At 69.0% G+C, this 43,191-nt stretch carries 54 protein-coding genes and 2 tRNA genes (1 of these 56 running past the window's edge); 5 read left to right on the forward strand and 51 right to left on the reverse strand.

Annotated elements, in window-relative coordinates; genetic code table 11:
- Positions 1–649 carry the 3' portion of a TetR family transcriptional regulator gene (locus BI06_RS23295; RefSeq protein WP_082558624.1) on the forward strand. 98 nt of this gene lie to the left of the window's left edge, so the window shows 649 of its 747 coding nt (coding positions 99–747); the start codon falls outside the window, past its left edge; the stop codon is at positions 647–649.
- Between the two features lie 55 nt (positions 650–704).
- Here BI06_RS23295 and BI06_RS51065 read toward each other — a convergent pair whose 3' ends face one another.
- From BI06_RS51065 to BI06_RS23320, 5 genes are all read right to left on the reverse strand, one after another.
- Positions 705–866, reverse strand: coding sequence for a hypothetical protein (locus tag BI06_RS51065; RefSeq protein ID WP_158516454.1), 162 nt, complete (start codon positions 864–866; stop codon positions 705–707).
- On the reverse strand, positions 863–1,186 hold the full coding sequence (locus tag BI06_RS23300; RefSeq protein ID WP_043471077.1) for a hypothetical protein: 324 nt from the start codon (positions 1,184–1,186) through the stop codon (positions 863–865). Before BI06_RS23300 ends, BI06_RS51065 begins: the two co-directional genes overlap by 4 nt.
- Positions 1,187–1,268: 82 nt before the next feature.
- Positions 1,269–1,694, reverse strand: a complete 426-nt coding sequence (locus BI06_RS23305; protein WP_043471079.1) for a low molecular weight phosphatase family protein — start codon at positions 1,692–1,694, stop codon at positions 1,269–1,271.
- Positions 1,691–3,151, reverse strand: coding sequence for an ASCH domain-containing protein (locus BI06_RS46635; protein WP_082558625.1), 1,461 nt, complete (start codon positions 3,149–3,151; stop codon positions 1,691–1,693). Before BI06_RS46635 ends, BI06_RS23305 begins: the two co-directional genes overlap by 4 nt.
- A 294-nt stretch (positions 3,152–3,445) precedes the next feature.
- Entirely contained in the window at positions 3,446–3,652 is a 207-nt protein-coding gene (locus tag BI06_RS23320) for a hypothetical protein (protein ID WP_043471082.1), read from the reverse strand.
- A gap of 126 nt (positions 3,653–3,778) precedes the next feature.
- Here BI06_RS23320 and BI06_RS23325 point away from each other — a divergent pair, with 126 nt between their 5' ends.
- Positions 3,779–4,516: a GntR family transcriptional regulator gene (locus BI06_RS23325; RefSeq protein WP_043471085.1), complete on the forward strand. Its 738-nt coding sequence runs from the start codon at positions 3,779–3,781 to the stop codon at positions 4,514–4,516.
- Positions 4,517–4,576: 60 nt separating this feature from the next.
- Here BI06_RS23325 and BI06_RS23330 read toward each other — a convergent pair whose 3' ends face one another.
- The 44 genes from BI06_RS23330 to BI06_RS23530 form a co-directional block, all read right to left on the reverse strand.
- A complete protein-coding gene (locus tag BI06_RS23330; RefSeq protein WP_043471088.1) occupies positions 4,577–4,795 on the reverse strand; it encodes a hypothetical protein in 219 nt (72 codons plus the stop codon).
- 841 nt (positions 4,796–5,636) lie between these two features.
- The gene (locus BI06_RS23335) at positions 5,637–6,107 is read right to left on the reverse strand and encodes a hypothetical protein (protein WP_043471090.1); all 471 of its coding nucleotides are present in this window, start codon (positions 6,105–6,107) and stop codon (positions 5,637–5,639) included.
- A gap of 12 nt (positions 6,108–6,119) precedes the next feature.
- The gene (locus BI06_RS23340; protein ID WP_043471093.1) at positions 6,120–6,470 is read right to left on the reverse strand and encodes a hypothetical protein; all 351 of its coding nucleotides are present in this window, start codon (positions 6,468–6,470) and stop codon (positions 6,120–6,122) included.
- A gap of 28 nt (positions 6,471–6,498) precedes the next feature.
- Positions 6,499–6,627 (reverse strand): hypothetical protein, encoded by a 129-nt coding sequence (locus tag BI06_RS54750; RefSeq protein WP_255360242.1) that lies wholly within the window; start codon positions 6,625–6,627, stop codon positions 6,499–6,501.
- A gap of 29 nt (positions 6,628–6,656) precedes the next feature.
- Positions 6,657–7,595 carry a sigma-70 family RNA polymerase sigma factor gene (locus BI06_RS23345; protein ID WP_051741642.1) on the reverse strand — a complete coding sequence of 313 codons (939 nt, stop codon included), beginning with the start codon at positions 7,593–7,595 and terminating at the stop codon, positions 6,657–6,659.
- Positions 7,596–7,875: 280 nt separating this feature from the next.
- Positions 7,876–8,370 carry a hypothetical protein gene (locus tag BI06_RS23350; protein WP_043471096.1) on the reverse strand — a complete coding sequence of 165 codons (495 nt, stop codon included), beginning with the start codon at positions 8,368–8,370 and terminating at the stop codon, positions 7,876–7,878.
- Positions 8,371–8,587: 217 nt separating this feature from the next.
- Complete coding sequence (locus BI06_RS23355; protein ID WP_043471099.1) at positions 8,588–8,896, reverse strand: HNH endonuclease; 309 nt, start codon at positions 8,894–8,896, stop codon at positions 8,588–8,590.
- Positions 8,893–10,743: a DNA polymerase gene (locus tag BI06_RS23360; protein ID WP_043471102.1), complete on the reverse strand. Its 1,851-nt coding sequence runs from the start codon at positions 10,741–10,743 to the stop codon at positions 8,893–8,895. Before BI06_RS23360 ends, BI06_RS23355 begins: the two co-directional genes overlap by 4 nt.
- Positions 10,744–10,757: 14 nt before the next feature.
- Positions 10,758–13,238 carry a phage/plasmid primase, P4 family gene (locus BI06_RS23365; protein ID WP_043471105.1) on the reverse strand — a complete coding sequence of 827 codons (2,481 nt, stop codon included), beginning with the start codon at positions 13,236–13,238 and terminating at the stop codon, positions 10,758–10,760.
- Positions 13,239–13,251: 13 nt separating this feature from the next.
- A complete protein-coding gene (locus tag BI06_RS23370) occupies positions 13,252–13,476 on the reverse strand; it encodes a hypothetical protein (RefSeq protein ID WP_051741643.1) in 225 nt (74 codons plus the stop codon).
- Positions 13,477–13,645: 169 nt separating this feature from the next.
- The gene (locus BI06_RS51070; RefSeq protein WP_158516455.1) at positions 13,646–13,789 is read right to left on the reverse strand and encodes a hypothetical protein; all 144 of its coding nucleotides are present in this window, start codon (positions 13,787–13,789) and stop codon (positions 13,646–13,648) included.
- A gap of 2 nt (positions 13,790–13,791) precedes the next feature.
- Complete coding sequence (locus BI06_RS54755) at positions 13,792–13,923, reverse strand: hypothetical protein (protein WP_255360243.1); 132 nt, start codon at positions 13,921–13,923, stop codon at positions 13,792–13,794.
- Entirely contained in the window at positions 13,913–14,107 is a 195-nt protein-coding gene (locus tag BI06_RS23375; RefSeq protein WP_043471108.1) for a hypothetical protein, read from the reverse strand. The genes BI06_RS54755 and BI06_RS23375 overlap by 11 nt, the downstream gene beginning before the upstream one ends.
- A gap of 4 nt (positions 14,108–14,111) precedes the next feature.
- Positions 14,112–14,324, reverse strand: coding sequence for a hypothetical protein (locus BI06_RS23380; protein WP_233290259.1), 213 nt, complete (start codon positions 14,322–14,324; stop codon positions 14,112–14,114).
- A 154-nt stretch (positions 14,325–14,478) separates the two neighbouring features.
- Complete coding sequence (locus tag BI06_RS23385) at positions 14,479–15,195, reverse strand: hypothetical protein (protein ID WP_043471113.1); 717 nt, start codon at positions 15,193–15,195, stop codon at positions 14,479–14,481.
- Between the two features lie 145 nt (positions 15,196–15,340).
- On the reverse strand, positions 15,341–16,132 hold the full coding sequence (locus tag BI06_RS23390) for a hypothetical protein (protein WP_043471116.1): 792 nt from the start codon (positions 16,130–16,132) through the stop codon (positions 15,341–15,343).
- Positions 16,133–16,332: 200 nt separating this feature from the next.
- Positions 16,333–16,551: a hypothetical protein gene (locus tag BI06_RS23395; protein ID WP_043471119.1), complete on the reverse strand. Its 219-nt coding sequence runs from the start codon at positions 16,549–16,551 to the stop codon at positions 16,333–16,335.
- A 72-nt stretch (positions 16,552–16,623) separates the two neighbouring features.
- Complete coding sequence (locus BI06_RS23400; protein ID WP_043471122.1) at positions 16,624–18,132, reverse strand: hypothetical protein; 1,509 nt, start codon at positions 18,130–18,132, stop codon at positions 16,624–16,626.
- A 200-nt stretch (positions 18,133–18,332) separates the two neighbouring features.
- Entirely contained in the window at positions 18,333–18,884 is a 552-nt protein-coding gene (locus tag BI06_RS23405; protein ID WP_043471125.1) for a hypothetical protein, read from the reverse strand.
- A gap of 47 nt (positions 18,885–18,931) precedes the next feature.
- Complete coding sequence (locus BI06_RS23410) at positions 18,932–19,177, reverse strand: hypothetical protein (RefSeq protein ID WP_043471127.1); 246 nt, start codon at positions 19,175–19,177, stop codon at positions 18,932–18,934.
- A gap of 47 nt (positions 19,178–19,224) precedes the next feature.
- Entirely contained in the window at positions 19,225–19,398 is a 174-nt protein-coding gene (locus BI06_RS23415) for a hypothetical protein (RefSeq protein WP_233290260.1), read from the reverse strand.
- A gap of 81 nt (positions 19,399–19,479) precedes the next feature.
- Entirely contained in the window at positions 19,480–20,478 is a 999-nt protein-coding gene (locus BI06_RS23420) for a LysM peptidoglycan-binding domain-containing protein (RefSeq protein ID WP_043471133.1), read from the reverse strand.
- 92 nt (positions 20,479–20,570) lie between these two features.
- Positions 20,571–20,846: a hypothetical protein gene (locus tag BI06_RS23425; protein ID WP_043471136.1), complete on the reverse strand. Its 276-nt coding sequence runs from the start codon at positions 20,844–20,846 to the stop codon at positions 20,571–20,573.
- Between the two features lie 9 nt (positions 20,847–20,855).
- Positions 20,856–21,356: a hypothetical protein gene (locus BI06_RS23430; RefSeq protein WP_043471138.1), complete on the reverse strand. Its 501-nt coding sequence runs from the start codon at positions 21,354–21,356 to the stop codon at positions 20,856–20,858.
- Complete coding sequence (locus BI06_RS23435; RefSeq protein ID WP_158516456.1) at positions 21,343–22,500, reverse strand: hypothetical protein; 1,158 nt, start codon at positions 22,498–22,500, stop codon at positions 21,343–21,345. The genes BI06_RS23430 and BI06_RS23435 overlap by 14 nt, the downstream gene beginning before the upstream one ends.
- Positions 22,458–23,561 (reverse strand): hypothetical protein, encoded by a 1,104-nt coding sequence (locus BI06_RS51075; RefSeq protein ID WP_043471144.1) that lies wholly within the window; start codon positions 23,559–23,561, stop codon positions 22,458–22,460. The genes BI06_RS23435 and BI06_RS51075 overlap by 43 nt, the downstream gene beginning before the upstream one ends.
- Before the next feature lie 13 nt (positions 23,562–23,574).
- Positions 23,575–24,765: a phage tail domain-containing protein gene (locus BI06_RS23445; RefSeq protein WP_149030449.1), complete on the reverse strand. Its 1,191-nt coding sequence runs from the start codon at positions 24,763–24,765 to the stop codon at positions 23,575–23,577.
- A gap of 31 nt (positions 24,766–24,796) precedes the next feature.
- Positions 24,797–27,289, reverse strand: coding sequence for a phage tail tape measure protein (locus BI06_RS48300; RefSeq protein WP_149030450.1), 2,493 nt, complete (start codon positions 27,287–27,289; stop codon positions 24,797–24,799).
- 497 nt (positions 27,290–27,786) lie between these two features.
- Complete coding sequence (locus BI06_RS23460) at positions 27,787–28,089, reverse strand: hypothetical protein (RefSeq protein ID WP_043471147.1); 303 nt, start codon at positions 28,087–28,089, stop codon at positions 27,787–27,789.
- Positions 28,090–28,207: 118 nt separating this feature from the next.
- On the reverse strand, positions 28,208–28,783 hold the full coding sequence (locus BI06_RS23465) for a hypothetical protein (RefSeq protein WP_043471150.1): 576 nt from the start codon (positions 28,781–28,783) through the stop codon (positions 28,208–28,210).
- A 34-nt stretch (positions 28,784–28,817) separates the two neighbouring features.
- Entirely contained in the window at positions 28,818–29,189 is a 372-nt protein-coding gene (locus tag BI06_RS23470; RefSeq protein ID WP_051741648.1) for a hypothetical protein, read from the reverse strand.
- A complete protein-coding gene (locus BI06_RS23475) occupies positions 29,190–29,498 on the reverse strand; it encodes a hypothetical protein (protein WP_149030451.1) in 309 nt (102 codons plus the stop codon).
- Entirely contained in the window at positions 29,491–29,847 is a 357-nt protein-coding gene (locus BI06_RS23480; RefSeq protein ID WP_043471156.1) for a hypothetical protein, read from the reverse strand. Before BI06_RS23480 ends, BI06_RS23475 begins: the two co-directional genes overlap by 8 nt.
- On the reverse strand, positions 29,835–30,212 hold the full coding sequence (locus BI06_RS48305; protein WP_043471158.1) for a hypothetical protein: 378 nt from the start codon (positions 30,210–30,212) through the stop codon (positions 29,835–29,837). The genes BI06_RS23480 and BI06_RS48305 overlap by 13 nt, the downstream gene beginning before the upstream one ends.
- An 81-nt stretch (positions 30,213–30,293) precedes the next feature.
- The gene (locus BI06_RS23490; protein WP_043471161.1) at positions 30,294–31,178 is read right to left on the reverse strand and encodes a P22 phage major capsid protein family protein; all 885 of its coding nucleotides are present in this window, start codon (positions 31,176–31,178) and stop codon (positions 30,294–30,296) included.
- 18 nt (positions 31,179–31,196) lie between these two features.
- On the reverse strand, positions 31,197–31,712 hold the full coding sequence (locus BI06_RS23495; protein ID WP_051741650.1) for a DUF4355 domain-containing protein: 516 nt from the start codon (positions 31,710–31,712) through the stop codon (positions 31,197–31,199).
- Complete coding sequence (locus BI06_RS23500; protein WP_043471164.1) at positions 31,690–32,475, reverse strand: hypothetical protein; 786 nt, start codon at positions 32,473–32,475, stop codon at positions 31,690–31,692. Before BI06_RS23500 ends, BI06_RS23495 begins: the two co-directional genes overlap by 23 nt.
- Complete coding sequence (locus BI06_RS23505; protein WP_233290261.1) at positions 32,472–33,755, reverse strand: phage portal protein; 1,284 nt, start codon at positions 33,753–33,755, stop codon at positions 32,472–32,474. The genes BI06_RS23500 and BI06_RS23505 overlap by 4 nt, the downstream gene beginning before the upstream one ends.
- 124 nt (positions 33,756–33,879) lie before the next feature.
- On the reverse strand, positions 33,880–35,517 hold the full coding sequence (locus BI06_RS23510; RefSeq protein ID WP_043471167.1) for a terminase large subunit: 1,638 nt from the start codon (positions 35,515–35,517) through the stop codon (positions 33,880–33,882).
- On the reverse strand, positions 35,517–35,963 hold the full coding sequence (locus BI06_RS23515; RefSeq protein ID WP_051741654.1) for a hypothetical protein: 447 nt from the start codon (positions 35,961–35,963) through the stop codon (positions 35,517–35,519). The genes BI06_RS23510 and BI06_RS23515 overlap by 1 nt, the downstream gene beginning before the upstream one ends.
- A 610-nt stretch (positions 35,964–36,573) precedes the next feature.
- Positions 36,574–36,705: a hypothetical protein gene (locus BI06_RS54760; RefSeq protein WP_255360245.1), complete on the reverse strand. Its 132-nt coding sequence runs from the start codon at positions 36,703–36,705 to the stop codon at positions 36,574–36,576.
- Between the two features lie 152 nt (positions 36,706–36,857).
- A tRNA-Leu gene (locus BI06_RS23520) sits at positions 36,858–36,932 on the reverse strand.
- 29 nt (positions 36,933–36,961) lie between these two features.
- A tRNA-Glu gene (locus BI06_RS23525) sits at positions 36,962–37,033 on the reverse strand.
- Between the two features lie 450 nt (positions 37,034–37,483).
- Positions 37,484–39,385 carry a recombinase family protein gene (locus tag BI06_RS23530; protein ID WP_158516457.1) on the reverse strand — a complete coding sequence of 634 codons (1,902 nt, stop codon included), beginning with the start codon at positions 39,383–39,385 and terminating at the stop codon, positions 37,484–37,486.
- Positions 39,386–39,488: 103 nt separating this feature from the next.
- On the opposite strand from BI06_RS23530, the gene BI06_RS23535 reads away from it, so the two are divergent.
- Positions 39,489–39,959, forward strand: coding sequence for a TetR family transcriptional regulator C-terminal domain-containing protein (locus BI06_RS23535; protein ID WP_233290262.1), 471 nt, complete (start codon positions 39,489–39,491; stop codon positions 39,957–39,959).
- A 79-nt stretch (positions 39,960–40,038) separates the two neighbouring features.
- Here the strand turns inward: BI06_RS23535 and BI06_RS23540 are convergent, their stop codons facing one another.
- Entirely contained in the window at positions 40,039–41,343 is a 1,305-nt protein-coding gene (locus tag BI06_RS23540) for a GNAT family N-acetyltransferase (protein ID WP_051741656.1), read from the reverse strand.
- 164 nt (positions 41,344–41,507) lie between these two features.
- Here BI06_RS23540 and BI06_RS23545 point away from each other — a divergent pair, with 164 nt between their 5' ends.
- Positions 41,508–42,131 (forward strand): hypothetical protein, encoded by a 624-nt coding sequence (locus BI06_RS23545; RefSeq protein WP_199523346.1) that lies wholly within the window; start codon positions 41,508–41,510, stop codon positions 42,129–42,131.
- A 42-nt stretch (positions 42,132–42,173) separates the two neighbouring features.
- Positions 42,174–42,701, forward strand: coding sequence for a hypothetical protein (locus tag BI06_RS23550; protein ID WP_030393702.1), 528 nt, complete (start codon positions 42,174–42,176; stop codon positions 42,699–42,701).
- Positions 42,702–42,798: 97 nt separating this feature from the next.
- Here the strand turns inward: BI06_RS23550 and BI06_RS23555 are convergent.
- Positions 42,799–43,191 (reverse strand): C40 family peptidase (locus BI06_RS23555; protein ID WP_043471180.1); only part of this gene is annotated, 393 nt, incomplete at its 5' end.

The raw sequence follows: 43,191 nt of genomic DNA on the forward strand, positions 1-43,191 counted from the left end.
AACGGCCATGCGGCTTTTCCAGGAACGCGGATACGAAAAAACCACGATGCGCGCCATTGCGGCCGAGGCGGGAATCTCAGTCGGGAACGCGTACTACTATTTCGCCGGAAAAGAGTTCCTAATTCAGGGATTCTATGACCGGATGACTTATGACCACGCCGCGGATGCAAGAAATAGAATGGCGGAAACCCGCGATTTCGCGGCGCGCTTGGAAATTGCTATTGCGTCCTGGATCGACACGGCCACGCCCTACCACGAGTTCGCCGCCCAGTTCTTTCGCACGGCAGCCGACCCGACCAGCTCTCTGAGTCCGTTCTCCAATGAGTCCCATCCGGCGCGAGCTACCGCCGTGGAGTTGTTCCGCGACGTACTCGCCGGCTCAGACCTGGCGCCGAAGCTGGACGCCGAATTGGTGGAGCTACTGCCGGATGTCCTCTGGCTACACCTCATGGTCGTGGTGCTCTACTGGGTTTTCGACCGCACCGACAATACCGAGCGGACGCGGGAATTCGTCCGTAGGTCCACCCCCATGGCGGCCCGGGTGATTAACCTCTCCCGGTATCGGGTCTTCCGGCCGATCGTCCGGGACGCCAAGGGACTAATTCAGGACTTCATCTTGCCAACCATCGGCAAGGCTGCGGCCAAGTAGCAAGTAGCCCCGCCCGTGCGTCGGGGGATGCGCACGGACGGGGCGGTCGGTGGGGTCAGCGCCAGGCGGATGCCAGCAGTGCGCCCAGGGCGGCCATCACGCCCGCCACAGACACCGTGTAGGCGACAACGGTCCGGCGGGGGTCCGTGAGGCCCTGCTGTGCCCTTTCTGCGGCCTCCCGGTATTCAGCCTGCCCGTCGTCCAAGGGGAAGGTCACGCCGATGCTCCAGCGGGGCCGGACGCCAGGGCCTGCCGGGGGAACCGCTCCATGGCGCGGAAGAATCCCAGCGCCTCGGAATTCTCGGCCTTGAGCACAGCGAGGAACGCCCGGAAGTCCCAGGGGTCGAAACCTTCCACGCTGCGCAACTGTCCGATTCGGGGGTCACGTTCCAGTGCGCCAAGCAGCGCGTCCAGGTCGGCCCCCGTCTCGTTGCAGAACGTTTCCATGGCGATGATGAACGCTGCCTTCATCCCCAGGTACGCGGCCGTTGCGAACTGCTCCAGTTCGTTCGGCTCCTGCTGCCCGCTCTCGCTCACGTGCGTGTCCTTCCGGGTGGTACCCGGCTACTCCTGGGCCGCGCGGGCTCCAGGAGTAGCCGGGGTGTGGGGGTGGGGTGTGTCAGGCCGCGTAGAACAACCGAGTGGCCTCTTGGATGTCGTGGACGGCCCGCGCGAAGTCCTCGGGAGTGCCGCCCCATGGGTCGGTGATGCCCGTTCCCAGCATCCGGACCGTTCGTCCAGGGGCCAGCACCTCAACGGCCTTCGCCGTCTCGCCATCCACGACCACCAGGTCGTCCGCCCACTCGATCAACTCGGCGTCCAGCAGCGCGCCGCGATGTGCCGTCAGGTCGTAGCCGAACGCCGCTGCGGCCTCGATCATCAGGGGGTGCGCCGGCTTGCCCACGTGCCAGTCCCGGGTGCCCGCCGACCGTACGTCCAGCGTCCCGGCGGACCGCTCTGCGATGATCAGGGCGGCGATCGGCGACCGGCAGATGTTGCCCTTGCAGACGACCAGGACGCGGCGCCGGGAGCCGAGCGGGCTCACCGGCCGTTCACCCGTTCCAGCTCGAACGTCAGGACGCCCAACGCCTCCTTGTGGGGCGGGAAGATGGCGTAGATCGCCTCCAACTGCTCGGCCTCCGTCGCCTTCGGGTTCACCGCTTCGACCTTCTCGGTGCCGAACATCTCCTTGAACGTCGCGTACTTGCCGATGCGGGTAACCCGCGTCAAGCACTCCTCGCCCCGGCACGTGAAGTTCAGCAGGTCCCCGACCTTGATGCGCTTCATCGAGTCGTAGGCCACCCGAACCTCAACGGTCTTGCTGCCGTCGGCGATCAGGTCGAAGTACTGCCGGTAGATCTGGATGTTGCGGGGTCGTCCATGCGCCTGGGATTCGTTCTTGGCAGGCTGGCGACTGGTCATGAGTCGTTCCAATTCGGTGGTGGTGTAGGGCCGGTAGAAGTGCCTCGGGTCGGAGAGCAGCAGCTCCCCCAGGTCCGAGAGCGCATCCACATAGTCCTCTGAAGTGCCGGGCCAGAGTGCCGGGTTGAGCATCCATCGGAAGCCCTCCCCGGTTGCCGGCCTTCCGGCCTCGGCCAGCTCACGGAGCAAGCTCTTGGAGAGCTTCGCCCCGTCCGGGCCGAGAATCTGTGGGGTGAAGATGCGGGCCGGAGCGGCAGCGGTCGGGCCGATCGCCACCTGCGCGCCGTCCACGAGCTGGCAGCCGAACGCCCAGTCCCCGCCCTTGACCATGACGTGGAGCGTTCCGGAGGGGCGGTAGGACCGTTCCTTGACGACGTTGCGGTACAGGGTCGCCAGGTCCACGTAGCCACCGCCCAAGGGCGTGATGTCGGCCTCGTACCGGCCGTGGTTCATGCACACCGACTCGAACAGCGCGCCGGAGTCGTCCAGGTCCAACAACCGCGTGCGCGCCGCATACTTCTCGGCCCACCCGCAGGTGGGGCACGGGATGCGGATGTGTGCCGAGCCGGCGTGCGGGTCGAGCCAATAGCGGATCTCGTCCAGGTACTCCAGCGTCCGCAGGAACTCTGCGCGGAACACCGGGCTGGCCTGCTGCTCGGTGTAGGTCGTCAGGTGGTAGTCGATGCCGGTACGGAGGGACAGGGAGTCGAACAGGGGCGTGTAGTGCATCCGCACCAACTCGCCGACCGCCACCGGCCCCAACTCGTCGTAGTAGGTGCGCTGGTACACGTGCCCACTGTCCGGGTCGGTGGTCGTCACCGCCGGAGCGTTGTCCAGCGCGTAGAACTCCACGTCCGCGTCCAGGCCGTAAGCGTCGCGGGCCGCCTCGGCGACCATGAACGACAGGCTCTGAACCATGTGCGTACCGATGTGCGGCGCCCCGTTGATCTGCGTCCCGACCGTGAACCGGATGTGGTCCACGTGTTCGGCCACGATGCGGGGGCGGAGCACGTCCAACACGTTCTCAACTGCGTTCGCCAGCACGGTGTTCGGCGACTGAAGCTCAACAGTCACGGTCATCGTGGGCCCTCCCTCTTGTCACTGCTCGGATGAGGTAGTGCTGTGCTGTGCCGTGCAGGTGGCAACGGGTGGGGCCGTCGCCGGATGTTGAGGACCTGGCGGGCTTCACGCGCCCCGGAGAAGAACGCGCCCAGTCCGCCGGGGTAGGAACCGTGCGCCGCCACTACTCCCCCGCGCTGCTCTCCACGGGGCCGGGTTCGCCGGGCAGCTCACGAACGCTCGCGCGGGCCAGGAACGCCCAGTGATCCTCTTCGCCCTGGTCGTCGTTGGGCGGTTCGCGGAGCGCTGCGGCACTCACCCGGCGGCCCGAAGCTCGGCCGTGGAGAGACCCCGACGGCATCCGGGGCAGGTGCATCCCTCCACGGTGTGGGGGACCACGGCGAGCGCCACCGACGGGTCGTAGTCGTCCAGCGGCGTCCAGCCATCCGGGGAGACGTACGGCTTCCGGGCGGTCTGCTGCTTGCTGCTCTTACCGGTCTTCTTCCTGCTTGCGAGGGACATCGGCGGAATCTCCTAGCACACCGGGGAAATGTGGTAGCGCAAAGCTACCGGTGCGCTACAGCGCGGGAGTATGGTTGTCGGTGACCTAGCGCACTGACTTTCCGTCACCACTCAGGGGGCGCCGCCATGGCAGGCACCAACCACACGTTCACCCGCATCGCCGACCACTACCGGACGGCCATACTGTCCGGGGAACTGGAGCCCGGTACCAAGCTGCCCAGTCAGCGTGAGCTGTGCCAGCGCTGGAACGTCGCCAGTGCCACCGTGGGCCGGGCGCTCCAGGCTCTCCAGGTTGAGGGGTACATCCGGACCAGCCAGCGCGGGACCTTCGTCGCGGACGAACCGTCGGTGGCCGCATCCGGCCGTGACCGACTCCTCCAGGTTCACCGCATCCGGACAAACCTGATGATGGGGGAAACGAGCATCGTCACGCGGGCGGAACTCTGCCAACCCCCCCTGTACGTCCAGGACTTGTTCAACCTCGACCCCGGCGACCAGCTAGTACGTCGTGACTTCGTGGTGGGCAAGGGTCGCCAGCGACTCATGTACCAGGGCGTCTACTACCCTGCCGAGTTCGCCGCCCTGGTGCCCGACCTCCTCTCTACTGCGCCGGGCAAGAACGCTGGCATCCTTACGAAGATCCTCGATGCCACCAACCGGAGCATCAACCACGCCCGTGACGACATGCACGGACGAGCGGCCAACGCCCGAGAAGCAAGCGCCCTCGGCATCCCCAACGGGGCCCCCATCCTGGCGGGGGTGCATCGGTGGTCGGATGATGCCGGGATCATCGAGTACGGCGAGTGGTGCATCCCGACCCGCTTCACGATCGGGTACGAGTACAACCCGCAGACGCTCAGCTAGCGCCGCAGGACACAGCAGAACCCCCGGCCGGAGTGGTCGGGGGTTCTGTCGCTGCGGGCCCTACTCGGTCTCGGCCTGGCCCTCGGCCGGCCCCAGGAACGGGAACGGGTCGATGGGCTTCCCCGCCTCGGCCATGGCCGCTTGCCAAGCCCGCACGGCGGCCTGGCCGCAACGTCGGGCCATGTCCTCGACTAGCCAGTCCTCAAGGGTCGCGGACGGCGCCACCTGGCCTTCCAGCCACTCGGTACACAGTTCCCGTAGGGACAGGCTGGCGATCATCGCCCGTGCCCCTTCAAAGTCTCTCCGGCCGGGTGCTACCCCGTCGGCCCCCCGCCGCTTTCGCTGAGTCATGGCCGCCAACGTAACAGCGCGCTAGCACGCCAGCAACGGCCGGGTAGCAGTCGGACTAGGCCCCCAACGCAAAATGAGCCCCCGACCATTTAGGCCGAGGGCTCATTTTGGATATAAACGTCTTTGCGATGGCATTACTTAATTCTCGCACCCGCATTACCGAGGCGGCGAATAGCTTCCGCACGGCCGCGGGGACTTAGCAGCAGTCGAGTAGTCCGACCTCCGAGTTGATCGGGCTCGGTGTCGATTACTGCCATCCTTTTGCATACGAGCGCGAGCATGACCGGATACTCTGGCCCGATCTCCAGAATATCCGGCGTTTCTGCGTACGCCGTAAGGAGAACCGAAACTTCTTCGGAAGTCAGCGCAACCACGGGTATCCCCCTTGCCTCGGTGCCGCGACGACCGAAAGCTAACATGCAGGTGGTTCGAACTTGAAACCGATCATTCACGCACGGCCGGGGGCGCCCTCGCCAAGGTCAGAAATGGGCACGCTCCCATACGTAGAACCGCTGGTCAGGGGCGTATGAGTGCCATCCCGGCGTGCTGTCGAATCGGACCAGGACCACCGGTTTGTCATCTCGACTCTCGAATTGGACGGCCAGCACGACAGGCCGCGCCGTGGTGCCGATCACATCGCCGATTGCAAGACTTGCGGCAGGCTTGGGGGTTCGCATGGCCACCTCTCGGGCAGTGTGAGTTCTAACTCTGAAACGACGAATTGGCCCCCGTCCCTCACGCGGAGAGACGGGGGCCGGCTGCGGGTGCGCTATGTCCAGCGGCTTTGACCGAGCAGGAAGCGGGCCATTTCCATTCGACTTTCGGCCGAGGCGGACGGGCCGAGCATTTCCGTTGCGCGGATAAACGCGCGTTCTCGGTCCTCGGTGCCCGGGGCGGGCAGCATGGATTCGGCGAAGGTAGCGCGCCGGGCCGCCTTATCCGCCCATTCCTCGGCCTCGACCATTTCCGGAGTTCGGGGGTCAACGGGCGGGGGTATATCGGCGGGACCAGGCTGGGCGACGACTGCCGTTCGGTGGGCGGCGCCGGTGCGACCGAGGCGGCGGACAGCCACCGCCAGGGCGTCCACGTCGTCGGGCCGCAGGTAGAACCCGCCGACCACTTCCCCGCCCTCGTGCGTGCTGATCAGTACGTCCCCGTCCTTGTCGACCTTGAGGACCAGGGCGTCCCCGTCGACGTGGTGGTCCTCAAACCGGTACTCGGTGCGATCGGGCAGGTTCATGGTCGGTTCCCCTCAGAAACGCCAGGACGTACCGGTCCGGCCCTCCAGGCTGCGGATGATGTCGGCACGCGCCCGGCGGGCGGCCTCGATGCGCTGGCGCTCGGTCTCGGCCCGCTTGCGCTCGGCCTCGGCCTTCCGGTCCTCCTCGGCCTGTGCCTGCTTCTGCGCCGCCTCGGTGTTAATCCGGGTTGCCTCGGCGTGCAGCCAGGTGGCCAGGGCATGCATGTGGTCCGGCTCAAGGCGGGTGTTCGGAGCTGCGGCCAGCAGGACGCCCCCCTTGTCCCCCTCGGGGGCAACCAGGGTGATGCGGCCGGTCTTGGCGTTCATGGTGGTGACGGTGCGGGTGTTGAGCTGGACGCCCATGTGGTTCTCTCCTGTTGCAGTGTTAGATCTAGCGCTGGTCGTCGTCGGCGGCGTCGAACAGGTCGGCGGCCCACGTGGGGCCTGCCGGGTCCTCGGCGAGGTCAAGCACGCTCGCGCCGGCTAGCGCTGCGTCCTCGGGGGTCATATAGTGGGGCACGGTGCAACTCCCTTGTGCGCACGGGCGGTTTAGGCGGCGATGGATTCCGCGGTGGCAAGGGCGTCCTCGAAGTCCCCGTAGCTGCGCCGGAGTTTGGCCAGTCCGGCGCTCTTGTGCTGCTTCACGGCGGCCGTCGTGGTGCCGATCTCCCCGGCTATCGCCTCAAGGTCGGGGGTCACATCCGCCCCCCGCATGCCGATGGCGGACACCTTGACCAGCCACGCGGCGCCCGAGGTGCCATACGTGTGGTCGATCACCTGGCGCTGGGTGGGCGACAGCTTGGGCAGCAGTACCCGGTTCACCAGGGCCGCGCGGATGTGCTGGTCGTGGGCCACGTCGTCGCGGACCAGGCCGAGGGACGCGTCAGCCTTGCCCTGGCGCTCGGCCCACCGGTCCTGGGGCGACTTCACGCGGTCGCCCCGGAACTTGAACTCTCGCTGCGCGGCCTCGGCGTCGTCGTGGGTCATGGTGTCGAGTGCGACGGGCGGCGCGAACGCCAGGCGGGCCGCTCGGGCGGACTCCCGCGAGAGTCGGTGCTTGGTGTCCGGCAGCGTCCTGACAAGGGCCTCGGCGGCGTCGTGGTCCCCGTCGGTCTCTCGCAGGGCGGCCAGGTAGGTGCGGGCGTCGCGCTGGTCGACGCCGGGCGTCGTCTCCTGCCAGGCGGCCTGAGAGATGGCGTTCTTGATGCGGGTCATGGCGTAGGTGGTGAAGGCGGCGCCCGGCTGCGGAGAGTAGTCCTTGAGCGCTCCCAAAATGGCCATCCGGCCTTCCTGGGCCATGTCGTCGCGGTGTGCCATCCCGTTGGCGGTGCGCTCGGCGCGCTGGTGGGCCAGAGCGATGACGGCGCCCTCAAGGCGGGCAAGGACGGCCTCGACGGCGCGGGGGTCACCGGCCTGTGCGGCGGCCACGGTGGCGGCCAGCTCATCGGCGTCGGTGGGGGTGTTCGGGCAGGTCAGGGCGTGCGTCATCGCGGCTTGGCTCCGTGGTGCGGTGGCTGAGTCGCGGGGGTTGATGGGGGCCGGTAAAGGGCCCGGAAAAGGGCATGGACATGCCATGAGTCCGGGTGCAGTGCGGCAGTCGGGGGCCGTGCACGCGCCGAACAAGTCCCCCGCGCGAAAGGGGAGTTAAGGGATCAGGGCAGGCCAGAGAGCGGCGCGGCGCGCGCTACGGCTGCGCCGACCGGTGCCTAGATATGCGAAAGCCCCCGCCCGTCCGGGGTCGCCGGACGAACGGGGGCCAGGAGAGGCGTTAGAACGCCGCTCTGCCCGCCGTCGACCGACCGGAGGGCAGGGAGCCGCGCTGAGTCAGCGCGTGGGCAAGGATGGCCGCACAGGCGCGCACGAAGCGGGCCGCAGCGCGGGCCAGAGCTACGGTGCGGGCGGCCACGCGGAAGGGCAGGACGGCCACGACGTTGAGAAAGGCCAGGGCGCCGGTCAGCCGGCGCATCCGGGCCGCCTCGGCGGCAGCGTGGGCCTCCCCGGAGCGGGCCGCGCTGACGATGGCCTCGGCCACCAGCACGCGGGCCGCCATGGGGTAGCTGGACAGGGTGAACCGCAGGTAGACCCGCACGGCGGCGAACATCACGTCCCGGCCGATACGGGCCCGGCCAGCGTCACGCCGGACGGTGTCCAGAACCCGAGTGGCAGCGTCAAGGAAGAACGCGCCGAGGCGCCGCAGCAGCGTGGCGCGGGTGGCGCGCACGGCCATCCGGCCCCAAGGCATGACGCGGCCAAGCTCGGACACAGTGAGTCACCCCCCAAATTCGTTCATTCGTTCGAGAGAGAACGTAAGCACGCGGTTTGAATCTGAACAACCGTTATTTCGACCCGTCGGACCACCGACAACTACGCTCGGTAGCGGGGCGGTGGCACCTTAAGAGATCTTAAAACCCGCAGGTGACAGGTCCATCCGGGCACCCGCATCGTGGGACGTTCGCGCTCGGAATGGGCAACCGGCAGCGTTAGATCTGACGCTGCCCGCCACCCCCGCCGCTGGCGCCGAGGATGTCCGTTCGCAGCCACTCCCACGGGTCACGGTCGGACTTGGCGAGGTTGCACGGCGAGCACAGCGGTAGCAGGTTGTAGACGCTGTGCTCACCTCCTCGGGCCAGGGGTTGGATGTGGTCCGCGTGCTCGGGCGGTCCCCAGCAGGCGACACAGGCGTACGCGCCGAGGTCGTCCCACCATCGGGCTAGGGCCTCGGGGGTCACGGCCGGGGGAACCCGGGTGCGGCGACGGGCCAGGGTTCGGTAGTCCTCGGGCCCGGTCACGCTGCCGCGCCGTACAGGGTTCCCCAACTGCGACCGCCGACCTTGCCCTTGGCGTCGATCCGGACCCCGAACAGCTCCATGGTCATGGCGCGTTCGACGGTACGGCGTACTTCCTCGGCCTCGGCCTTGGGTGCGGACAGGACCACCTCGTCGTGGATCGGCAAGCGCAACAGGTCGAGTGCGCCAGCGTCCTGAATGTTGATCAGGGCCTGGCCCAGCAGGTCGCGGGCCGTGGACTGGCACATGTAGTTGACTGCCGCGTACGTTCGGTCCCTGTCCAGTGGCAGGCGGCGCCCGACCGGCGACACCAACACCATGTTGTTGGCGAACGCTTCGCGCTGCCAGGCGTTGGACGCCCTCTTGATCTCGGGGTAGACGCGCCCGTATGTCTTGCGGGCGTACTGGATTTCGTCCAGCGGGGCGCCGGTCTGGCGGTGAATCGTTTCCGCGCCACCGCCGTAGATGGTGGCCAGGCCCACGCCCTTGGCCAGTCGGCGGTGATCCCGGGTGAACCCGGGGCCGTAGACCAACTGGGCGGTGTAGTCGTGGAGATCGGCCCCGGCCTCGATGGCGGCGCGCATCTTGCGCACGTCCGCCAGGGCGGCCAACACCCGCATCTCCACGGCGGTGAAGTCGACCGCAACGACCACGTCGCCGGGTTCGGCGAGCAGCGCGCGGCGGATCGTCCAGTCCCCGGACGGGAGCGTTTGAAGGGCGGGCCGGGATATGGACATACGTCCTGTCCTGGCCTGCTGGTGCCGGATATCCGGGTGCACCCTTCCTCGAACGTCCATCGTTTCCAGAAAGGTTGAGGCGTAGGCCGTCCTCCACTTGGACGCCCTCTTGGCCCTGACGACGGCCTCGGCCAGAGGGTTGGGTTTGCGCAGGTGCAGCCGGTCCCATGACAGGTCCCGGTCGGCCAGGGCCAGGAGGACGGCCTTGTCGACGCGGAGCTGTCCGCCGGCTGTTCGGTCGGACAGCTTCTCGCCCATGGCCACCAGGGCGTCCGCTACCTGCGTGGTCGAGTTGATGTTGTCGACGCCGAACCGGGCGGCCTGTAGGGCGAACTGCTCGGCTTCTACCAGGAGTTGTTCGTCAAGCTGTCGGACGTACTCCACGTCCAGGACCATTCCGCGGCGCTGCATCACGGCGCAGATGAACGCAAGCCGGTGCTCGTACTCCACCAGCTTGGGCCGGATGTCCAGGTCCCGGTGCACCCGGCGCATCACCTCAAGCAGCCAGGACCCGAGGATGACGTCAAGTCCCGCGTACAGCTCGTATGTTGGATGTGTCAGCGGGATGCGGCCCCATCCGTTCGCCTTGGTGAGCTTGAGGGCCCGGAACGTGGCGGTGAGGTCCCCTTGGGTGTCCGGGGCGCCCGGGTCGATCCAGTGCGCGGACAAGGGCTTGAGGCCGGTCCCGATGCCACCCTCTTGGGGCTGGCGGGGGTCCACCAGTGTGGCGAGGATCTTGGTGTCCACGGTGCGCGGATACAGGTCCTCAAGGCTCACCCCGAGGTGCGCGTCACAGACCTGCCAGTCGAACGGCGCGTTGTGAATGGTGAGTTGCGGCAGGCGGAGCAGCCACTTGCGGGCGGCTGCGGCGAACGGGCCGCCGTACTCCACCGGCAGGACCCACGCCGTGGTGAGGTCGCCGAACTGACAGAGCCTCAAGCGGTAGCCGGGTGAGAACACGTCCAGGCCCGAGGTCTCTGTGTCGAACCCGACGACGGCCCCGGCCTCGGCCTTGGCCGTGCACCAGGCATCGAACTGCGCCAGGTCCTCCGCCGTCTCGACTACACGGATTTCTACCGGCTGACCGGCGATCCGGTACGGGTGGACCCGCAATGTGGTTCTCCTTGCTATTCGCCCCCGAAGATGCCGGGGCCGGCTGGCGTGGATTCGGCGAGTTTCACGCCGACCAGTGCCATTCCGAAACTGAGTCGCTTGCGGGGCACGCCGCGTTCTTCCATGGCGGTGTAGAAAGCGCGTCGGGTCCAGCGCTCGCGGTGCTGGAGGTTTTCGGCTTCACACCACTGGAGATAGGCGCTGAATGCGTCACTGCCCCGGATGTAGTCGTTTTCCGTGGCGGGCACGAGAGTTCCCGGATAGAAGCCGAACAGGGCATCCGAGGTTTCCCGGTAGTTCCGGGTGGAGTCCTGCACAACGGGCGGGTCCTGCAATCCGTTGGCGTACCATTCGACGGCGCCGCGGACTGCCCAGGAAATGATTCCTTCGGCCTCGGCGAGGAGGTCCGAGGACAGCTTGTAATCCCGCTCGTGCGGCGCGAAGAAGCGGGCGAAAGGAATCATTTTCACGCGGCGCCAAAGGCCATCATCCTGGCCCTTTACCTGCGGCTTGTGGTTGGTCGCAAGCAAGATCAGGAAAGTCGGCTTGTATTCGAAGAATTCCTGTCGGAGGAATCGCGCGGCGACCATGTCCTTTCCGGTCACCCGCTTGATGGTTGCCTCGCTCAGCGGGCGGCCGGCCTCGCCTTCCGAGGCCAGGACCAGGCGTGATCCCTTCAAGGCGGCGATGTCGTTGGGGATGCCACCGCCTCCGGCCCGTTCCTCGAACGTTGCGAAAGGCGTCGTCTTGGAAATCCCCGAGAAGATGCCGGACAGTGTGTCCGTGAAAACGGATTTGCCATTCGCGCCCTTTCCGTAAAGCACGGCGAAACACTGCTCGTCAACGGAGCCGGTAATCCCGTATCCGACCAGGCGGCGAATGTAGTCTGTGAGTTCCGGGTAGGTCGGGAAGATCTCGGAGAGGAATCGGAGCCAGCGCTTGCATTCCGCTTCCGGTCGGTATTCGTAGGGCAGGCAGACGGTCAGCAGGTCGGTTTTCCGGTGCTGCCGCAGGGCGCCGGTTCGCAGGTTTACGACGCCGTTCCGGAAGGTCAGCAGTTCGGGCCGGTTGTCGAATTCCCCGGCGTCGACGTAGACCGAGGGGACGGACCGGAGTTCCCGGATGAGATCTTCGATCCGCCGGCTCATGGTGAAGCCTTTCGCGGCACGGGCGATCGGGCAGTCCTTTTCGGGTTCCTGGCCGGTCGCCTTTCGGTCCTCGCGGCGCTTTGCGGCGGCCACGGTCAGCGCGGCGCCCATGGAATGGATGAGCTGGCGGACTTTCACGTCGTCGCGCTCCCACACGCGCCCGTTCCAGACGTGGAATCCGAGGCCGGGGGCGTAGCGGATTCGGCCGTCCGACCACGCCACCAGGGCGTGGGCGTTGAGAACGTCGCTGGCGCCGTAGCGTTCCATGGTCCGTTCCAGGACGGACAGGGCGTGTGCGGCGTCGTCTGCCGAGGGCATGGCGGTGCCAAGGTGGGCGTCCAGCTCGGCGTGTCCCTCTCCGGTCGACACCGGTAGGGCCGAGTCGACGGCGGCGCCGAGCTGCTGGACGAACTGGTCGGCGGCCACGCCGCGCCAGTCGGTCAGGTCCATGCCCGTGGCGGGCGGGACTAGGTGGTGAACGTCGAACCCGTGCGGGCGCAGGGCCAGGGCGATGGCGGCGGCGAAGCGGTACCCGGCGGCGTCCCGGTCGGACGACACCAGGACCCGCCGACCGGCCAGGCCCTCGGCCAGCTCGGCGGCCAGCTCGGGGCTGGCGGCCAGGGACGCGCCCCGGATGACGACGGCCCCGTACCCGGCCGCGCGGGCGGTGAGGCCGTCCCCGGGGCCCTCGGTGATGATCACCACGCCCGAGGGCGCGGGAAGGGCGCCGTAGGCCGTCCAGCGCATCCCTGTGGGGTTGGCCAGGGAGAGCCAGCGCTTGGGGCAGCGGCCTGTCAGGTCCCGGCCTTGCAGGCCCTTGGGCAGGCCGTGGAAGTTGCGCAGGGGGACGACCAGGCGCGGGTAGCGGGTGTACGCGGCGGGCAGGTAGGCGAACGCGGGGATGGCGTCCGAGGCGTCGTCCACGCCGAGTTCCAGTTCGGCGGCCAGCTCGTCCCCCACGCCGAACCGGTCGGCCAGGTAGGCGCGCGCGGCGGCGGCCCACTCGGCGGAGTAGTCGAACAGGCGGGCCGAGGCGGCGTCCACGTAGTGGGCCAGCGCGGCGACCGGTGCGCCGGACACCAGGTCGGGGCGCTCGGCCGGGGCGGAGTCGACCACGGTTCCCGCCGTGACGTTGAACAGGTCGGACATGGACAGCCCAGCGGCGTTCACCACGGCCGGAGTTGGGCAGCCGGCGCGGCAGTGGACGCCGACCTTGCCGCCCTCGTGGTGGACCAGCAGCAGGGACGGACGGGTGTCGTCGTGGGCCGGGCAGCGCACGACCACGCCGTCCGGCACGGTCTCGAAGTCGCCCCCGCCGAGGCGGGTGACCAGGCTGTCCATGTCCATGGGGGTGTCTCTCCTAGGGGTTGGGTGGTCCCTCCCGCAGGGCGCGGAGGATGCGAACGAAGGTGGCCAGGTCGGTGACGACGTATCCGTCCTTGACGTTCTTGCGGGGCGCCTTGATCACGGCGACGCCGAACGGCATGCCCGCGTTCACGGCCTCGGCGTTGGCCTGGCGGACGTACTCGGGCAGGGTGATGCGCTTCTCCGCCTTGCACTCGATCACGACGGGCCAGGCGTGCAAGTCGCCTACGTCGTAACGGCCTTGCTGCGTCTGGCGCTTGCAGTTGTGGGGGTCCGCGGAATCGGCGAACTGGCGCGGCTCACCCTCAACTGGCGTTCTGTACTTGCCAGTTGCTTCGTTGATGAAGTCGCGGACAGTGGATTCCCACGCCGTCCCCTTGCGCTTGGACTCATTGACCACGCGACCGCCAGGCGTCGCGGACGGCCGCCAGGCCCTCGGCCAGCAGCAGGCAGAGCACGCCGAGTGCCACCATGGCGCAGCCGGCCAGGGTGAGCAGGGCCAGCAGATTGGCGGCCAGATCGGGCCAACTCATGGTCACGGACGCCCCTTTCGGTTCCGCCACCGGTCCACCAGGGCGTGGATGCCGAGGGCGAGCAGCAGGGCGAGTAGGGCGGCCTCGGCGCCGAGCAGGCACCGCAGTACGGTGCCGAACGTTTCACGGTCCATCGGGGATGACCCCCTCGACCAGCAGCAGGGCGCCCCGGGTGGTGCCGACCATGGCGGCGTCCAGGACGCGGGAGAAGTCGGCGCGGCTGCGCGCGTCGTCGTAGATCACGATGTTGTCGCCCACTCCGGCCGTGCGGAGCAGGCCGAGGGGCGGGCACTGTTCGGGGGTGACTCGGAAGATCACGCGGTCACCGGCCCGGGGGGACAGTGACGGCCACGTGCTCGGTCGTGATGTTCACTTCGCGCATGCACCGGCGCTTGACAAAGCCCGACTCGTTGCCGGTCGGGCGCACTCGCAGGAACGGCACGACGCGACCGCCGACCAGGGCGCTGGACACGCGGGTGACGACGCCCTCGGCCAGGCGCACCCGGTTGTTGAGGCGGGCGGCGTAGACGATCACGGCGCCGGGGGTGATCGGGACTCCGGCTATATCGGTGGCTGGACTCTTGGCCAAGTGCTCTCTCCGTCGGGCGCATGGGGTGCGGACATGGGAAGGGGGCGGGCCGTGGTGACCCGCCCCCTTGGGCAGCGTGAGATCTCACACTGGTGGTGCGTTAGAACCCGACGCGGGACAGGTCCGGGTTCTTGGTGTCGCCGTCGTACGGCTTGATGACCTTGAGGACGGGCTTGCGGAACTTCACGTCCTGACCGGCGGCGGTGGTGAACTCGACCAGTTCCAGGGTGAGGCGGACGACGGCCGGGCCGCCGACCTTGTCCAGGGCCTCGGCGTACTCGTGGGCGACCTTGGCCAGCTCCCAAGAGCTGGACGTGAACTTGAACTTGCCGAGGTCCACGTCACTGGCCAGGCGGAAGGTCAGCGAGATGGACGGGGCCGGGCCTCGGCCCGTCTTGGCCCATGCCTTGCGGTCGCTGAGCAGCGGCGGGCAGCCGCACGGCTGGCCCTGGTCCTCCTCGGGGCCGAGGAACACGGCGCCGTTGCACTCGTGGATGGGACCGGAGCGGCCCCACAGGATCAGGCGGCTGTCGATGGCGTCGCCGTTCTCCACGATGATGTCCACCGAGGCGGACTCGGTGAGTACCTGGTAGATGTCCTCACCCGAGGTGTCCCACGTCTCGGACTCGCCGCCGAGGGCGGACGCCACGGCGTCGGCAACGTCCGGGTCGCCGGTCGTGACACGCCAGTTGGGCAGCGACACCGGCCGGTTGAGGCTGTTGAGCATGCCGGACCGGAACTTGCCCACGATGTCGCTGGTGTACTTCGGCTTGGGTCGGGCGTCGGGGTCGGTGTCGAAAATGGCCAGGGTCGACAAGCGGGGGTGCTCCTAAGTGGCGCTTGGGGGTGCGGAGTTGGTCACCGAGGGGCGGCGCGTGTCCACGGGGCCGGCTGGCCCTCTGCCGCGCCGCTCCCCGGCTCACGGGGATGGATGGGGGCCGGTAAAGGCCCTGCGGGGCGGGCTACTTGGCGCGTCGCTCGGTGCCGGTCACCAGGGCGCCGCCGGACGCCACGGGCTTGCCGAGCACTTCCTTGCTGATCTCGCGGTCCCAGTTGAACGTCTGGCGCAGGGCAAGGAAGTGGTCGAACACCCGGTCCGAGATCTCCACGGGCTTGAGGGCCCACGCCTCGGGGGTGACGTGCAGGACGGCCCCGGCGTTGATCTCGGGCATGGGGTGCTCGGTGCCCTCGGCGTCCACGATCTTGTCCGCCCTGGCGTAGGCGGTGAGCTGCAACGCGACGGTCGGGTACGTCGCCTTGCTGGTCTTCCAGTCCAGGACGCACAGTTCGCCGTCCACCTTGGCGATGGCGTCGAACGATCCGGCGTAGGCGTGCTGGTCGCTCCAGGCGATGTCTTCCAGCCGCAGGAACTCGGGCTGCACCCGGTCCAGGAACTCGGAGAAGTGACGGCGGTACGGCTCGATGTCGGGGCCGACGCGGCGCACGTCCTCACCCCTGGCCAGCCGCTCGAACACGTCGTGAGCGGCCGAGCCGATGTCCGCGCGCTGGCGGGTGTAGCGGCGGGCGGCGCCCTTGAGGTAGTCGACGGCCCCGGCCTGGTCGTTGAGGACCAGGCCCACCAGGGAACCGATGTTGTTGACGGCGGCCTCGGCCACCATCTTGGCTTCCCAGTAGCGCAGGAAGTCCTGCGGCAGCATCGAGAGAATCGACGTGACGCCCGGGACCTTGACGCGCGTTTCAGGGTTCACGTACAGGCGGGAACCCCCGCGCATGATGGTCGAGATGGTGGCCAAGAACTCTCCCGTGGTTGGCGCTGTTGTGCCTTGCACGGGGATGGATGGGGGCCGGTCAAGGGCCAGCCGGCGCGGGGGCCGGATCACGGAGCGTGGTCACGTGATCGCCTGCGGAACGGCGGCGGCCAGCAGCTCGGGCACGCGAAAGCCCCCGCCCACCCTCAAGGGGCGTGACGGGGGCTAGAACGGCCGTGCGGGGCCTACGGGACCGGGAACCCTTCGGCCCACGCTCGGCGCAGCCTCTCGGCCAGTTCCCGGGCGCTGTCGGCCATCACCTCGGCCAGCTCTCGGCGGTACTCGGGGGCCGCCGGATCACGGGCCAGGTCGTCCCACTGGTCGGCGCCGAGGCGGAAACAGTGCAGGGCGCCGGTCAGGTCGTCCCGTGTCAGGTCCAGCATCACGCGGCGCCGCTCGGTCACCTTGGGGTCCTCTCATAACGCAACGGGCCCCCACCTACCGTCATGGTAAGTGGGGGCCCGTCGGTGTTCTAACTACTCGGCGTCGTTCTCGGCGGGGACGACCTGGCCGATCAGCTCGGCCACCCGGTCACGGATCGCCCACAGCTCCACCAGGGGGTCCGCTCCCGGCTTGGGCTGCGCCGTTGCCAGGTCGACCGAGGCGAGTGCCGCGCGGATGCTGGCGAGCATCGCCACGCCGTCCCGGGGCTGCTCGGTGGGGGCGGGCTGCTCTCCCCCGTCCTCGGCGCCCTCGGCGTCGCTGGCGGCCTCGGCCGGGGCCTGTGCCCGGCCTGCCCGCTCGGCGGCCTGGCGCTCCCGCTTCTCGGCGGTCGTCTCGTCCTCGATGCCGTACCCGGCGAACAGGTCCTCGGTCGACTCGGCGCCGGGGAACTTCGCGCGCTGCTCCTCGTCGGCCATCACGCCGCGCAGGTAGAGGACCCGCACGTCGTTGCCGTGCGCACGGGTCGCGCCCCGGACCTTGTGGGCCGCCTTGGACGCCGGGTCCATCTCCTCGCCGTCCTTGGGCTTGACGACCTTCAACCCGGCCTCGTCCCACATGGCGGCCAGCGCGTCGCGGGTGCGCTGCTGCTGGACCTTGAGGTCCGGCCAGCCGTCGCTGTCGCGGGGGATCTCCAGCTTGATCTGGTGCTGCATGATGGCAAGCTGCTTGGGACCGGCCTCGGCCTTCTTGGACGCGCTGACCACGCGCTTGGCCAGGGCAGCGCCCTCGGTCACCAGGGCGACCACGGCCTTGATGCTGCGGAAGCTCTCGACGTGGGACGTGACCTTGCCCTCAAGCGGGGTGTCCGCGCTGTTCGGGTCGGCGTCCGCGACCCCGGCCAGGATCACGGTCGGGATGTTCTCCGGGGTCCGCTCCACCGGCAGGTTGTCCGAGTCCATCGGCTGGCCGGACTTGTCGGCGCCCGCCTCACCGGCGGTGTTGACCAGCTCGGCCAGCTGGTCCCACACGTGCTCGGCCGGGTCGCCGTCTGCGTCGTACTCAAGGTCTGCCACGTCCGGCAGCATCTCAGAGAGCTGGTCGCGGGTGATGGCCCGCCCGGTGTTCTCGTAGCGGTACCAGACGTTGCGCAGGGCCTCGGCAGTGACCGGGGCGCCCTCAGCCGGCGAATCGGCCGGGGCCGGGTCCTCGGCGGGGAACAGGCCCTCGGGCTCGGCCGGGGCCTGCTCGGCGGCCTCGGCGGCCTCGGCGGCCTCGGCGGCCTCGGGGGCGGCCTCAGCCTTCTTGGCGGTCCGGCGGCGCTTCGGCTTGGCCTCGGGCTTCGCAGCCTCGGCGGGCTCCTCGACCGGGGCCGCCGCAGCGAGGGCGACCAGCTTCTTGCCGCAGTTGACGCACAGCGCGTCACCGAGCTTGGCCGCCCGCAGCGGGGACGCCGCCTTGCCGTTGCACAGCGCCTCGATCTCGGAACGCTCGCTGTTGAAGATGATCGCGTGCGGCGTCGCGCCCTTGCCCACGGTACCGACCTGGTGGCCAGCATCCTTGGCAGTGCGGACAGTTGCCTTGTCGGTGCCCTTGGTGGACATGGTCCCTCCCTTTCGTTGCCCCGGTCCGTCCGGCGGCGTGTTCTGATCTTGGACCATCCGAGCAGTGTTAGTCAAATAACTCTGCTCGGTCATCTGTGCGGACCGGCGCCCCATGGTGGCAGCGTGAGATCTAACGCTGGGCCGGAACGCGAAAAAGCCCCCGCAGCACACCCGGTCAGGGGTGCGCCACGGGGGCGGGGTCACGGCATGCGGCTGGCGATGTCGTCGGCCTTGGCGTGCAGCTCGGCAAGGGTGCCATCGTTGGTGATGGCCACCTGCGCATCCTCGGGGCCAAGGGCGCCCTCGGACTCGTGGGACAGGTGGGTGACGCCGGGCCGGTCGACGTGGACCAGGACGAACCCGGCCGCGTGAAGGGCGGTCGCCTCGTTCCTGTACCTCACGTCCGTGATGACCACGGGGCGTCCGGCCTTGCCGAGGTTGCGGGCCTGACGCATGGCGGCGCGAATCCAGAAACCCGAGTCGATGTCCCGGATGCTCTGGCCGAACGCCTGCAAGGTGCGCCGCACCTCGGGGTTGGCCTTGGCGTGCTCCCACCCGAACTCGTCCACGTAATCGGCGATGCGGGCCCGGCCGTACCTGCCGTCCAGGGAGAACAGCGGGTTGGTCCGCAGGACGGCCCGCTTGAGCGGGTCAGCGAACGCCACCCTGGCGAATCCGTGCTTGGTCACCAGGCGTTCGCCGATGGTGTCCTTGCCGGTCCGGGCCCGGCCGATGATTCCGATTCCGCGCATGCTGCTGCCTCCCGTGGTCGTGTTCCACGGGAGGTGATGGGGGGTGGTTAAGGAGTGGCCTCGGGGTCGCCGAGGGCATCCCGTCGCGCTGCCATACCGGCGACAAGGGCGGCCTCCTCGCGGGCGTCGGCCACGTGGGTGGGGGTCACCCGGTTGTGGGCGCCTCGGCCGAGGACCAGGGCCACGGCGGCGACGGCCAGGCCGATGACGGTTTCGTTGCCCTCGACGCCGGCCAGCTCGGGCACGAACGCGCCGAGGGCGGACAGGACGGCCACGATGACGGACCGGACCATGACCGGGTTGGCCTTGATGGTGTCGGTGAACTTCAGTGTGGTGCTCCCTACTTGGATGCGATGCGGATTGCTTCGGCCACGGCGGTGCCGAGGCCCATGACGACGGTGGCCGGAACCGCGTAGCGCCAGCGTTCGATCTGGCGTAGGCGGTCCTCGTGGTCGGCCAGTTCGGCGCGGACGGATTCGCTGGTCTGCGTGAGGCCGCGTACGTCCTCGCGCATGCCAACGATCTGGTCGTAGATCTCCCTCGGGGAGATGTGGACGCCGAGGGAATCGGGCTGGTCGGTCAGGGGGTCACATCCTTAACTGCCGTACGCCTGGCGGAACAGGGCGGCCCAGCCCTTGGGCCCGATGGACGGGTCGTAGCGCTTGCCGCGCTCCTTGTAGGCCGGGTGGGCGTCCAGCCACTTGGCCACCGCGGACTGTGTCTTGGGGCCGTAGTTGTCCGCCGCTGCAACGGACTTGGGCATGTAGCCGGTCGCCTTGAGGGCGGCCTGTAGCTGTCGGGCCGAGGGCCGGGCCTTGTTCGGCGCGATGCCGTTCGGGTAGGCCGGGGGCACGTAGCGGCCCGTGCTCGGCTTGGGCGGCTTGGGGGCCGGGCCGGGCGCCGGCTGCGGGTTCGGGGCCGGGGCCGGGGCCGGTGCGGAAGTGTCCCCGCCCGAGGCCGAGTTGCCACCACCCGGAGCGGTCGGCTTGGCCGGAACGTTGATCTCCTGGCCCTCGCGCACCACGTCCGGGTTCTTGATGTCCGGGTTGAGGCCGAGCAGCACGGCGACCGAGACGCCGAGGGCGGCGGCGATTCCGCCGAGGGTCTGGCCCTTGGTAATCCGGTGACGGCCGGTGGTCGACGGGGCGCCGCCGGAGTAGGCCGGGCGACCGAACCCAAGGATGTAGGCCCGGCTGCGGGTGCGCGCGTACACGCCGTCCCCGTTGGACTGTGAACCGGCCTGCCCGCTGGACGTGTTGGCCTCGACGGTCGGCACGTCGGCGGTACCGGTGGACGCGGCACGCACCACGCCCACGTGGTCGGCGGTGGGGCCGCCGTCCCACGAAAAGAACACGATGTCCCCGGGGACGACCGAGGCGTTGCGGCCGAGCCACTGGCCGCGCTGCTTGAACCACGCCACGTGGCTGGGGCAGTAGGCGAACCAGCCGACGGCGCTTCGCTCGCCGATGGCCTGGCCCCACAGGCTCACGGCCATGTCGCAGTAGGGATTGAAGTTGAGGCCGTAGGCGCGGCCGTACTTGGAATCGTTGTTCGGGCCCTCGCGGTAGCCGATATCGGCGGACGCGACGCGCACAAGGTCGTTGCCAGTAGCCAGGGTTCTGGTCCTTTCGGGCATGCGAAAGGGGCCAGCGTGAGATCTCACACTGGCCCCCTCGGTGAAGTGGGTCAGGAAGGGTCGGCCGGTCCGGTGAGCGGCACCACGGGGTTGGGGTCGGTGGTGGGGTTCTGCACGGTCACCGAGGCAGCCAGGGGCCGGTAGTCGGCGACGCGCCGCAGCAGGGCCGTAACGGCTTGCTCGGCGGCGCGCAGGGCTTGCGCTCCGGCGCGGGACACGGCCAAGTCGTCGGCCACGCCGGGGTCAACGCCGGTGAAATAGGCGGTGATCGCGCGTACGTCGGCGTCGGGAAGAACGATGGTCAGGGTGAAGGAATGGCCGTCCACGGGGTCCCCTTACGGGTCGATGGTGAAGAACCCGGCGGCGGTGGCGTTGGGGGCCACAGAGAGCTGTGTGCCGACGGTGATGCTGGGCCAGACGCCGAGGGTCGGGGAGCCGCTGGCAACCCGCGCTTGAACCTCGACCCGGCGCCACGTGGTCGACTGGCGGGCGAACCCGTCGCCCATGGGATACAGCCAGTCGCAGCGCAAGCGGTGGTTCCCGCCGATGCCCGCCGCGTAGGCCGTGGTCGTGGCGTTGGAACTGAAGTCGCGTAGGCGGAACTCGACCACGCCCGTGCCGCCGAGCTGGTAGTAGAACTCACAGCGGATGACCGGGTTGTTGACTCCGCCGATGGGGAACTCAAGCACCCGGTTGAAGGTGGACCCGCCGGGCCACCAGGGGTAGGTACTGACCGGGCAGTGTTCGTCCCGGGCGCCTCGGCCAGGGGTGCGTTCCAGCCGGTCCAGACGGGCGCGCAGGGCGGCCAGGTCGGCGCCGAGGTCAGGGGCGTGCATAGCTGCCGACACGATCGAAAACCCCCTTGGGAGCGAGCATCAGCGCGGTGTCCTCTCCGCTGCTGTCGACCCGCGTCGTTATCTCGGTGATCTTGTATGTGCCGTTCACGGCGGGCCACCCGGCGACGCTGGCGCGGACTTGGACCAGCTGGCCCACGGCCAGGTCACCGGTGCCCGGGTACTGCCCGGGGTAGAGCCGAACGGCCGGGACCACCAGGGGCGTTGAGCCCTCGCTGATGGCCTGCTGGGCGTACTCGGCCAGGGTGCCCACGTCGGTCACGTCGGTGCGGGACTGCACCGTGGCCAGACGCGGGATTCGCCGGCTGGCGTCCGTCTCGTGTTCCAGGTCGTACCACCACGTCGCAAGCTGGGCCTCCGCGTCCCCGGCCCCGGTGGCGGTGGCCTCGGTGGCGACGTTCGAGCCGTCGACGGTGAACGCCGTGACATCGCAGGTGGCGCCGTGGTCCAGGACCACGGACGTGGGCTCACCCGTGGTCGGGTAGCTCATGACGAACCGGTTGACCAGGCGACCGGCCGACCAGGCCGGGTCAATGCGGAAATCGAAGCCGTTCGCCACGGCGGCCATGTCCTCGACGGCCTGGCCGAGGTTCTTCCACTCGTGGCGCCAGTACGTCCGGTCCCGCAGGACGCCCGTGGTGAACGAGTCGTCCAGGGTCAGCGCCTTGGGTCCGGTGTTCCACGGGTAGGCGCCCGTCCCGTCCCCGAAGTCCCGCAGCAGGGTGCGCACGATCAGCGCTTGGTCCCGCTGGGTGTGCGTGGACGTGTAGTTGATGACGCGGCGCCGGTAGTAGGCCCACAGGCCGAGGCACGAGAGGGTGACTTCCTCGGCGCCGAGGTCGACGCCGTAGGACACCAGCGGTCCGCCCCACAGGACTTGGCCGCCGCGCTGGATGTAGACCAGGACCCGCCAGGGTTGGAGGGCCTGAAAGTCGAGCGGGCCGGCTGCGAGGGGGACCTTGATGCTGGCGGCGCCCGGGGCGTTGAGCGTGCGCGTGAACTGGAGATCCGAGACGGGGAGTTCGCCCCAGACCTGGCCGGAAAGAAACTCGGCGAAGATGACGCGGTAGTGCGAGGTTCCTCCTACTCGGCGGGAATCACGGTCATCTGGCCGTTGCTCTGCCACTCGTCGAACTGGTGCGAACCGCCCTGCGAGTACAGGTAGATGTAGACGGCCAGGGCGGTGTTCTTCGGGATCTGCACCTGGGCGGTACCGGCGTGGACGCCACCCGTGTTCATGTAGCTGCGCATGCTCTCCCACTGGAACACGCCGTTGGACAGGACCCACGCCGAGGTCCAGCCTTCGCGGCCGGGCGGGCAGGAGTAGCGCATCTGGTAGGACAGGATGCCGATCCGGTCATACGGGGCGGCCGGGCCGTCGAACATGAGCATGCGTCCGTTACCGCCGCCGGGGGCGTCGGCGCCCCACCAGCCGGTGGCGCCCTTGCCGGTGCAGAACATGAACACGGTGGGCCGGTAGGTCACCGGCCGGGCGTCGGTGGCGCCCTTGACGTACAGGCGGTCCTCATCGGTGGAGTAGATGAGTCCGCCTCGGGCCTGGCTGGTGGCGACCGCCGCGACGCCCTGTCCGGCGGCCGTGCGGATCGGGGCCAGGACGGTGGGGTCACTCTGTCCGGCGGTGGTGTACCGCACGTCCTCGATGTCGGTGGCCGACAGAGACGTTGAGCCCTTGCGGACCTTGATCTTGGCCAGGATCAGGTAGCTGTCGAACGGGACCGAGGGAACGGCCCCGCCGTCCGTGCCCTTGACGACGTCCAGCGTCCATCCGGCCGTCAGGTCGCCGGGCACGAAGGTGGCAAGGGGCACCTCGGCGAAGGCGGTTGCGTCGGTGTCGGTGGACACCCGGGCAACGATCAGGTCCCAGCGGTCGGCGCTGGCGCTCGGGGTTGCCAGGTTGAACGCGACGCCGGGGGCGGGGAGTTCGACGTAGAAGCTCTCACGCGGGTTGCGCACTCCGGCCGAGGTGGCGGGAATCCAGGCCCGGCCGCCGGCTACCGCGACGCGCGCCGAACTGCCGGACACTGCCGAGACCTTGAGGCCGTCGGCGGCGGCGCCGGGGACGACGCCCACGGTTGTGCCGCGTACGTCGGTGAGCAGGGACCGGAAGTCGGACGGGCTGTACTCCCCCTTGTTGAGGTAGAGCGGGGCGCGGAGTCCGCCAGGCATGCGGGTACCTCTCTCAGAGCCAGGCAGAGCGCCAGCGCGCCACTGCGGTACGGGACTTGTCGCCCAACAGGTCGTCAAGGACCAGGTCGTTGACGCCGGGGCGGAGTGGGAACCAGACCGATTCCGCGGTGAGGTTCCCGTAGCGGGACGCGCCGTTGAGCAGGACGGCGCGGCTGCGGGTGTCGATGGTCAGCACCTCGCGCGGCGGTACGTCGATCTGCACCGTGATGCGCTCGGACGTGGACCGGTTGGTGATGCTCGGGGACGACACGGGGCCGGTGATGGTGTACGTGGGCCAGGTCGTGGTGTTGCCCGCCACGGTGATGGGGACCGGGGCCGCCATGCCGACGGCGCCCGACTTCATGAACCCGAACGGGAACTTGAGAGGGAAGATCTTCACGGACCCGCGCGGGGTGATTGGCAACACCTTGGTCGTGGCCTCGGTGTCCGCGTACAACAGCGGGTCCGGGCAGAACAGTTCGACGGCCACCCGGACCGCCCCGTAGGCGTACGACTGGTCCAGGCGAACGTCTCGCTTGCGGACCTTGGCCAGCAGCCGGCCAGCCCCTCCGGCCACCCCGGGGAAGGAGAAGCGGAACGGCCGTAGGGGGCCGCCGGGCTGGAACGCTGCAAGGGTGTCCTCGACGTTCTTGGGGCCGTCCAGGACGACGAACGCCAGGTGGACGATGCGCCCGCCGAGGTAGTCCGTTCCGGTGGCCAGGCCGTCGCGCTGCAACAGGGCCTTGTCGCTGCTGCGCACCTCGGGTGCGTCCAGCAGGCCGGTGACCTCTTGCAGCACGATGGCCGAGGGGCCGCCGAGCAGGACGCCGCCGTAGTGGGCGGTCCAGGACTCGGCGGCGAACGACATCGTGACGCCGGTCTCGGGCATGGGTAGGACCGGCGGCGGGGGTGGGTTGCCGGTCGTGGTGAACTCGACCTGTGCGGACCACGGGCCCCACGTGGTGGCGTCCCCGGCCTTGCACTCGACCCGGTAGGCGGTGCCCGCATTCAGCGGGTAGTCCGCAGCGTTGCCCGCCGAGTCGTTGCCGAGCGTCAGCGCCTTGGGGCCGGTGAACTGGCTTGTGATGCTGTCGTGGGCCACGGGGGTACCCGAGAGGGTGACCACCCGGGCCGCGTAGCGGGTCGCGCCCGCCACGGGGGCCGTGATGGTGATGGTGACGGTGGACTCAGTGACTCCGGTCAAGGTGATGACCGGGGCGGCCACTGCCAAGCGGTTACCTCCCTCCGTATCGGGTGTCCCACGCGATGGCCCGGCCGATCTCGTAGGGGTCCGCGTCGGTGCGGACGTTGACCGTGACCCCGCCCCCGGCAGCGTTAGATCTGACGCTGGCCCCGTCGGTCGTGCCGATGGCGTCGCGCGCCAGGGCGGGGGCGGTGCCGCCCGCCAGGGCCGGGACGGCGCGGGGGCCGGTGGTGAGGGCGTCGGCCATACCGAGGGCGTATCCCTCGGCGGTGCGGCGCATCTCGGGGGCGGTGGCCTCAAGGCCGACCACCAGGCCCCGACCTGCCCACATGCCGAGTTCGGCGGTGACGCGGGACGGGGAGTGGATGCCGAGGGCGTCCCGGATGGGGCCGGGGATCACGGAGCTGACGAACCCGGACACCTTGTCCTTGATCCAGCCACCGGCGTTCTGGATGCCCTGCCACAGGCCCTCGACCACGTGGCGGCCCTCGCCGACCAGCAGCGATCCCAGGTTGCCGATGCCCGTTGCGACCTTGCCGGGCAGGGCCTTGGCCTCCTCAACGACCTTTCCGGCGCCGTCAGTTACGGCGCCCTTCATGTCGTTGAACCCGTCGCGTCCGGCGCGCGCCAGGTAGCTGCCGAGGCTGGACAGCGCCGAGAGCGCACGGCCTGGCAGTGCAGCCACGTAGGACACGGCCTCGGAACAGCCGTTCGAGACAGTCGACTTGAAGCTGTTGAAGTGGTCGGACACCGAGCCGGCGAACCGGCCGACAGCGCCCGCCGCGTCGGCGATTCCGCGGCCGAAGCGGACCACCCAGTCGATGACGTTGCCGACCCAACTGATGGCAGTTCCAAGGGCGTTGAACAGGCTTCCGAGCACTTCACCTGCGAAGCGCAGGACGGGCGGGATGACCTCGCCGAGCAGTCGGGCGGCGAACTTGGCCACGGCCTCCGTGACGGTCACAACGACCGAGATCACGGGCTGTGCCTTGACGTAGACCTCGGTCAGCTTCTCGCCGAGCATCTGGACGCCGGGGGCGACGTACTGGCGGATCACGTCGGCGGCAGCCGAGACGATGGGCGTCAAGTTCTCGTAGACGGCGCCGTAGACCCGCATCACGGCCGGGAACACGGTGTCCGTCAGGATGCTGCCGACCGTACGGAACAGCGGCAGAAAACCCGTGGCCAGGGCCGAGGCGACGGACTGGTACGCGGGCAGCAGCTTGCCGACCACCACGTCCCCGAGGCCCTGCACGGCGGGCAGGACGTAGACCTTGGCCGTGTCCGCCAGGGACGACAGCTTGCCGCCGACCTCGGAGACGATCCCGGAGCCGGAACCGATGCCGCTGAACAGCTCGGTGGCGACCTCCCGGCCCTTGGTGAAGGCCGGGCCAAGGACGCTACCGACGACCGAGGCGCCACGCTCAACCCACGGGATGAGGTAGCCACCGACGGCGTTGGTGACGCCCTCGGAAATGCTGCGCTTGAAAACCTCGATCTTGCTTTGGGCATTATCCCGAAGGGTGTTGCCCATCTTCTCGGCGGCGCCGCCGACTTCCCCGAGCGCCGCAACGGCATTGCTCGGGTCCATCGCGTAGAGCGCGGCCCCGAGATCTTCGCTCTGAGTTCCGAAAAGTGCTACGGCGGCCTGCGACCGGGCGACGGGATCGGGTATTTCCTTGAGCTTTTGGAGCGTCAGCGCAAGGCCGTCGCTGGCCGTCTTTCCACCCTGGCCGATCTTGACGGCCATGTCCTCGGCGTCCAGCCCGAGGGCCTTGAATCCCTCGGCGGTCGTCTTGCTTCCGTCAATGGCCCGGATAGAGAATTCCTTGAGGGCATCAGCCGCTACGTCGGAATCCCGCGCGCCTGCCTGTACGGCCTGCGATATCAGGCCGAGGGCGGCCGGTCCGTCAAGGCCGAGCTTTTGGAACTGGACGCCGTATTCGTTGAACGTGTCAACGAGATCGTCGGCCTTGTTCGTGCCGTTCTGAAATCCCTTGGTCAGAACATCAAGGGCGGCCTCGGCATTCGGCGCCAGGCCGGTCCGCAGCATCTGCGAAACCGCGTTTGTGACCCCGCCAAGGTCCTGGTCGAAGACCCCGGCGACATCGGCCACCTTCGTGGAGATGGCCTGTAGCTGCTCGGTCGTCGCGCCCGGCGGTGCAATGCCGGACTGCATGACGGCCTTGATGGTGTCGGCGGCCGTCTGGAAATCTTCGGTGACGCCCTTTGCGTAGAGCTTTCCGGCGACCTTTCCGGCCGAGGCCGCGGCCTCGTTTGTGGTGCCTAGCTGGGCCTGTAGACGGCTCTTGATGGCGCCGTGTTCCAGCGCGTCCCCGATGCCCTGTGCGAGCAGGGCGCCGGCTGCGAGGGCGGCCCCGGCTATTCCGGCCTTGAGCTTTCCGCCGAAACCGGCGGCGAATCCCTGGCCGGACTTTCCTCCGGGCGCCTCGCCCATGGTGGACTCAAGCTCGTTGCTGGCCCGGTGACCGGCCTCCCGCGCGGCGTCGGTGACACCACTCACCAAATGGGATGTGTCACCCGCGCGAATATCTACGTAAGCGGACCCGGCCCGAATTGCATTACCCCGACCGGGCACGCTCACCACCTATCGAATTAGCGGGCGCTGGCCCATTCGGGCGGCCAGTGCCATGAATCCCCTGCTTTCGTTCGGCTTCTTCGCCTCGACCCCGGGGCGGGGAACGGGAGACGGTTCGGGAACGGGATTCTTCCTCGCCCCTCCGAGCGCCACCAGAAGGGCGCCGATAAGCCAATTGGTCGACCGCATGTGGTCGATTTGAGATGCCAACAGGTGGCGGTCAAGGGTCCACTCGCCCACGTCCTCACCCGAGAGCGCCCGCACGTGGCAGGAGTCGGCGGGGAGCCGTGCCAGCAGGTCCCGGAAGCGGCCCCACGTCAGGGCGTGGGTGCCCACGTCCGTGTGTAGGTCGAGCCGGTACAGGCGCCGAAAGTCGGCGTCCAGGTCCGGGTAGTGCTCGGTGAGGTAGTCGGCGAGCGCCGTTATTCCCCCACGGTGGAGTCCTGGCCCTCGGCGTAGGCGCGGAACAGTAGGCCGAGGTCGTCCGCGCGGCCACCGGCCTGGCGGAACTCCTCGTAGCGGTCCGCGAGTAGTGCGCGGGCCATGCCCACGTCGTCACCGGCCTTGATGCACAGCTTCACGTCGTCGTCCCAGAATCCCGGGGCGGGGATGGCGAACTCGGCGCCGTCCGGGGCCTCGAACTCGATGGTGTCGCCACCGAGGCGGGCGGCGGCGTTCTGCCGCAGGGTGGCCAGGCGGTAGCGGGCGCCGTTGGGCTTGCTCAAGTAGGTATCTCCTGTGGTGCTGCGGGTCGTTGCGGGTCGGCAGTGTGAGATCTCACGCTGCCCCCGAGGGGCCCCGGACCCGCATCACGGGGCCGCCTCGGGGAGTTGGCGCCACCCGTTACGGGGTGACGGTGATCCCGGCCGCAGTGAGGACCGGGGCGTCGGTGATCTGCCACTGGGCCAGGGAACCGGCGTTGCCGAGGGCGGAGAGGGTGAACCCCCACGTGACGGCCTCGGTGTTCTTGAAGCTGGGCGATTCCACGTCGCTGACCTGGCCGACGGGGATGTAAAGGCGCCACATCTGGCCTACGGCGTCCTGCCACTCGAACAGGTACGTTTCCCGGGGCCGGCTGACGGTCGCCTTGATGTCCAGGACACCGGACTTGGAGTCGCCACCGGCCGTCAGGGCGGAGCCGTAGAACGTCTCTAGGACGGCCTTGCTGGACTCCAGGGCGGACACCTTGAGGGTGAGCTTGCGGCCCTTGACCAGGGTCCGCACTACGCCGTTCTGCCAGGACGTGATCTCGTCGGTGTCCTCGGAAAATTCATGGGACACGCCGTCGTCAGTGAAGGTGCCGAGGCTGGTCCACTTGGTCAGGTCGGTGGTCACGCCTGCGGCGGGGAGAGGGGTGCCGAGCGGTGCCTTGTAGAGGGCGCCCCCGGTAGCGACACGGGTTAGCTCGGGCTGGAACATCGGGGTGGTGCTGGTGGGCAGGGGGTTACTCCGATCAGGTCGCCCGCGTGGCCAGGTCGATGGATGCCAGCCAGCGCGGTTCGCCGGTGATGGCGTCGGGGGCGTATTGCGGGGCGGAAGTCACCCGCACGGAGGCGATGGGGCCGGGCTGGCGGTCGAGTGCCAGCAGGGCGCCTAGGACGGCTTGTAGGGCGTCGTGGGCGTCGGCCCGGTCGGGGCCCCACACCTCAAGGTCAAGGGCGGCGGTGTCGAGTACGGGCCAGGTCATGGACCCGCCCGTCCGGCCGACCACCAGGAACATGCGGCCGTCGGCGAGGGCGGGCAGCTCGGTGCCGCCGCGCAGGTCGGGAAGTGCGGTCCGCAGGTGGGCCAGGGCCAGGGCCTCGGCGTCGGGGAAGACGATCAACTAGTCCTCCCGGATGGACTGCAAGGCCCGGCCGAGCACGCGGTGTTTCGGGTTCTTCCCGCCCCGGGCGCCGAGTTCGATGATGTTGGCGGCGGGGTCGGTGTTGGCGACCTGCGCGAACGCCTTGCCGTTCTTCACTCCGGAGCGGAGTTTGAACTTGCCCGCGTAGTCGCCAGATTGGCGCGGGGCGATGGCCTCGGCCTTGGCCTTGACCTCCTGGGCCTTGCGGACCAGGACGGCCAGGATCTCGGGGTCCTGCGCGACGGCGTCCAGCGAAGCGGCGTCGATCTCCACGCGTACGTCAGGCACGTTTGACCCCCTCGTAGTTGGTCAGTTCGGCCTCGACGTGGTGGGGCCCCGCGGCCGTCCTCACAAGCCGTGCGGGACGGGCGAGTTGGTAGGTCTGGCCGTCGACCGTGATGCGGTCGGACAGGGACAGGTCCGCGTCCGGTGGCAGGACCAGCAGGCTGGACCGGTACCCGCCGGGGGCGGGGCGGCCGAACAGCTCGGCGCCCTGGTCCTCGATCCACGCGGGGTACTCGGCGCGGGTCGACGTGGACCAGTCGTCCACGGACGCGCCGTACCGGTCCGTCCTGCGGCCCGGTCTCTCGACCAGCACTCGGTGCGGCAGCAGGGCGGGCGGTATCAGTCCGGCCACCCCACATCCGTGACGGTGCGTCGGTCGCACCGGTCGTAGCCGAGACCGACCTTGGGGCTGGCCGTCTGCGGCAGGCCCACCAGGCGCCGCAGTTGGGCGCGTTCGTCCTCGGTCAGGCCGAGGCCGGCTGACGCCGAGGCGTCGCGCTGGTAGCTGTAACTGCCGATGGTCTCGGCCGTGAACCCGCCGGGGTTGTCCAGCGCCCGGCCGACCATGCGCACGACCAGGACCTTGGCGACCGGTAGGGCGGCCTCGGGCAGGGGCGTCCCGGCCTCGGCCAGGATCAGGGCGGACGCGTCCTCACAGAGGATCGCCACCCGGGCCCGCTCGGCGTCCCCGAGGGGAACGGGACGGCGGGCCGACACGTCGTCAGCGGTTGCGTACAGGGGCCCTCCGCCCAACTCGGCGGGGGCCAGCGTGAGATCTCACACTGACCCCCGGGGGTGTTACGCGGCGGGCTTGAGCTTCAGACCGATGGCGCGGTTGGCGTCCAGGGTGCTGACGCCCATGAGGGTGGACACGACGGAACGGTCCGTCAGGGTGTCCGAGTTGTAGTCCCGCAGGTACCGCAGCGCGTAGCCCTGGCCGTCGGCCGAGGCGGCGAAAGTCGCGCCCTCGGGCTTGCGCGGCGCGCGGACGACCAGCGCGAACGCCTCCTTGGTGAAGCCGATCGCGCCGTTGATCTGGTTGGACAGGAACAGGTTCCAGCCGGACAGGCGGCCGATGTTGGCATCCCGCAGGGCGCCGCCCTCACCCGCAGCGTCCAGGCGGATGATCTTGTCGTCCTCCAGAAGAACGGACAGGATGTCCGGCGAGACGACCAGGATGCGACCGGTCCGGTTGATCTTCCGCTTGTCGAACGCGATACCGGCGTCCTTGATCGCCTTGTAGGCGCTGGACGGGTTCGCGGCGTCGATCAGCAGCGAACCGGCGCCCGCCGGAACCTTGTTCATCTCGGTGGCAAGGTTCGCCTCGACCTTGTCGGCGACGGCCTGAACCTGCGGGTCAAGGATCTGACTCGCGTAATCCTCGACGTTGAGGTTGGCGTCCTCCTCGGTGAGGTCGACGGCCGAGTAGACGTGCCGGTCGATGGCGACCGGGGTGGTGCCCTCGGTCACGGTGTCCGTGGTGATGGACGCCTTGTTCTTGAGCGTGGTCTCTCGCGCGACCAGGGCGCCGGGCTTCTTGATGTTCACGACGGTGCCGACACCGCCGACGAAATCGCGCTCGGCGTCGCGGAAGACGAGACGGCCTAGGACGAGCTGTTCCTTGAGCAGCGGGATAGCTGCCTTGGAATAGACCTTGGCCAGGTTGAAAGCGTGGTCAGCCAAAGGGAGTTAGGGCCTTTCTTAGCCGAGGCGGCGGGCCAGCACGGTGGCCGCCAGCTTCATGGGGTCGATGTCGCCCGTGGTGCCGTTGTCGACGGCGCCGCCGGTCGGAACGGTCGGGGTGGGACGGGTCCGCAGGTTCGGGGTCGCGGCCCCCTTGAGCAGGTCGGCCAGGGCCTTGGCGTCGGCGGCCAGCTCCTCGGCGGTGGCGCCCTTGAGGCGGTCCGCCAGGGCGGCCGGTAGGCCGTGCTCGGTGGCGACCTTGGCGCGCGTCTGTGCGGCCCGCAGGTCGGCAAGCTCGGCCTCTGCTGCGGCGGCCCGGTCGGCGGCGTCCTTGGCGGCCTGCTGGGCGCGCTCCTGCTCGCTGAGCTGAGCATCCTTGAGGGCCTTGAGCTCGGCGACGGCCGACTTGTAGGTCTCCAGCTCGGCGGCCGTCAGGGCCGGGGCCGAGGGGACAGCCGGCGTGGGCGCCGGGGTGGGCTCCGGGGCGGTCGCCTCGGGGGCCGGGGTGGTCTCAGTCGTCGGCGCTTCCGCCACTCGGTTTCTCCGTCTCTGCCTTGGTGGTCCGGCCGTCCAGGTGGCGGCGGACCTCGTTCATGTCGCCGTGGTCGGCGTAGAGCTTGTGGAATCGCTGGCCCGCGTCGGACAGCGGCGTACCGGCCCGGAACACGGGCTGCGGCTGGCACCGACAGTGGTCGTGATAGCGCTTGCCGTTCTTGGCGGTGATGGCGGCGCCACGGGCCTTGTAGACGGCGCCTCGGCTGGCCAGGACGCCGCAGAACGCGCAGCAATTCCGGTCGAACGGGGCGCGCTGGTATCCGATAGCGCGGTCGTCGCGTTCGATGCGGTGGGCGATGGTGTCGCGGGAGCCGCCGAGGATGCTGTGTGACATCTGGCCGGACTGTTTGACCCACGCGGCGCGGGCGGCCTGCTCGAAGGTCATGCCCCCGTCCAGGGCCTTGCGGATGTAGGCCGGGCCGATCGGCCCAAGGCTCAACTCCATCTCGCCCGAGGTCACCAGGTCGGCCAGGAAGCGCCCGGCCGGGCTGGTCCCGGGGACACCCTCGGCGGCCCGCAGCATGTCGTAGTAACCGGCCGCTGCTCTGGCCGAGTTGTGTTTGGCCTCGGCCAACACCGGTTCGGCCAGGCGCAGATACTCGGCGAACGAGTCGTCCAGGTTCTCGATGTCCAGGACGCCCCACAGCGTGAGCACACGCCGTAGGGCGCCCGAGACGATCCCGCCCTGTGCGGCGCCGTGCGCCCGCGTGAGGGCCTGTGCCAGCTCGGTGGCGGCCGTCATGCGGCCAGGCCCTGCGCGGCCGGGACAGGGCCGTCCACGCCCGGGGACCCGGTGAAGAACTGGGCCATGGCCCCGGCGACGGCGGCGTTGTCCTTGAGGGTTCGCCAGTACGCGATGTCCGCAGCGGTGACGCCGGGGATGCGCGACCACAGGCCCTCGGGCGGAATGCCGAGCATCTGCGCGGCCTTGCCGAGGCCGTCCACGGTGGCGGGCAGGGACCGGGACTCGGTGTCGCGCCAGACGATGCGGGCGGACGTGTCCTCGGCGGTGGCCAGGTCGCCGGCTGCTGCTGCGGCCAGGCGGAGAACCTGAGCCCACGACTCACCGAACAGGGTCCGGCGTTCGTCCACCTTGTGGCGTAGGCCGTCCTGCGCGGCTGTCAGGGCCTCGGCGGAGAGGTTCACTAGGGAGCCAAGCAGCGTGTGCACGGGCACCTGGGCGATGGCGGCCATGCCCCGGACTCCGGCCTCAATCGAGTTGAGGAACCCGGACAGGTCGGTCTGGCCGAACTCCCCGAACTGCGCGGTGGGACTGTCGGTCATCCACAGCCGGTTCACGGCGGCGGAAAACGGTTCGACGGCCTGGCCGGTGGTCGGGTCGCGCGGGATCGCCAGGCCGGTGGCCCAACGCTGACGGAACGCCGAGTAGTTCTGTGCCATCAACAGGCCGAGGGTGGTTTCGTTGAGCCGTTCCTGAATGGGGATCAGCGGCTCAACTTCGCCGACCGGGACGGCGCCGTCGTCCATCGGCAGCCTGTTGACGAACCGGACGACCGGGCAGACGCCGAGGCCGTGCGGGACGGGCTGTTCGTGGATCTCGACGGCCGAGGGGTCGTCCAGGCTGGACCCGTCGCCGGGCACCCGGACGAACGTCACCGTATCGGCGTCCCACAGCTCAAACAGCGTGCCGTCCGAGTCGTCGGACATCGGCACCGAGCGCATCCGGCGCAGGGCCCACACGGGCCACTCGTCGCCGGGTTCGGCGTAGTGCACGGTCCAACTGGTCGACGGGGCCGACTGGATGACCGGGAACGGGTCGCCGGGGCGGACGGTGACGTAGCTGACGCCGTAGGCCAGCGCGGAGCGGTGAACAACGGTCTGGTGCATCTGCAAGCGGTTGGCCTGCCAGATGTCCCAGACGGACAGGTCGTCGCCCGAGTCGGGACGGCGGAAGCCCTCCACGAACAGGTTCTCGGCGGTCACGTCGACCACCAGGGGAAGCCAGTTCGCGATTGCCCGTTCCCGCATTACCTTGTATTCGCGGTCGTACGTCTTGGGCATGTACGACTCGCGGAATTCGCCACGCAGGGCGCTTGCTATTCGCTGGACCCGGGCAGACTCCGCCGATCGAATGGCGAGAGCACCGGGCAGCACGTCAAGTGCTCCCGCCAAAAGGTGAAACTCCCTAGAAACTCACGAACGTGCCGGGCGCCTTTCGGGCCCTCTTTTCAATGACTCCGGCCTCAAGGGCCGTGCGTCGGGCTTCTCGGGCCAGGACAAAAGCAGCCGCGGCGTCCACCTTGTGGGGTGATTCACGGGACTGCTTGCCGAATCCGATGCCGTAGTTGTTCGGCCGGCGCCTGGCATTCTTGAGATGCCGGATCAGCGACGGGTGGTCCTCAATGGAAAGAGCGCCCTCGACAATGGCGGCGTGGGTCGCCTCGGCGGCGCGGGTGAAATCCCGCAGCCGGTTGCGCATGTCGAATGCGACCGAGTGCTTGGGGCTGGCCTTGGTGAAAAGGTGTTCCCGGAAGTCCTCGGCCCACTGGTCGACGTAGCTTTCCCAGAACGCGACATCGGCGTTGAACGCCACCACGTCGAAGTTCTCGAAGGTGTCGCGGACGGCCTTGTCCACGTCGGGCCGGGGAACCTCCCAGCCGATCGCGTCGGGCCCGTCCGGGCGTTCCCAGACGCCCACAACCCACGCATGGCCGGTCTCCACGTCGACGCCCACCAGGGCGGTAGCGTCGTCGCTCTTGCTCCCGTCGAACCCGAGCGCCACCAGGGCGCCAGGCTCCGGGGCACCACCGAGGCCGGCCAGGACCACGGCGTCCACCTCGGCCGGGTCCAACCACGAATCGCTACTGGCGACCACGTGGTTGCAGTAGAAGCGCCGCATCTCCGAGGGGTCGGACGTGGGGTCGTAGATCTCGGCCATGACTCGGCCGAGGTCGACCCACGTCGAATCCCCGTACGCAACCCGCAGGGCCTCGCGGAGCTGGTCCGCGTCGGCCATGTCGAAATCCGGCGGCGCCTCGCGGCAGTCGTACAGAACGTCATTCGTCCGACGGGCCTTGCCCATCTTGATATCAATGAACGCGTCGTATTCCTGCTCGCCAACCGAGTTCTCACCCGGGGCGTGGGCGTTGGTCGTCATGACCATGCGCGCCATGCCCCCGGGCCTTTTCCCGAGATTTCGGGACAGCACTCGGGCCATGGCGAACCCGCCCGTGGATTTCGTCCAGTGATGGATTTCGTCCGCAACTACAAATGTCGGTCGGGCGCCTTCAAGGGAAGCACTCGAAGCCGTTACCGGCTCAATCTTCCCGGGGCGGCCGTCAGCAAATTGAATGACGGTCTTGCCGACGTCAAGGTTGTAATCCCGTACGGCCGGGGATTCGACCAACATTCCGCGTACCGCATCCATTGTGTTATACGCCTGCTGTACGGAAACAGCGGCCATCTGGACGTGCGGCGCGTTCTCGGAGCGCCCGGCGGGGTGGAGATTCCCGAACGGGTCACGAACGAATTGCCCGGGGCTCGGTCGGCATGGGCCGATGAATTCCACGATGGCCAGCGCAGCGAGCAAGGGCGACTTTCCCCAGCCCTTGGAGCGGCGCAGGATCGCGCGGCGGTAGGCGAAGCGCCCGGCGTCGTCCAGCGCGTAGAACCAGAGCACGAACGTGACCTGCTCGCGCGTGAACCGCCAAGGGCGGCCCGCGTGTTCGCCGTCCGGCTGGCGGATGTACCGGGAGCACCAGGCGATGACGTGCCAGCCAAGGGTGCGCTCGGGCAGGCCGGACGGAAGGTTGCCGGTCTGCACTAGGCGCCCCCGAACATGGCGGCGTAGTCCGCCAGGTCAATGACCTCGGCGCCCTGGCCCACGGCTTCGCCGGGGCCCTCGGCCGAGCCGGCGACCTTGATGCGGGCGCGAAGTCGGTCCAAGTGCGTTGCACCGAGGGACTGTTCGTTCTGCCGGATCTCGGCCAGCAGCTTGGCGGCGCGGAGTGGGTCCTTCTCGCGGTGGTAGCCGTCGACCAGCGGCAGCAGCATGACCAGCCGTTGCCAGTCCGTCCCGACGAACACGGCGGCCTGCGGGGCGGTAGACCAGGTGGTCCACCACGTCCGGGTGGCCGACAACCAGCGCTTCGGCGTGGGGAGTTCGGGAGCGGCGACGGATTCCGCGGTGACCTCGGCAACGTCCTGGTCGAACGTGTCGGCGTTGGTCCTGCGGGCGTTGGTCTTGGGCGGGGGCCCGAAGCCAGCCAAGCGGCCCCCTTCCTTGGGTGCGGGCGGAGTCCTGTACGGCCGTCTGCGGCCCGTTGAGGGGCCCGGCCGAGGAATCCCGCCCGGGGGCGCTGTACGCCCGCCAGGGGCCCGCTCACGTGCGCGCGTTACGTGCACGCGCGCGTAAGCCACCCGGGGCAACCGGCCGAAAGGCCAGGTCACAGCGGGTGACCGAAAGATCAGATCGGAAGTCCCAGACCCGTAGCCAGGCCGATTCCTGCTATGGCGTAGCGATAGGGGAGGAAGGGAGGGGAGTCCTCCCCCACTACCCTGCGTAACCGGGATGCTTCGGAAGCTCACGCATCCGTGACCATCGGCCACCAGGGGCCCGGTCCGCGTCACTGCCCGCACGGCCCTCGCGCCCGGACTTCACCGAGTGGTGATAGCCGCACAGGGCTTGCAAGTTGGCCACGTCGTGGTTGTCGCCAGGGGTGATGTGGTCGCAGTCCGTTGCCAGCTCGGGGCAGCGTCCGCCCGTGTCGGTGCGTATCCACTGACAGCGCCAGCCTGCCCGGTCCATCACGAACCGGCGGCGGGTGGCCCAGTCACGGGGCAGTCGCTTGGCCCGGTCACTGCCCTGCCAGCCGGGCACTCAGTCCCACCACCGACGGGCGACCAGCCACAGCACGGTGACCACCAGGGCCATGGCCATGACCATGCCGAGCACGTCCCACCCCGACAGCCGGCCAGGCTCGTGGTGGTGCACCACAGGGGCGCTGACCACGGGGACCACCACGGGGTGAGGCACGACCACGATGGGCGGTGCAGCGACCCGAGGCGGGGCAGGCTTGGGCTGTACGGGCTTGGGGGCCGAGGGCTTCACCACGGACACGCCAGGGCGTCCGGACGTACCGGGCAAGGGGTTCCTCCTACGGGTGTCCCGAGAGGGATTCGAACCCCCATCGCACGGCGTCTAAGGCCGTCGTCTCTGCCGGGTTGGACTACCGGGACAGGGCAGGGTGAGATCTCACACTGCGATGCGGTGCCCGGGGGATTCGAACCCCCACTACCCGCGTGAGAGGCGGGCGGCCTAACCGTTAGCCGAGGGCACCAAAACCCCCGCCCTGGCGAGCGCTCAACCGGCGTGCGCCGGAGAGACGCGACTTACCGCAGGGAGCGCCCAAGGAAGCGGGCGGGGGCTGATCGGGAAAGGGTGCCGCATGCGTTACTGCGCGCACGCGCGTTTCCCGCTTACAGAGAGATTAATGGGGGGTGGTAAAGGCTCGGCGCGGGCGGGCCGCGTGCACGAATGCTGTTCTGCAAGGGGTTCCGGGTTTGCCCCACAGAGGACACAGGCCGGACTCTCTTAGGGTGGTTGCTAGATGTTGTTCATAGCTACATCAATACATCTCTACAGCCCTTATTCTCACCTCCTGTGACCTGTGGTGACTCTGCGCTTGGGAGCCGCTCGCGCCGTCCGCCTCGGCCACCGGCCGGGCCCGGACAGGGAAGTGGCCCGGATCACAGATGTTGCTCTGCGATCCGGGCCACCGGTCAGGCGCTTACACGGCCTCTACCTGCTCCATCTCGTCCGCTACCTGCCCCTTTTTGTCCGCCTCGTCCTCGTCCTCACAGGTTCCAGCCCAGAAGACTTCGAGACGATCCACCACCGGCATGTGGTTGCCCTTGCGCCCGACAGGCTTGACCTCCACCTTGTCCAGCATCATGGCCACGAAGTCGCGGCGTGTGTCCAAATCCCACTTGGACCAGGCGGAATCCTTGCCGATTGGGTCGGCTTGGCGCTCCGCCGAGAACCATTCGGACGGCAATTCGACCGGCCCGTTTAGCTCGGCCTCAAGGTGGTCAATCTTGCTGATCAGCCGGGCCTCAGAAGCCGTGAGGCGCTTCACGGAAGCGCGGTACTGCTTTTCCATCGTCGGGCCCGTGTAGACACCCGCCTCTCGGTCCGCCGCAAGGTTGGTCAGCGCCCCCTGTACGTGCTCAAGTTCCTTCTTGGCCGCCTTGAGCTTGCCCGCCTTTTCACCGCCATCGGCCTGGGCCGCAAACCGGCGAGCCACGGTGGAGATGAACGCCTGGTCCTCGGGGTCGGTCTGGTCCATGCCGTAGAGGCGCTGGAAGGCCATACGGGGCAGGTGCTCCTCAACCTGGCGGGCCGTAACGCCCTGGCTGTGCTTCCCCGCCCCCTTGGGGCCTCCAGGGCCCGTGTTGCAGGTATAGAACGGGTACTTGTTCTTGCCGCTGCCCGGGTTGCTCTGCATGGGGCGCCCACACACATGGCAGGTGAGGATGCGCTGCCGGGTGAAGACACCAACCCAGTCGTCGCCGTCCCGCTCCTTGCGACGCGTGACGCTCTTAGCGTCCCGGCCCATCAGTTCCTGCAACTCCCACCATTCCTCGGGGGTGATGATTCCCTCATGCAACATCACCGGTTCCCCATCAGGCCCGTACATGATCTGAGGCAGGAATGTGGTCGGGGTCCGCTTCTTGTTCCCGTCCTCGTCCGTTTCTATCTTCGTCGTGGGCTCAATGGAGTACCCGGCATACCGAGGGTCGCGGAGGATCTTATAAACCGCCTGCCGGTTCCAATCCTCTTTACCGCGAGAAGTCTTAATTCCCCGCTCCTTGAGCTTGAGGCAGATTTCGTCCTCGGTCATCCTCTTGAAACGGCGGTAATTGATGATGTCCAGAACGTGATCACTGGGAAGCGCATTTTCCTCGTCCCCGAACTTCGGCTTGAGCTTTCCGACCTTTACCCCGTCGACAAGGATGCGGTCGATTTCAAGTCCGTACGGCGCCATACCGGAAACGTGGCCGCCACGCTGGCGAATCTGGTCCAGCGCCGCAGTAATGTACACCGATTTCTGGTTGGATTCCTGCGCCGCCAGGGCGGCCGTCAGACCCAAAATCGCCTGACCGACCGGGTTATTGGGGTCGGTGTCAAGCCACGGCTCGGTGACAGAAACCAACCGCACGCCATGCTTGGCGAAAACGTCAATGACCGACAGGACATCAAGCGCGCCCTTGCGGGACAGCCGGGACAGGGACCAGACGATTACGACGTCCAGGAGTCCACTCGTGACGGCCTCCATCATTCCGTCGTACCCGGGCCGCTTCACACCAGGGGCCCACCCGGACACGCCGATGTCGGCGAACACGTGCTCCGGGGCCACATGCCAGCCGGCGTGAGTCGGGGCCTTCACCAGGTGCAGCGCCCCGTCAAGCTGCGCCCGGGGGCTGTTGTCGCTGCGCACCTTGGTTACGGTGCCGTCCGGGTTCTTCCGCATCTCGTACTCGCGGGCCTTGGACTGGCGGATCATCAGGCCGACTCGCACGGTGTCGGGCCCGGCTATTCGGGGCGCGGGCAGGGCCTGAGACATGGCCCGTTCGATCATCTCTACCCACTCGGCGGGGCAGTGCAGCGCCTTGGTTTCGGTGTTTCCCATGGTCAGGACCGTACTAGACCTCTGTTGGAGTAGTAAAGAATTTCTCATCCAGGGTTTCTACGACCGGATGACGTACGACCATGCGGCGGACGCCAGGAATCGCATGGCCGATACCCGGGACTTCGCCGAGCGCCTGGAAATCGCCCTGGTCTCCTGGCTCGACACGGCGGCCCCGTACCACGAGTTCGCCGCGCAGTTCTTCCGGACGGCGGCCGACCCCACCAGCGCCCTGAGCCCGTTCTCCAACGAGTCGCACCCGGCCCGGGCCACCGCGGTCGCGCTGTTCCGCGACGTGCTGCAGGGCTCGGACCTGGCACCGAAGCTGGACGCCGAACTGGTCGAGCTGCTGCCCGACGTGCTCTGGCTGCACCTCATGGTCGTCGTCCTCTACTGGGTCTTCGACCGGACCGAGGACACCGAGCGCACCCGGGAATTCGTCCGCCGGTCCACCCCCATGGCAGCCCGGGTGATCAACCTCTCGCGCTACCGGGTGTTCCGGCCGATCGTCCGCGACGCCAAGGGGCTCATCCAGGACTTCATTCTTCCCACCATCGGGAAGACCGCCGTCAAATAGCGCGAGGAAACGGCACTCGGCCAAGCGAAAGGCCGGCCCGCGGAAAGCGGACCGGCCGTTTCCCGGCGGTGCGGGCGACTCAGAATCCGTCGATGTTCCAGGCCGACAGCGGCGTGCGGAACAGCAGGTCCGCGGCCGCCGCCGCGCCGGGGCGCAGCTCGGTGACCAGCCCGGCCACGGCGAGCCTCGGCAGCGTCTCGCCGCCCAGGTAGAGCGCGCCCAGCGCCGAGGCGTCCAGCGCCAGATCGGGTTCGTCGGCCGTCCGGACGCAGCGGCCGGTGCCGTCCTCGGCGACCTCGACCGCCCAGCGCCCGGCCACGTAGCCCGCCGGGTCGTCGACCTCCAGCACCGTGCGACCGGCCGCGCCGTACGTCCGGGCGTTGAACGCGGCCTCGATGTCGAGCACCCGCAGCCACATGTAGTCGGCGTTGTCGACGTGCGGCGTCGCGGCCCGCGGGTCGTTCAGCAGCACCGGCAGCGGGTCGTCCGGGCCGACGTTCTCGACCACGACCTTGCGGACCCAGTCGATCGAGCAGACGAACCGCCACAGCTCGGTGGCGGTGGGCCGGTCGAGGGCGAACAGGTCGACGAGGGTGAGCGTGCAGTTCGGGTAGGAGCCGTCCCACTCGTCGTCGATCCGGTAGACGGCCAGACCGGTCGGGGTGCCGTCGGCGTCCCGGTGGACGGCCGCGAACGGCTCCTTCCAGTCGAAGCCGGGCACCTCGATCTCGCCGGTCGACCGCTGCCAGATCAGCTCGTCCCGGGCGATCACACCGGCCTGGGTGACCCGCCAGCGGTCGAACAGCTCGGGGCCGATCTTGCGCAGCTCCGCCATCTCGACCAGGTCGATCCGCCCGCCGGGCACGGTGGGCAGGCCGTCCCGCAGGCCGCCGGCCCGGAGCAGGTCGATGTTCCAGCCGTGGCCCCGGGTCGCGGGGCCGAAGCCGTAGCGGCCGTAGATGTTGTACTCGGCGGCGATCAGGATCGCGACCGGGACGCCGCGCTCCCGGGCGGCCTCGAGGTCCGCGGTCATCATCCGGCGGAGCAGGCCGCGCCGTCGGTGGGTGGCGGTCACGGTGACGGCGGTGATCGCGTCGGCCGTGACGACCGCGCCGCCGGGGACGGTCAGCTCGGTGTCGAAGCTGCGGAAGGTGGCCACGAACCGGCCGTCGGCCAGCGCCCCGACCATCCGGCCCGGCTCCCACTGCCGACGGCGGTACTCCGTCGCCCGGCCGATGTGCGAGCGCAGGAAACCCAGGGCCAGCGCGCGGTCCCACGCCTCGACCTCGTCCTCGCCGATCGCGCGGATCTCGATCCCGTCGGTCCGCTCGCCCGGTCGGCCGCTGCCCGGCTCCCGGGGCCCGCCGTTCGTCTCGTTGCCCATCCGCCCACGGTACGGCGGGGTTTCGGCGACGGCATCCGATTTATTCCGCCCCTGGACGCCGCCCCTGACAGACCGCCCGGAACCCGGCTCCCGCCACGGCCCCACGCGCGAAATCCCGGTGCGGGACGCCCCGGGCCTGCGGAACACTGGCCCGGGTGATCGTGATGCAGCCCGTGCTGGACTACTGGGACCCCGACGGCTTCGAACTCTGGCCGGTCGCCGAGGTCGACCCGTACCTGACGCTGCACGGCCGGCTCACCCCGGCCGAGGTGGGCACGGCGGTGATGCGCATCGCCGGCTTCAACGACCTCGACCCCGAGCCCTGGCACCGCCCCCGCCGCCCGCCCCGCCCGCGCGAGCCGCTCGACTCCTTCCTGCACGGGCTGCTCACCTTCGACTCGCTGTACGCGGCCGGCGGGCTGAGGGTGACGGACAGCGCCACCGGCACCACCTTCCTGCCGGGCTGCTGTGCGGGGATCGACGAGTGGCGCGACTGGTTCGACGTGCTCGACGGCGGCGGCGCGACCTGGTTCGGGCACGACCCCGTCGCCCAGGTCGAACGGGTGGGCGACACCGTCCGCCTCCTCGTCGACGCGGAGCTGGACGACGGCCCGGTGATCGAGCTCCCGGCCGCCGAGGCCCGCCGCCTGCTCGCCGGCGTCGAGCGCGACCTGACGGCCTTCCACACCCTGGCCGCCGGGTGGGCCGCCCACCACCTGCCCGATCACGCCGGCCCGGTCACCGCCGCCCTCGCCGAGGCCCTGGACCTGCGACCGCCGACGCCGTGACGGTCCCCGGCGGATGACAGTGGTCGTGGCTAGCCTCTCCACGTGACTGACACCAGTGATCGACAGCTCCCTGTCGCACTCGCCGCCGCCCTGGCGGTTCCGTTCGACTACGACGACGGCAAGGGGATCGACTTCGAGCCCTTCCCGGACTTCCGGTCCGCCGAGGACACCACCGACTGGCTCCGGGCCTGGACCGGCAACACGGAGTTGAACGGTGACGACTTCCGTGTGTTCGGTCAGGACGGCACGGGTGGATACGCGGCGTTCTGGCTGGTCCGCCCAGGCCGCCCGCTCATCGACCAGCCCGTCGTCTTCCTCGGCTCCGAAGGCGAGACCGGCGTACTGGCGCGCGACCTGGGCGACTTCCTGTGGCTGCTGGCCGGCGGCTTCGGCCCCTGGGAAGCAGCCTTCTTGTACGAGCCCGGCTGGGTGCCGCAGCCCAACCCGGAGCTCAGGGCCGTCGCGGAACGGTTCGCCCCCGACCGGCAGCAGCTGCCCGCTGCCGTCATCGAGCAAGCAACCCGGGAGTTCCCCGACTTCGACGACACGATCATGGATCTCTGCCGCTGACTCCGTGTCCCACCCGCTCTTCGCGCGCGCAGCCACGGCGAAGGGCTCGTGAGAAGGCGCAGCCGAGTTCGAGAACCCACGGCCGGGCGGCGGCCGGTCAGGGGCGGGCGTAGAAGTCCGGGGTGCCCATGATCCAGAGACTGGCCTGCTTGACCGGCATCCCGACCCGGGGGGCCTCGATCATCTGGTCGTCGCCGATGTAGAGGCCGACGTGGTGGATGTCGGCGGCGCGGCCGGTGGCGCTCCAGAAGACCAGGTCGCCGGGGCGCAGCTGGCGGTAGGTGACCGGGGTGGACTGCGCGTACTGGTCGGCGGCGAAGTGGTTGAGCCGCTTGCCGCCCTCGCGCCAGGCCATCATGGTCAGCCCGGAGCAGTCGTAGCCGGCCGGGCCCTCGCCGCCCCAGATGTAGGGCAGGCCGATCCTGGCGCGGGCGAAGGCCACGGCGGAGGCCGCGCCCTCCGCGGACCAGGGCCGCCCGGCCGGGGGTGC

It is taken from the genome of Kitasatospora sp. MBT66 (assembly GCF_000710405.2).
Lineage (GTDB): Bacteria > Actinomycetota > Actinomycetes > Streptomycetales > Streptomycetaceae > Kitasatospora > Kitasatospora purpeofusca.

Excerpts from the sequence above, each read along its gene's own strand:
- BI06_RS46635 (WP_082558625.1), bottom strand. The coding sequence starts at position 3,151 with ATGACCGTGACTGTTGAGCTTCAGTCGCCGAACACCGTGCTGGCGAAC.
- BI06_RS23320 (WP_043471082.1), bottom strand. The coding sequence starts at position 3,652 with ATGTCCCTCGCAAGCAGGAAGAAGACCGGTAAGAGCAGCAAGCAGCAG.
- BI06_RS23325 (WP_043471085.1), top strand. The coding sequence starts at position 3,779 with ATGGCAGGCACCAACCACACGTTCACCCGCATCGCCGACCACTACCGG.
- BI06_RS23330 (WP_043471088.1), bottom strand. The coding sequence starts at position 4,795 with ATGATCGCCAGCCTGTCCCTACGGGAACTGTGTACCGAGTGGCTGGAA.
- BI06_RS23335 (WP_043471090.1), bottom strand. The coding sequence starts at position 6,107 with ATGAACCTGCCCGATCGCACCGAGTACCGGTTTGAGGACCACCACGTC.
- BI06_RS23340 (WP_043471093.1), bottom strand. The coding sequence starts at position 6,470 with ATGGGCGTCCAGCTCAACACCCGCACCGTCACCACCATGAACGCCAAG.
- BI06_RS23345 (WP_051741642.1), bottom strand. The coding sequence starts at position 7,595 with ATGACGCACGCCCTGACCTGCCCGAACACCCCCACCGACGCCGATGAG.
- BI06_RS23365 (WP_043471105.1), bottom strand. The coding sequence starts at position 13,238 with ATGGACATGGACAGCCTGGTCACCCGCCTCGGCGGGGGCGACTTCGAG.
- BI06_RS51070 (WP_158516455.1), bottom strand. The coding sequence starts at position 13,789 with ATGAGTTGGCCCGATCTGGCCGCCAATCTGCTGGCCCTGCTCACCCTG.
- BI06_RS54755 (WP_255360243.1), bottom strand. The coding sequence starts at position 13,923 with ATGGACCGTGAAACGTTCGGCACCGTACTGCGGTGCCTGCTCGGCGCC.
- BI06_RS23400 (WP_043471122.1), bottom strand. The coding sequence starts at position 18,132 with ATGTCCACCAAGGGCACCGACAAGGCAACTGTCCGCACTGCCAAGGAT.
- BI06_RS23405 (WP_043471125.1), bottom strand. The coding sequence starts at position 18,884 with ATGCGCGGAATCGGAATCATCGGCCGGGCCCGGACCGGCAAGGACACC.
- BI06_RS23410 (WP_043471127.1), bottom strand. The coding sequence starts at position 19,177 with ATGGTCCGGTCCGTCATCGTGGCCGTCCTGTCCGCCCTCGGCGCGTTC.
- BI06_RS23415 (WP_233290260.1), bottom strand. The coding sequence starts at position 19,398 with ATGCGCGAGGACGTACGCGGCCTCACGCAGACCAGCGAATCCGTCCGC.
- BI06_RS23430 (WP_043471138.1), bottom strand. The coding sequence starts at position 21,356 with ATGCACGCCCCTGACCTCGGCGCCGACCTGGCCGCCCTGCGCGCCCGT.
- BI06_RS51075 (WP_043471144.1), bottom strand. The coding sequence starts at position 23,561 with ATGCCTGGCGGACTCCGCGCCCCGCTCTACCTCAACAAGGGGGAGTAC.
- BI06_RS23465 (WP_043471150.1), bottom strand. The coding sequence starts at position 28,783 with ATGTTCCAGCCCGAGCTAACCCGTGTCGCTACCGGGGGCGCCCTCTAC.
- BI06_RS23500 (WP_043471164.1), bottom strand. The coding sequence starts at position 32,475 with ATGACGGCCGCCACCGAGCTGGCACAGGCCCTCACGCGGGCGCACGGC.
- BI06_RS23505 (WP_233290261.1), bottom strand. The coding sequence starts at position 33,755 with ATGCCCAAGACGTACGACCGCGAATACAAGGTAATGCGGGAACGGGCA.
- BI06_RS23530 (WP_158516457.1), bottom strand. The coding sequence starts at position 39,385 with ATGGGAAACACCGAAACCAAGGCGCTGCACTGCCCCGCCGAGTGGGTA.
- BI06_RS23535 (WP_233290262.1), top strand. The coding sequence starts at position 39,489 with ATGGCCGATACCCGGGACTTCGCCGAGCGCCTGGAAATCGCCCTGGTC.
- BI06_RS23540 (WP_051741656.1), bottom strand. The coding sequence starts at position 41,343 with ATGGGCAACGAGACGAACGGCGGGCCCCGGGAGCCGGGCAGCGGCCGA.
- BI06_RS23545 (WP_199523346.1), top strand. The coding sequence starts at position 41,508 with ATGCAGCCCGTGCTGGACTACTGGGACCCCGACGGCTTCGAACTCTGG.